Source organism: uncultured Deefgea sp., assembly GCF_947072475.1.
Classification (GTDB): Bacteria; Pseudomonadota; Gammaproteobacteria; order Burkholderiales; family Chitinibacteraceae; genus Deefgea.
Genome location: NZ_CAMTIA010000016.1, coordinates 1 through 57,671, shown reverse-complemented (window position 1 = coordinate 57,671; position 57,671 = coordinate 1). Strand labels below are relative to the sequence as shown.

The 57,671-nt window shown below is 49.3% G+C and carries 41 protein-coding genes (1 of these 41 running past the window's edge); 29 read left to right on the top strand and 12 right to left on the bottom strand.

Annotation, left to right across the window (positions count from 1 at the left end):
* The 4 genes from miaA to tsaE all read right to left on the bottom strand — a co-directional run.
* On the bottom strand, window positions 1-227 hold the 5' end (the start) of the coding sequence (gene miaA, locus Q0V82_RS07665; RefSeq protein ID WP_297574302.1) for a tRNA (adenosine(37)-N6)-dimethylallyltransferase MiaA. 718 nt of this gene lie to the left of the window's left edge; only the first 227 of its 945 coding nucleotides appear in the window; it begins with the start codon at window positions 225-227; the stop codon falls past the left edge of the window.
* A gap of 84 nt (window positions 228-311) precedes the next feature.
* On the bottom strand, window positions 312-2,282 hold the full coding sequence (mutL, locus tag Q0V82_RS07660; protein WP_297574299.1) for a DNA mismatch repair endonuclease MutL: 1,971 nt from the start codon (window positions 2,280-2,282) through the stop codon (window positions 312-314).
* 106 nt (window positions 2,283-2,388) lie between these two features.
* The gene (locus Q0V82_RS07655; RefSeq protein WP_297574297.1) at window positions 2,389-3,702 is read right to left on the bottom strand and encodes an N-acetylmuramoyl-L-alanine amidase; all 1,314 of its coding nucleotides are present in this window, start codon (window positions 3,700-3,702) and stop codon (window positions 2,389-2,391) included.
* Window positions 3,699-4,205, bottom strand: coding sequence for a tRNA (adenosine(37)-N6)-threonylcarbamoyltransferase complex ATPase subunit type 1 TsaE (gene tsaE, locus Q0V82_RS07650; protein ID WP_297574310.1), 507 nt, complete (start codon window positions 4,203-4,205; stop codon window positions 3,699-3,701). The genes Q0V82_RS07655 and tsaE overlap by 4 nt, the downstream gene beginning before the upstream one ends.
* Here tsaE and queG point away from each other — a divergent pair, their 5' ends adjacent.
* Window positions 4,206-5,282 (top strand): tRNA epoxyqueuosine(34) reductase QueG, encoded by a 1,077-nt coding sequence (gene queG, locus Q0V82_RS07645; RefSeq protein WP_297574294.1) that lies wholly within the window; start codon window positions 4,206-4,208, stop codon window positions 5,280-5,282.
* 25 nt (window positions 5,283-5,307) lie between these two features.
* Here the strand turns inward: queG and Q0V82_RS07640 are convergent, their stop codons facing one another.
* Together Q0V82_RS07640 and Q0V82_RS07635 are read right to left on the bottom strand one after the other, a co-directional pair.
* Window positions 5,308-7,182: a PAS domain-containing hybrid sensor histidine kinase/response regulator gene (locus Q0V82_RS07640; protein WP_297574293.1), complete on the bottom strand. Its 1,875-nt coding sequence runs from the start codon at window positions 7,180-7,182 to the stop codon at window positions 5,308-5,310.
* A complete protein-coding gene (locus tag Q0V82_RS07635; protein ID WP_297574289.1) occupies window positions 7,179-8,459 on the bottom strand; it encodes an HD-GYP domain-containing protein in 1,281 nt (426 codons plus the stop codon). The genes Q0V82_RS07640 and Q0V82_RS07635 overlap by 4 nt, the downstream gene beginning before the upstream one ends.
* Before the next feature lie 262 nt (window positions 8,460-8,721).
* Here Q0V82_RS07635 and Q0V82_RS07630 point away from each other — a divergent pair, with 262 nt between their 5' ends.
* Together Q0V82_RS07630 and Q0V82_RS07625 are read left to right on the top strand one after the other, a co-directional pair.
* A complete protein-coding gene (locus Q0V82_RS07630; RefSeq protein WP_297574287.1) occupies window positions 8,722-9,447 on the top strand; it encodes a LamB/YcsF family protein in 726 nt (241 codons plus the stop codon).
* Window positions 9,448-9,490: 43 nt separating this feature from the next.
* The gene (locus tag Q0V82_RS07625) at window positions 9,491-10,867 is read left to right on the top strand and encodes a peptide MFS transporter (protein ID WP_297574285.1); all 1,377 of its coding nucleotides are present in this window, start codon (window positions 9,491-9,493) and stop codon (window positions 10,865-10,867) included.
* Window positions 10,868-11,132: 265 nt separating this feature from the next.
* Here the strand turns inward: Q0V82_RS07625 and Q0V82_RS07620 are convergent, their stop codons facing one another.
* On the bottom strand, window positions 11,133-11,945 hold the full coding sequence (locus tag Q0V82_RS07620) for a fused MFS/spermidine synthase (protein ID WP_297574283.1): 813 nt from the start codon (window positions 11,943-11,945) through the stop codon (window positions 11,133-11,135).
* 152 nt (window positions 11,946-12,097) lie between these two features.
* On the opposite strand from Q0V82_RS07620, the gene Q0V82_RS07615 reads away from it, so the two are divergent.
* Window positions 12,098-13,747, top strand: coding sequence for a SulP family inorganic anion transporter (locus Q0V82_RS07615; RefSeq protein ID WP_297574281.1), 1,650 nt, complete (start codon window positions 12,098-12,100; stop codon window positions 13,745-13,747).
* A gap of 109 nt (window positions 13,748-13,856) precedes the next feature.
* Window positions 13,857-14,663, top strand: a complete 807-nt coding sequence (gene murI, locus Q0V82_RS07610; RefSeq protein WP_297574278.1) for a glutamate racemase — start codon at window positions 13,857-13,859, stop codon at window positions 14,661-14,663.
* Window positions 14,664-15,254: 591 nt separating this feature from the next.
* Here murI and Q0V82_RS07605 read toward each other — a convergent pair.
* The 3 genes from Q0V82_RS07605 to Q0V82_RS07595 form a co-directional block, all read right to left on the bottom strand.
* Window positions 15,255-15,986, bottom strand: coding sequence for a DedA family protein (locus Q0V82_RS07605; RefSeq protein ID WP_297574275.1), 732 nt, complete (start codon window positions 15,984-15,986; stop codon window positions 15,255-15,257).
* Between the two features lie 64 nt (window positions 15,987-16,050).
* Window positions 16,051-17,262, bottom strand: coding sequence for a hypothetical protein (locus Q0V82_RS07600; RefSeq protein WP_297574272.1), 1,212 nt, complete (start codon window positions 17,260-17,262; stop codon window positions 16,051-16,053).
* Window positions 17,263-17,363: 101 nt separating this feature from the next.
* Window positions 17,364-18,155: a ParA family protein gene (locus tag Q0V82_RS07595; protein WP_297574269.1), complete on the bottom strand. Its 792-nt coding sequence runs from the start codon at window positions 18,153-18,155 to the stop codon at window positions 17,364-17,366.
* Window positions 18,156-18,365: 210 nt separating this feature from the next.
* Between Q0V82_RS07595 and Q0V82_RS07590 the strand changes: the two genes are divergently transcribed.
* On the top strand, window positions 18,366-20,681 hold the full coding sequence (locus tag Q0V82_RS07590) for a Tex family protein (RefSeq protein ID WP_374758532.1): 2,316 nt from the start codon (window positions 18,366-18,368) through the stop codon (window positions 20,679-20,681).
* Window positions 20,682-21,070: 389 nt separating this feature from the next.
* Here the strand turns inward: Q0V82_RS07590 and Q0V82_RS07585 are convergent, their stop codons facing one another.
* Window positions 21,071-21,745 (bottom strand): glycerophosphodiester phosphodiesterase, encoded by a 675-nt coding sequence (locus Q0V82_RS07585; RefSeq protein ID WP_297574264.1) that lies wholly within the window; start codon window positions 21,743-21,745, stop codon window positions 21,071-21,073.
* A gap of 48 nt (window positions 21,746-21,793) precedes the next feature.
* On the opposite strand from Q0V82_RS07585, the gene Q0V82_RS07580 reads away from it, so the two are divergent.
* The 21 genes from Q0V82_RS07580 (at window position 21,794) to Q0V82_RS07480 (ending at window position 53,865) form a co-directional block, all read left to right on the top strand.
* Window positions 21,794-23,986, top strand: a complete 2,193-nt coding sequence (locus Q0V82_RS07580; RefSeq protein ID WP_297574262.1) for a patatin-like phospholipase family protein — start codon at window positions 21,794-21,796, stop codon at window positions 23,984-23,986.
* A gap of 151 nt (window positions 23,987-24,137) precedes the next feature.
* Window positions 24,138-25,295: an iron-sulfur cluster carrier protein ApbC gene (apbC, locus tag Q0V82_RS07575; RefSeq protein WP_297574259.1), complete on the top strand. Its 1,158-nt coding sequence runs from the start codon at window positions 24,138-24,140 to the stop codon at window positions 25,293-25,295.
* 321 nt (window positions 25,296-25,616) lie between these two features.
* On the top strand, window positions 25,617-26,939 hold the full coding sequence (locus tag Q0V82_RS07570; protein ID WP_297574256.1) for a sodium-dependent transporter: 1,323 nt from the start codon (window positions 25,617-25,619) through the stop codon (window positions 26,937-26,939).
* Between the two features lie 216 nt (window positions 26,940-27,155).
* The gene (smc, locus tag Q0V82_RS07565; protein WP_297574254.1) at window positions 27,156-30,626 is read left to right on the top strand and encodes a chromosome segregation protein SMC; all 3,471 of its coding nucleotides are present in this window, start codon (window positions 27,156-27,158) and stop codon (window positions 30,624-30,626) included.
* Between the two features lie 176 nt (window positions 30,627-30,802).
* On the top strand, window positions 30,803-32,122 hold the full coding sequence (locus tag Q0V82_RS07560) for a cell division protein ZipA C-terminal FtsZ-binding domain-containing protein (RefSeq protein ID WP_297574251.1): 1,320 nt from the start codon (window positions 30,803-30,805) through the stop codon (window positions 32,120-32,122).
* Window positions 32,123-32,381: 259 nt separating this feature from the next.
* Window positions 32,382-34,796 (top strand): NAD-dependent DNA ligase LigA, encoded by a 2,415-nt coding sequence (gene ligA, locus Q0V82_RS07555; protein ID WP_297574248.1) that lies wholly within the window; start codon window positions 32,382-32,384, stop codon window positions 34,794-34,796.
* Window positions 34,797-35,356: 560 nt separating this feature from the next.
* Window positions 35,357-36,232, top strand: coding sequence for a UTP--glucose-1-phosphate uridylyltransferase GalU (gene galU, locus Q0V82_RS07550; protein ID WP_173534735.1), 876 nt, complete (start codon window positions 35,357-35,359; stop codon window positions 36,230-36,232).
* Window positions 36,233-36,455: 223 nt separating this feature from the next.
* Window positions 36,456-37,193: a class I SAM-dependent methyltransferase gene (locus tag Q0V82_RS07545; protein ID WP_297574246.1), complete on the top strand. Its 738-nt coding sequence runs from the start codon at window positions 36,456-36,458 to the stop codon at window positions 37,191-37,193.
* A 25-nt stretch (window positions 37,194-37,218) separates the two neighbouring features.
* Window positions 37,219-38,298 (top strand): DegT/DnrJ/EryC1/StrS aminotransferase family protein, encoded by a 1,080-nt coding sequence (locus tag Q0V82_RS07540; RefSeq protein ID WP_297574244.1) that lies wholly within the window; start codon window positions 37,219-37,221, stop codon window positions 38,296-38,298.
* 1 nt (window position 38,299) lies between these two features.
* Complete coding sequence (locus Q0V82_RS07535; RefSeq protein WP_297574241.1) at window positions 38,300-38,866, top strand: DapH/DapD/GlmU-related protein; 567 nt, start codon at window positions 38,300-38,302, stop codon at window positions 38,864-38,866.
* Window positions 38,867-38,914: 48 nt separating this feature from the next.
* On the top strand, window positions 38,915-43,219 hold the full coding sequence (locus Q0V82_RS07530) for a rhamnan synthesis F family protein (protein WP_297574237.1): 4,305 nt from the start codon (window positions 38,915-38,917) through the stop codon (window positions 43,217-43,219).
* Between the two features lie 146 nt (window positions 43,220-43,365).
* Complete coding sequence (locus Q0V82_RS07525; RefSeq protein WP_297574234.1) at window positions 43,366-44,991, top strand: flagellin; 1,626 nt, start codon at window positions 43,366-43,368, stop codon at window positions 44,989-44,991.
* 88 nt (window positions 44,992-45,079) lie between these two features.
* Window positions 45,080-45,454 (top strand): flagellar protein FlaG, encoded by a 375-nt coding sequence (locus Q0V82_RS07520; RefSeq protein WP_297574232.1) that lies wholly within the window; start codon window positions 45,080-45,082, stop codon window positions 45,452-45,454.
* A 33-nt stretch (window positions 45,455-45,487) separates the two neighbouring features.
* The gene (gene fliD, locus Q0V82_RS07515) at window positions 45,488-47,755 is read left to right on the top strand and encodes a flagellar filament capping protein FliD (protein WP_297574230.1); all 2,268 of its coding nucleotides are present in this window, start codon (window positions 45,488-45,490) and stop codon (window positions 47,753-47,755) included.
* A gap of 32 nt (window positions 47,756-47,787) precedes the next feature.
* Window positions 47,788-48,246 (top strand): flagellar export chaperone FliS, encoded by a 459-nt coding sequence (gene fliS, locus Q0V82_RS07510; RefSeq protein ID WP_297574228.1) that lies wholly within the window; start codon window positions 47,788-47,790, stop codon window positions 48,244-48,246.
* Window positions 48,221-48,553, top strand: a complete 333-nt coding sequence (locus Q0V82_RS07505) for a hypothetical protein (protein WP_297574226.1) — start codon at window positions 48,221-48,223, stop codon at window positions 48,551-48,553. Before fliS ends, Q0V82_RS07505 begins: the two co-directional genes overlap by 26 nt.
* 18 nt (window positions 48,554-48,571) lie before the next feature.
* The gene (locus Q0V82_RS07500) at window positions 48,572-48,967 is read left to right on the top strand and encodes a DUF2802 domain-containing protein (RefSeq protein WP_297574223.1); all 396 of its coding nucleotides are present in this window, start codon (window positions 48,572-48,574) and stop codon (window positions 48,965-48,967) included.
* Entirely contained in the window at window positions 48,967-50,004 is a 1,038-nt protein-coding gene (locus Q0V82_RS07495; RefSeq protein ID WP_297574221.1) for a flagellar hook-length control protein FliK, read from the top strand. The genes Q0V82_RS07500 and Q0V82_RS07495 overlap by 1 nt, the downstream gene beginning before the upstream one ends.
* Window positions 49,994-50,344 carry an EscU/YscU/HrcU family type III secretion system export apparatus switch protein gene (locus Q0V82_RS07490; RefSeq protein WP_288842446.1) on the top strand — a complete coding sequence of 117 codons (351 nt, stop codon included), beginning with the start codon at window positions 49,994-49,996 and terminating at the stop codon, window positions 50,342-50,344. The genes Q0V82_RS07495 and Q0V82_RS07490 overlap by 11 nt, the downstream gene beginning before the upstream one ends.
* Window positions 50,341-51,480: an MFS transporter gene (locus Q0V82_RS07485; RefSeq protein ID WP_297574218.1), complete on the top strand. Its 1,140-nt coding sequence runs from the start codon at window positions 50,341-50,343 to the stop codon at window positions 51,478-51,480. Before Q0V82_RS07490 ends, Q0V82_RS07485 begins: the two co-directional genes overlap by 4 nt.
* 378 nt (window positions 51,481-51,858) lie before the next feature.
* Window positions 51,859-53,865 (top strand): NADPH-dependent 2,4-dienoyl-CoA reductase, encoded by a 2,007-nt coding sequence (locus Q0V82_RS07480; protein ID WP_297574215.1) that lies wholly within the window; start codon window positions 51,859-51,861, stop codon window positions 53,863-53,865.
* A 319-nt stretch (window positions 53,866-54,184) separates the two neighbouring features.
* Here Q0V82_RS07480 and Q0V82_RS07475 read toward each other — a convergent pair whose 3' ends face one another.
* A complete protein-coding gene (locus Q0V82_RS07475) occupies window positions 54,185-55,096 on the bottom strand; it encodes a recombination-associated protein RdgC (protein WP_297574212.1) in 912 nt (303 codons plus the stop codon).
* A 159-nt stretch (window positions 55,097-55,255) separates the two neighbouring features.
* Between Q0V82_RS07475 and Q0V82_RS07470 the strand changes: the two genes are divergently transcribed.
* Window positions 55,256-56,251: an extracellular solute-binding protein gene (locus tag Q0V82_RS07470; protein WP_297574209.1), complete on the top strand. Its 996-nt coding sequence runs from the start codon at window positions 55,256-55,258 to the stop codon at window positions 56,249-56,251.
* A 202-nt stretch (window positions 56,252-56,453) separates the two neighbouring features.
* Window positions 56,454-57,671: iron ABC transporter permease (locus Q0V82_RS07465; RefSeq protein ID WP_297574205.1), on the top strand; the 1,218-nt coding region annotated here is incomplete at its 3' end.

Sequence of the window (57,671 nt, the reverse complement as noted above, 5' to 3'; positions counted from 1 at the left end):
GAATAGACTTCGGTGGGGTCGATAATGTCAATTAAATGGTGCGGCGCTGCCGCGAGTTCAGCTTTGCTAGGTTTAGCGCTGCCAATATCCATGTCTTTAAACACTAAGGCCGAGTCGACCGAAATGAGTTCAACTGGCAGCCCGAGCTCGATAAGCCGCATGGCCGTCGCCGTTTTGCCGCTGGCCGTGGGCCCCATGATGAAAATAGCAGGAGGAAGTGGATTCATGATTGGGCCATGGCAAAAGTAGAGGGATTAAGTTTGGAGGTGCTGGTTTGTGTCGTTGTTATGCAGCAGGCAGCACAAAATTCATCATTGCCCGCGCATAAACATTTTATCAAGATCATTCATGGTGAGGCGAAACCAAGTTGGGCGGCCGTGGTTGCATTGGCCGGATCGCTCAGTCACTTCCATTTCGCGCAGTAGCGCGTTCATTTCTGGCACAGTGAGCTGGCGATTGGCGCGCACCGCGCCGTGGCAGGCCATGGTGGCCAATAGCTCGTTGCGACGACCGGAGAGCACTTGCGAGACGCCCACTTGGCGAATATCGCGCAGCATGGCTTGGGCTAATTCAACGGGATTGCTGTTTTGCAATAACATCGGTACGGCGCGAACTGAGAGCTGTGTGGGCGAGGTGACTGAGATTTCTAGCCCTAAATCGGCAAGTTGTTCGCCAAAGTCTTCGACGGTGGCGATGTCAAATTTGTCGGCGTTAAACACATGCGGAATGAGCAAAGGCTGCATCGGCATATTGGCTAAATCAAGCGCCGTTTTGAGTTTTTCATACACCACGCGTTCATGCGCGGCGTGCATGTCGATGACGATCAGGCCTTCGTTGGTTTGACTCAAAATATAAACGCCGTGCAATTGGCCGAGTGCAAAGCCCAAAGGCGGCGCACCATTTTCCTCACTAGGCGGTAGCTTGGTGCGGGGCGTTGCTAGCCATGGTGCAGGTTGATCAACGCTAGCGCCGCCGATCTTCGCGCGGTGCTCTGGCTCGGGCGTGCTGCTGATGATTGGCGCAACTGGCGCTGGATCAATCGGTGCACGGTATGCGGGTGAAGTCTCAGCGATGGGTGCGCTAGGGCTACTTTGGCGCAAATCGGCAAACATCGTTTCGTAAACTTGCAGGCCTTCACCAGCAGTTGGTGCCAGTGGTATCGACTGCTGGCGATACGCCATTTTGGCGTAATCTTGCGGTTTGTAGTTGGTTTCTTGGGGTATTGCTGCCGGGGCTTTTATTTCTCCGGTCTCGGTATCAATACCCTCGGGTAATTTACCGGCTTTGGTTTGGGCGAGGGCTTTGGATAAGCTAGTCAGCAAAAAGCGATAGATCGCTTGGCTTTCGCGAAAGCGTACTTCGATTTTGGTGGGGTGGACGTTGACATCCACGCCTTCTGGGTCGAGCTCTAAAAACAGGCAAAATGATGCGTGTAAATTATGGTGTAGCACGTCGCGATAGGCTTCTTTGAGCGCGTGCATCACCACTTTGTCGCGCACAAAGCGGCCATTCACAAAAAAGTACTGCGCTTCGCGGCTGGTTTTACCCAATGTGGGTGAGCCGGTGATGCCATGCAATCGCAAGCTACCAAAGCCTTCATCGACCACGATCCCCGATTGCACAAAGTCATCACTAATAATGGCGGCGGCACGTTTGGCTAAATCGCCAGCCAGCCAGCGCTGCTGCGCTTTGCCGTTGTGCAGCAAGGTGATTTGAATTTGCGGGTTGGCCAGCGCTAAGCGCTCAACCATGCTCAGGCAATGGGCGTATTCGGTGCTGTCGGACTTTAAGAATTTTTTTCGTGCTGGCACTTGCGTATATAGCTCATGCACTTCGATGGTGGTGCCGCAGGCTAAGGCTGCCGGTTCAGGTTCGAGTAAATGACCATGATCGGCTTCAACCCGCCAAGCGTGGGCCGATAATTGATCGTTTTCAGTAAAGCGGCTGGTTAAACTCAGCCGAGAGACGGAGGCAATCGAGGCCAATCCTTCTCCGCGAAAACCCAAAGTGCCGACCTTGGCCAAGTCATCCATGCTGCTGATTTTGCTGGTGGCATGGCGATGCAGGGCAAGGCCCAGATCGTCTTTGGCAATGCCGCAACCATCGTCAATCACTTTAATCAGTTTGCTGCCGCCAGCGTGTAATTCAATGTGCAAGCTTTTGCTGCCGGCATCAATGCTGTTTTCTAACAGTTCTTTCAATGCCGACGCGGGTCGCTCAACCACCTCGCCGGCGGCGATTTGATTGACAAGGTGATCGGAAAGTCTTTGGATGCGTGGCATGAAGTTAGACGATGGTCAAAAAACAAAAGAGGCTGAAGTATACCAGCCTGTTGGATTGACGATGCAGTCGATCCAACAGGCGTTGTACTAGCTAGATGGATGGGTTTTAGCTGTGGGCGAGTCGTGTTTTGGCTAGCGGCGGATTTTTAGCAAAATAGCGCTTAATGCCTTGATGTAAGGCTTGGGCCATTTTGTTTTGATAGGCGTCAGAGATGAGTTTTTGCTCCTCTTCTGGATTCGAAATAAACGCCGTTTCGACCAAAATTGATGGAATATCTGGGGCCTTCAATACCGCAAAATTGGCTTGTTCAACGCTAGGTTTATGCAGGCGATTGATATTGCCGATTTCACCGAGCATGGCTTTGCCCAGCTTCATGCTGTCGTTAATCGTTGCCGTCGTGGTTAAATCCATTAAAGTGCGCGCCAAATACGGATTTTCAGTTTTGATTTTAATCCCACCAATTAAATCGGCATCATTTTGTGTTTGCGCCAACCAGCGCGCTTGACTGCTGGTTGCGCCGCCTTCAGACAGTGCAAACACCGATGAGCCATTGGCACCAGGGCGAACAAAGGCATCGGCGTGAATGGAGACAAATAAATCGGCATTGACCGCACGCGCCTTTTTAACCCGAACACCCAGCGGCACAAAATAATCGCCATCGCGCGTTAGCACCACGCGCACATTGGCTTCATTTTCGAGCAAAGCTTTGAGTTTTTTTGCGATTTGCAATACCACGACTTTTTCGTGCGTGCCCGATGGCCCAACGGCACCGGGATCTTCGCCGCCATGGCCAGGATCGAGCACCACGGTAATTAAGCGATCGACTTTGAGCTTATTGCGATCAACTGTATTGTCATTGGCTTTACTGGGCTCAACCGGCTTGGCCGCTTCGGCCACTTTGGGCTCAGCCGGCTTGGCCTGCATCGCGCTGGCCGCCGCAGCGCTTGGATTGTCGTTGAGTAAGGCCAGTAATGGATCGTTTTGCTCGGTGGGGTAAAGATCAATCACCAAACGATGCTTGTACTCTGAGAATGGCGCTAAGGTAAAGACTTGTGGGCTGACTTGGGTTTTTAAATCTAAAACCAAGCGCACTGTGCCGGGCTTATTGCGCGCAGCGCGCAGTAATTTGATATACGGATCATCGCCGCCGACTTTGCCGGCCAAACTTTGTAATTCATTGTTTAAATCAATGCCGTGCAAGTCAATCACCAAGCGCTCTGGATCTTTAATCATAAATTGATTAAACGGTAGCGGCTCAGACGACTCAATGGTGACGCGGGTATACGCGGCCGATGGCCAAACACGCACCGCAACGACGCTGGCGTTGCCAGCAAGACTGACTGGGCTCACTGATAAAATCAAGGTCGCAGCGGCGGCACGTAATACGTCGCGGCGATTTAAATTTAATTCGCAATTCATTGCGCTGATTGGACTGCTAAGGTCAAAGCGTTCTGGCATGTTTGGCCTAACTCACTGGTAGCGGACAATAAAATTTTTCGGCCTTCGCCTTCGGGACTTAATTGAATAATCCAATCGGGCGTGGGGAGTTGACCGCTGGCTTTATCGGCCCATTCAATTAAACACACAGACTCGGCATTAAAGTAATCTCTAAAACCGGCGTCTTCCCATTCGCTTGGATCATTAAATCGATATAAATCAAAGTGATAAAAGTATAATTTAGAATCTGCTTTAAGTCCAAGCAAAGGGTAAGGCTCTACTAAGGTATAAGTTGGGCTTTTAACGCGTCCCGTAAAGCCTGCACCGCGTAAAATACCGCGCGTTAATGTGGTTTTGCCTGCGCCCAAATTGCCTTCTAAAAACACCACCATGCCAGCGCGAAGCACCTGCGCAATATGGCGGCCAAATTCCAATGTGGCGGCTTCATCATTTAAAACCGCGCTGAACGCGGTATCATTTGCAATATGACTGAATTTATACATTTACCACCCAATGATCAGGTTATGGTGCAATCGATTAAAGATTGGGCGCACCAGCTTGGCTTTGCCGCGGCGGCGATTGCCAATATTGATTTAAGCCATGCCGAATCCGGTTTAAGCCAATGGTTGGCTGCGGGTTATCACGGCGAAATGGATTATATGGCAAGGCACGGTTTAAAGCGCGCCAGAGCGGCCGAATTAGTGCCGGGAACTTTATCGGTAGTCACTGTTTTTATGCCGTATCTGTCTGGCGGTGCTGATCCAGAAGGCGTTTTGGCCGATACCGATAGGGCGTATATCTCTCGTTACGCCTTAGGGCGTGATTATCACAAAGTTTTGCGGCATCGTCTGCAACAATTGGCCGAAAAAATTACCGATTTAGTTGGCCCAATGGGCTATCGGGTATTTGTTGATTCAGCACCGGTGCTTGAGGTTGAATTGGCCAAGCAAGGTGGCAATGGTTGGCGTGGCAAACATAGTTTATTAATTAATCGGCAATATGGTTCGTTCTTTTTTATTGGTGAATTGTTTTTAGATATTGCCTTGCCGGCCGACCCTCCGATGCCCAAAGAGCATTGCGGCCAATGCACTGCGTGTATTGATGCCTGTCCGACGCAAGCGATTGTGGCGCCGTATATGGTGGATGCACGGCGGTGTATTTCTTATTTAACCATTGAATTAAAAGGGGCGATTCCCATTGAGTTTCGCTCACAAATTGGTAACCGCGTGTATGGCTGCGATGATTGTCAATTGGTGTGTCCGTGGAATCGTTTTGCCAAAACCAGCCCTGAAACCGATTTTGTGATTCGCCATGGCTTAGATGATGTCAGTTTATTAACGTTGTTTGCTTGGTCTGAAACCGACTTTCAGCAAAAAATGGCCGGTAGCCCAATCTATCGAATCGGCTATTGGGCGTGGTTGAGAAATCTGGCGGTGGGCTTAGGCAATGCTAGCACTACATCTGAGGTTGTCACCGCTTTACAAGCTCGGCGCGATATTGATAATGAGATGGTGCGTGAGCATGTGTTGTGGGCTTTGGCGCAGCATAGGGTATTGGATTGAAGCTTAACTAATAAATAAGTTACAGCTATATACCCTGATGGGTATAGCCTAAAGCATTGTCGATGATGGGTAGTGCTTTGGCAATATCCAGTGGTTTGGTCAAATAGGCATCAAAGCCAAGTTGAATCGCTTGATGAATGTCTTCGGCCAAAGCGTCGCCTGATAAGGCAATCACTGGAATGTGTCGGGTGGTTTCATTCATTCTTAATTGCACCAGCAGGCTGGCACCGGTGGCGTCGGGAAGATGGCGATCGAGCAAGATTAAATCGGGGATTTGCTGCTGCGCCAGCAATAAACCTGCGGCGGCGGTACTGGCTAGCGCTAATGTATAATGAGCACGTTGCTGCTCGAGTATGCGGCTCATGAGTTTTTGGGACAGCAAATCGTCCTCAATGTATAAAATGTGCCGCTGCTTGGCTTCGGTTGAGGCACTGCCACTGCTGCTCTGGTGTGCGGCTGGGGTGACTGCAGGGAAGTCCACCCAAAAATCACTACCTATGTCGAGCTGGCTTTTTACGCCGACCGTCCCTTGCATCAGCTGCGCCAGTTTACGGGTAAAGGCTAGCCCAATGCCGGTGCCTTCTATTTCTTCTTGTTGCTCACCCACCCGAGAAAAAGCCATAAAGAGCTGGGCTTGATCGGTTTGGCTGATCCCCAAACCGGTATCGGATACCATTAAGCGCCAATTGTTGTTTTGGGTTTGGCTGATGCTTATTGTCACGCGGCCGGCAGGGCGATTGTATTTGATCGCGTTGGAAGTAAAATTTAATAAAATCTGTTTGATTCGGCGCGCATCACCCTCCACCCAGCAGCAATTAGGAGGGAGATCAATAAAGAGTTGGGTGTTTTTTTCTGTGGCTAAATTTTGCATTAACTCACAGCAGTCACGCACAATCGGCGTGAGATCAATGGTTTCATGGCGTACGGTGAGTTTTCCCGCTTCGATACTGGCTAAATCGAGCACTTCATTAATCATGTCGAGTAAATGCCTGCCAGCATTAATAATGTAATTGCCCAGTTGGCGTTGCGGATTGTCGGTGTCGATGTAAATGAGTTGGGCAAAGCCCAAAATGGCATTGAGCGGTGTTCTCAGTTCATGACTCATATGCGATAAAAATTCTGATTTAGCTCGGCTGGCCGCTTGCGCTTTTTGGTGCGCAATACGCAGTGCCGCTTCGCTGCATTTGATGGCCGTGGTGTCGTGAACGCTAAAAATCCGCCCTTCAGGCGCTTCGCCCAAGCGCTGTGCTTGACTATTAAAATCATAAAATCGACCATCCAGCAAATGAGCGGCAAACTGCGATTCAAGATACGGATCGCTATACAGTAGATCTAACCAATGTTGAAATTCTTCGGCATGACTGAGTTGCGGTTTGATCCATTCAAATAAAGCCTCAGATTGGCGCGTATCTGACCATTGCCAAATTTGCATCATTGCCGCGTTGCAATGGCGAATATGCCCATCCAAATCAGTGACGACAATACCATCGGCGGTGGACTCTAAAGTGGCATACAGCAAAGAGGCGGTGAGTGCGCTCTCTCGTTCTATTCGCTTGCTTTGACTGATGTCGTAAAAAGAAATCACGCACAGCGTTTGATCTTCCCAGACGGTGCTGCGCACGCTTTTGCATACCGATAAGAAATATCCTTGTGCATGGCGGTAATCAGTTTCAAGCTGGCTGATGTGGGTATTGCCGCCATTACGCACGTCTTCCCAAAAAAAATGTTCTTGTAATCCGGTTTCAATGTCTTGAATCGGCCGACCCATTAAATCGTGCTGGGCATAACCCAGTAGCAAAGCGCTGGCTTGATTGGCCGAAACAATGCGTAAATCATGCGGCGAGACGGCTAAAATCGCCGTGGCGCAGGCGTCGAGCAGATTGTGTGCCAGTAAGGTCATATTGGCTCGCTGGTACTAAAAAAGTAGTTCATGCGTTTACTTGGACTTAAGGCGCGCGCTGCATCGGCACTCAGCTGATTGGCCTTGATCGATTTACTGATATTGATGCCGTTTTCGTGCTCTAAATCTAAAATAATCGCGTTTTCGCTGCCGGACTCATGGCCACAGACTAAGACTTGCGGGCGCAAAGGGCGCGAAGCATTCACCGAGACCACGAGGCCATAACAGTCATTAGATAAAATCACTAAAGTACCCGGCGGATAGACACCCAGGCATTTAATAAAGTGATTGAGCGGACCGGGGTCAAACTTGGCTTTGTGCTGAGTAAACATCAACGCCAATCCTTCGTGCGGCGTTAAGGATAGTGCCGAATTATTGCGGTTGCAGTAATTGTCGTAAGTGTTGACCAACACCAAAATGCGCGCCAGCGGATCAATTTGCGCCAATTTTAGCCGTTGTGGATAGCCGCTACCATCGCAGTATTCGTGATGTTGCGCGATGAGTTTTAATACGCGAGGGTCTAATCCTGCGCGCTGCGCGGTTTCTACGCCCCATATGGCATGTTGTTCCATCAGCGCTTGTTCTGCGCGATTTAAGGCTTCGGTTTTGAGTAAAACACGGTTGGGCACTTCGCTTTTGCCAATGTCGTGAAATAAGGCGGCCAAACCCAAGATGTGTATCTCGTCGCGAGATAATTGCATGGCGCGCCCTAGCATTAAAGCCAATACGGCCACATTTAAAATATGGAAGTAGGTTTCGTCGCCCAGCGTATTGCCATTCATTAAATGAATCGCAATGTCATCGTCGATTAACAGCGAATCGAGCATCTGGTTCACCAACTGATCGGCCGCCGCCACGGTTTTTTTGGCATCAATATGGATTTGGCTGTTGATGCTTCTGACGATTTTTGCCGCTTTGCTAAAGGCTTTTTCGCAGGCATTTAGTTGCGCTTGTCGGTGTTCATGCTGGGCTTGGCGCTGCCTTTTGGCGGCCAAAAGCGCCAAAACATCCGGGTCGACTATTTCGGCGTTGCAGATGGCACTGCTGGCTTGTGCAATCTGCGGGGCGGTGAATGGCAGGGGTTGGCTGTCGCTTTTATGGGGAAGGTAGCGAATTTTGACTAAGCCGAGTTTTTTTAGCGTGTCGATTTGATCGATCGATTTGATTTTAAAACTACCAAAGCTAAATGGATGCGCCATCCAATGCAAATCGAGTTGGATGTAAACGCCCACTTGCAGCTGATCGGGGTGAGCAAAGTAATTGGACTCGTTGGTCATGGGGTACGCATCGGTGTCAGGCATGGACTTAATTATGGCTAATTTGCGGATAAAGTCTGCCTTGCTGAGTGGCTATATATTCAGGGATTTGAAATTTTTAATAATTATCAAATGGTTAACTATAAGTTTGACGTCAGTTACTATTGCGGCGCTGTTGTGTCTAGTGTCTCGCTGAGCACCGGCTGAGCTGGTTTGCCTTATTTTTTGATCTATCAAGGGTAACGTCGCACGGTGGCGCGTCGTTACGCTAAAGGAAATTGTTGTGATTGAGCAGGGCGTGTTTCTTGGGTTAAACGCTGATTTTGGTCGTGATCAGGATTTGGATTCGCAATGGATGCCCTTGGTGTCTTTGGCCAATATTGCGTGCGGCGGTCACGCTGGCAGTGTGGATTCAATGCGTGCCGCAGTGCATTTGGCGCATCAGTATGGGGTGCGTATTGGCGCTGCGCCCAGCTACCCCGATCGGGCGAATTTAGGGCAGCGCTCGTTATCGATGCACCCCTCGCAACTGGTGTTTAGTATTACCGCCCAATTGTGGGCGATGAAGGCGGTGTGTATTGAAGAAGGCGTTTCAGTGGCTTACGTTAAATTGCATGGCGCTTTATATCGTGACGCGGCTAAAAACCCAGTATTGGCCGATCAAATCGCGCAATTGATCTTTGAAATTGACCCTGATTTATCGGTAATGGCACCCTTGCATAGCGAATTATTGTTGGCCGCCGCCGCGCGGGGTTTGACGACGATTTCGGAAAGTTCGCTGGGGCATGGCGATAGAGACGATGCAGCATCAAGTGTAGGGCTCGATACCTCGCCAGCGGCCGATTGGACTGAGTCACAACAGCTAGCTTTGGCGTTGGTGGGACAAGTTCAATCGTTGTCGGTTCATGGTGAAAATTACCTTGAACTGGCGCAAACGCTTGCGATTCGTCAGTTTTTATTGAATTTGGGCGTCCGTCTGTGTGCTGAGTCTGGTCAAAAGGGCGAATGATGCGTTAAGGTAAACGCAAATCAATCATTGATAGCGTGCTTCTATGTCTGCAACACAAGCTCACCCTAAAGGGCTGTATCTACTGTTCGCCACCGAAATGTGGGAACGGTTCTCGTATTATGGCAATCGGGCTTTATTGGCTTTATTCATGATTTCCGCCTTGTCGTTTGATAAGCAATTCACTTCTGCTTTATACGGGCAATACACCGGTTTGGTGTTTTTAACGCCGTTGATTGGCGGTTATATCGCCGATCGTTACTGGGGTAATCAGCGCTCAATCTTGGTCGGCGGCTTATTGATGGCCGCTGGGCAATTTGCCTTGTTTTTTGCTAGCACTTTTTACACCAATCTAACTTTGGCACTGCCGTTCTTTTATTCTGGTTTGGGTTTAATTTGTTTGGGTAATGGTTTTTTTAAACCGAATATTTCCACCATGGTTGGGCAGCTGTATGCACCCAATGATGCGCGTAAAGACGCGGCGTATACCATTTTTTATATGGGGATTAATTTAGGCTCGTTTTGTGCGCCATTGATTTGCGGTACTTTGGGCGACACCGGTAATCCGGCTGATTTTCGCTGGGGCTTTTTAGCCGCCGGGATTGGGATGCTGCTGTCGTTGGTGATTTTCCAAGCGTTTAAAAATAAATATTTATTGTCGCCCGAAGGGCAAATCTTGGGCTTGCCGCCTAAGCAGCTATCGGCGCTGGAAAAAAGCCAAATCGATACCTCATTAAGTACCATTGATATTCAAAGAATGGTCGTTATCGGTGTATTGGCCTTTTTTGTGGTGTTTTTCTGGTCGGCATTTGAGCAAGCAGGCGTGTCGCTCACCTTTTTTGCTCGCGAATCGACGGACCGCATGGTGTATGGCTTTGAAGTGCCCGCATCGTGGTTTCAATCGTTAAATCCGGTGTTTGTGTTGATCTTTGCACCGATTATGGCGCGCTTGTGGATGAGCTTGTCAGCCAAGGGCAAAGAGCCGTCGTCGCCGACCAAAATGGCGTGGGGCTTGATTTTATTGGGCTTGGGTTATGTAGTGATTGCTTTTGGTGTTGATGGTATTGATGCAGGCATGAAGGTATCGATCTTGTGGTTGGTGTCGATGTATTGGCTGCATACCATGGGTGAATTGTGCTTGTCGCCGATTGGCCTGTCTTTGGTAAATAAACTCGCGCCAGCGCGATTTGCGTCGTTATTGATGGCGGTGTGGTTTTTAGCCAATGCGGCGGCCAATTGGTTTGCTGGTATTTTGGCGGGGTTTTATCCCGAGTCCGGCAAACCTTTTCCGTCTTTCTTGGGCTGGCAAGTGAGTAATTTGCATGACTTCTTTATGTTATTTGTCGCCATGTCGTTCTTGGCTGGCGGCTTATTGCTATTGGCCAGCAAGCCATTGCAAAAAATGATGCACGGCATTCGTTGATGCGATTAAGCAAGGTGTGATTTGGCAAAGAGTTCGGCAATAGCGGTGATGGCATGGGCTTAAAAAACTTTGACGCAGAGGCGCAGAGACGCGGAGAAAAGCCAGTCAGAGTTCAAATCGCTCGTCAATAGGACGATTTAAACTGCGATTTGCTGATGTTTTGCACTGGTTTACTCTGTGCCTCTGCGTCTCTGCGTCTCTGCGTTGGCTTTTCGATGCGGTACGCAGCAGTGAGCCGCACACCGCCGCTGCGAGATTTTTGGGCTTAACCGGCCGCTTCAATATGGCGATTAGCGGGTTCTAGTCCATCGGGGTGGCGCAAGGCGCGCTCGATTCGGCGCGCTAAGGCGGGTAGGTCTACGCTGTGCGCTTTAGCTAGCGCTTGCGCGCGCTGCATGATGGCGCGAGTGTTCGGCGGGAACTTGCCGCCGTTTATGGCTAAAACAATCCGGTTGGCGCAGCCATCGGCACCAATGGCAATGGCCGCGCCGTCAAACACCGTGCGAATTCGTTGATAGTAGCTATCAAAGCGCGCGTCGCTACCCCATAGATTCACCACCAATATCCCTTCATCGGCCAAAGCCGCGCGGCAATCGTCAAAAAATTGCGCGGTGGCCAGGCTTTCTGGCATACCACTTTGGCTATAAGCGTCAACCAAGAGTGCGTCAAACGCCGATTGGCGTTTTAACCACGCCGCACCGTCAACACATTCAATCTTAAGCCGTGCACTGTCGTTGGGAATGGCAAAGCGATCGCGCAAGGCGATAACATCGGCGTCGATTTCAGCGACTTTAATCGTGCAATCGGGCAGGTAGTGATGGCAGTATTTGGTGAGCGAGCCGCCGCCGAGACCAATCATACCAATATGCTGGGTATTGGCTTGCAGTAGGCTAAATGCAACCATTGAGCGCGTATACCCCAGTATAAGGTCTTGTGGGGCTTGGCGTTTCATCCGGCTTTGCACGGTGGTGAGGTCAAACATCAGCGAGACTTCGTCGCCTTCCTCGTAGACAAACGGTTTTCCGCTTAAGGTTTCGGCAAATAAATCGGCAAAAGAAGGGCTGGGCTGCTTAGTCACGCTGGTTGGCACTATTAAAAATGAATCAGCCCGCCATCATCGCATGTTCAACAAATAATCAACAAATAAAGTAGACCGTGATCTTGCGCATGAAAAGATTGTTGATGTAAGGCTACAATAAGAAATCGATTGATCTTCATAGGCCATACATCGTGATTGCTTTGCTTGCCGCGCAAAAAGCCGGATTACTTGCGCCCAAAAACTGGTTGAACAATATCGTTGCTGGGGCGATTGTCGGCGTGGTGGCTTTGCCACTCGGGATGGCGTTTGCCATCGCGTCAGGCGTCAAGCCCGAACAAGGAATTTATACCGCGATTGTGGCCGGCTTTATTGTGGCGGTGTGCGGTGGCAGTCGGGTCCAGATCGCCGGACCCACTGGCGCGTTTATTGTGATTTTGTCTGGCATTACCGCGCAATACGGCGTGGCGGGCTTGCAAGTGGCGACGATGATGGCCGGTGCGATTTTGCTGTTAATGGGCTTGGCCAAGCTCGGTGGGGTGATTAAATTTATTCCTGCGCCGGTGATCGTGGGCTTTACCGCTGGGATTGGCGTGATTATTTGGGTGGGGCAGTGGGGCGCTTTTTTTGGTCTACCGGCGGTGCAGGGCGAGCATTTCCATCAAAAATTCTGGCTCACTGTGCAGGCTTTGCCGCATTTGCATTGGGCGACCACCGGTTTGGCGCTGCTGAGTTTATTGGTATTAATTGCTGCGCCCAAATGGCGTTGGACTAAAAAAATCCCCGGGCCATTGTTGGCGATGGTGCTGGCAACAGGCTTGCAGTCGCAATTTCATTTTGCTGGCGTGGCGACCATCGGCTCGGCGTTTGGCGGTATTCCGCAAGGCTTGCCTGAGTTTTCGTTGCCGCAAGTCAGTACCGGGCAATTGATTAACTTGATTGGTCCGGCGTTTACCATTGCCATGTTGGGGGCGATTGAATCATTGCTGTCGGCGGTGGTGGCCGATGGCATGACGGGCACGCGGCATGATTCAAATCAAGAGCTGGTCGGCCAAGGTCTGGCTAATTTAGTTACGCCACTATTTGGTGGTTTTGCTGCCACCGGCGCGATTGCGCGCACCGCGACCAATATTCGCAACGGTGGCAATAGCCCCTTAGCAGGCATTGTGCATGGCATCACCTTGTTGGTGATTATTTTGTTTTTAGCGCCGCTCGCCGCGTCGATTCCCTTGGCTGCTTTGGCGGCGATTTTGTTTGTGGTGGCGTGGAATATGAGCGAAGTGAAGCATTTTTGGCATATGTTGACGCATGCCCCACGGGCCGATGTGGCGATTTTACTGATTACTTTTGTGTTAACAGTGTTTGCCGATTTAGTGGTGGCGGTGAATATTGGGGTGATTTTAGCCACGCTGCATTTTTTACGCCGGATGTCGATGTCGGTTGAGGTGGTGTCGCAAGATGCGCAGCAAATCGGCGTTGAATTAATCCAGCAAGGTTTAATTCAATTGCCCGCCGGGGTGCTGGTGTATTCGATTGAAGGGCCGTTTTTCTTTGGCGCGGTAGAAAATTTCGAGCGCGCGCTGGCCGCAACGCATACCGACCCCAAGGTGCTGGTGATTCGCTTATTACGCGTGCCATTTATTGACATTACCGGTTTGCAGGTATTGGACGAGGCGATTGCGCAGTTGCAGCGCCGTGGCGTGCGAGTGCTGCTGTGTGAAGCCAATGTACGCGTTTTGGCCAAATTAGAGCGTGCTGGGGTGATGGCGACTTTGGGCGCGGGCTATTACTGCGCTGATTTGGCCAGTGCGATTGCTAGAGCGGATGGTTTGTCTGCGGATTGATGTGTTTGATTGATATGTTGAGTGGGCTGACTTTTTGTGTGCTTACGGTGTTTTCTCTTGGGCTTCAGAGTAGAATCCCGCCTTTGTGTGTTTTGTTGCTAGGCCGAATATGACTTCATTACCGTCGCACCCGATTGGCGTTTTTGATTCTGGAGTGGGTGGACTTACCGTCGTGCGGGCTTTGATGGATCGCTTGCCGTTTGAAAACATCATTTATTTTGGCGATACGGCGCGGGTGCCGTATGGCGTGAAGTCGGTGGCGACCATCGAGCACTATACCCAGCAAATTGCGAATTTTTTGCAGCAGCAAGAAGTCAAAATGCTGATTATTGCGTGCAATACCATGGCGGCGGTGGCGGCCGATAAAGTGCGCGCGTCGGCCAATGTACCGGTGCTGGACGTGATTGAAGCCGGTGCCAAAAACGCGGTGGCGCACACCAAAACCGGTGGTATTGGCGTGATTGGTACGCCAACGACGATCAATTCCAATGCCTATGCGCGGGCGATTCATCAGCTTAATCCCACTTTTCGGGTTTATTCGCAAGCTTGCCCGTTGTTTGTGCCTTTGGTGGAAGAAGGCTGGCTCGACCATGCCGTGACGCGCTTAACCGCGCAAGAATACCTCAAGCCGGTGTTTGTTGAATCGATTGACACGCTGGTGCTGGGCTGCACGCATTACCCATTGATTAAGCCGCTATTAATGGATATTTGTGGCGATCGCATGCAGTTGGTGGATTCGGCGCTATCGATTGCGGCGCAAACGGCCGAGATTTTGCAATCGCGTGGCTTGGCCAATCCAGCGCATCAAATTCCAGATTATCGTTTTGTGGTCACCGATTTGCCGGTGAAGTTTCAAACCATCGGCGAGCGATTTCTGGGGCGTAGCTTGGGCAAGATTGAGCTGGCACAGTTGTAATTGCGCTGTCGTTATTCGCCTCTAAAGCAAGCAGCCTCGATGTTTAAATATCGAGGCTGTTGGCTTTAGTGCTGCTGCGTTATTTAGCGCTGGCGTAGCGTAGCGTGGCCGCGCTGCGTGCGGTGCTTTAGATCAAAATCCCCGCTGACGCGCTGGATAAACCAAACGTCAATAGCGCCTAGTGGGTGAGATTTTGCTTGAACTTAATCCATGCAAACGGCGTGCTGCCGCGCATTCGATCAGCAAAAGTTTGTTTGGGTTTGGACAGGTGGGTATGACCGAGGGCGGTGCTGCGCGTGGTGCTGCTTGTTGGCTTGTTGTGCATGATCTTGCCTCTTTGGGGTGAAAAAGAGATTTGAATTGCGACCAGTTGTGATGTGTTGTGATGCGTTGTAATGAATTACGAAGGATTACGCAGCAATGATAATCTAATTTGTCTTTGTGACCACTGTCACAATTTGATTTGGCACAAAATTGCTGCTGAATTTTGAGTGTGAATTTTGAGCGTGAATTTTTGTGTATTTGATGGGTCGATCAAGGCGCTGCGGCTTAGGGTTTGCTGACGCCGCAGGCCTTAGATTGTTGATGGCGTTAACTTAAAACCTGCCACAATCGGCCGCCATAGTTGCTGGCGTGGGGATGGGTTAACAGCAAATACAGTGCGCCAGCGCTGGCTAATGCACTGATGGGCGTGCCGAAAGTAAACCAGCGATGCGGTGCGCTCAGCTTGAATAAGCGCCACAACATCCAACCAGCGGTAACTATCAGCGCCAGCGTCACCATCAGTAGTGTCGGGAAATGCACCGCCGTACTTTCACCTAGCCCAAGCGCCGCACCGGCTAAAATACCCGGTAAAAAATACAATGGCGACCAGAGAATGCAGGCCAGTATGCATGCCGGCATAAAGCGTTTGGCGGGCATGGAGAGCATACCTGCCACCATCGGCAATACCGGTCGAGTTGGGCCTAAAAATCGGCCAACAAAAATCCCCACTGGCCCGTGATGCCGTAAAACCAGCCGCGCTTGAATCAATAGGCGGCGATGTTGCCGAATCAGTTTGAGTTGTTGCAATCGGCGGCGATAGCGATAACCGAGCGCATACGAAATCAGATCACCCATGAGCGCAGCGACAAAGCCGACGCTACACGCCAGCCAAAAATCCATTTTGCCGCTGCCGATCAATGTCCCCATGGTGACCATTAAGATGGTGCCGGGAATGATGAGTCCAATTAAGGCGGTGGATTCGGCCAAGACAATCATAAATAACACGGCGAGCGCCAATTCATTGGAATGGTTGATGGCAGTTTGAAGCAAGTCTTGCATGGCGTTAAGGGGTTTGGAGTGAACGTGCCCATTAGGGTAGGTGCGGCTGATTTAGTTCCTAGGTTTAAAACCACGCGCCAAAATTGACTTGCCAGCTTTCGAGGTTCTCGCCTTTGCTGTAGCTCACGCCGCCACGAAAATCGATATTGGCATTTTGTTCGCTGCGTTGCTGACCAAAACTCACGCCGATTTCATTTTGATGATTGCTAAATAATTTGGTGCCAGTGTATTGCGTATTAATTAAATAGACTTCCCAAGAGAGCGGGTCGCCGCCGACTTCCCATTGGCGGTCTAGCGAATAAAACAAACCATTTCTAAATACAGTATTGGCAATGTCGGGGTTAAATGTATGGTCATCAACGCGCAGGCTAAAAGCGCTGTAGTAGCCAAGCATATTGCCCAGCGTGACATGCCAGCCATCCCCTTGCCAAACATAGCTTGAGCCAATGGCCGCCGAACCAATCCAGGCTGACGTGCCCATATCGTTCGATCCGGCAAAGCGCGCCGATCCGGTGGCGCTGAGTGTCCAGTTGCTGTTGATTGGATGGCGGTAGCTTAATCCGAGATTGGCATCATAAGATTTACTGCCCTCGGCGTCGGTGTAGCCCAGTGGGGCGCTGACAATCAACTCGTGATTGACAGCGCCTAAATTGTAAGCGTACGCCAATGGCAGGGTAATGCCATCGCTACTCATGGCTCTTGCTTGTGCGGTGGCACTTGATTGCATGTGCGTGTAGTTGATGCCGACTGAAAGCCGCTGCTCGTCGGCGACGGCGTCGCTACCAAACCACAGTGTTTGCGCGTCATTACTTACGCCACGACTCATTAAGCTATTGCTATTGCCGGCGATTAAGTCAATGGGGGATAGTTCGATCAAATGCGTACTGGGTTCGCTGAGTAAGTCTGGCGTGCTGCTGAAATATTTTAAAAACAGTGCTTGGCTTTGTTCTCTGGTGCGACCTTGAAAGGTTTTATTGAGTCCGGTGCTTGGAATGCTAAATACCAGCTTACTTCCGCCATCGGGGTAAGCAATAATAATAGGTAGTCCGCGAAAGTTGAGTGTGCTGGTGACCGCTTCTTTGCCGGTGTAATTGCTAAATATACTGCCGGGTTTGATGGCCTGTTTATAAAACAAATTCACGCTTTGTTCGGCGTCAGTATGGCGGCTAGATTGAGTCTGGCTGCCCATTGTGGCGCTAAATTCAAACGGAGCAGCATAGCCGTAGGTGCTGAATGCGAGGGCAATTAAAGTCAGGAAGGGCTTAAAATTTGGCATGATGCTTTCCGTTTGTCGCAATCTCTTTTTTTGTAGATGGTGCGATTCGGAAAGCAAGAATTAAAAACAACAGTAAGCGTAAGAAAGCTTGACGTTAGTAATTATTCGTGGATGAACGGTAGATCCCTTGACAAAGACAGTAAATTATTCTCAATTAATTCATCCAGTAGAAAGCTAAAGTCAGTTGCGGCGTCCGACGTCGGGGCAAAATCAAAGATATTACTGCCGCAACCCACGGCGGCAGCCAGCGCTTCTTGCTCGCGGATTCTGGTTTTAAGCACTTCGCCGGGAAAGTGTTTGGTGAGTTGGCCCGCAACGGTTTCTGCGGTGATTTGATTGGGAATGTAGCGATTGATCAGGTAGCGCCTTGGGGTTCTGGATTGAAATTTTTCCAGCCCATACAGCGTTTGCGACAGCTGCATTGCGCCATTGAGCGCCAAATATTCTGCGGCCACTGGTACGAGGATGATGTCGGCGGCAAACAGTGCCGAAAAAGCAACAACCCCCAGCATCGGCGTGCAATCAATGATGATCGGCAGGCCGCTGCCGGCCAGCATTTCGGCGTGTAGGCCAAGTTTGAGTCGCCAAATATTGTCGCGATGCCGCGACACTTGGGCGTCGATTTTGCCCAGTTCAAGGTGTGAAGCAATAAATTGAATGCCACTGGGTAAGGGCGTAGCCAGATCAGACAGCGTGCTTAAGCCTTGATAAAAGCGATAAATGCTTTTGCTGCTGGGGGTTTTGATGCCATACATCGAGGTTAAATGCGCTTGCGGGTCAAGGTCGATGAGTAAGGGTTCGACGCCGTTTTTAGCGATCGCAGCGGCTAAATTGGCGGCAATCGTGGTTTTACCCACGCCTCCTTTCATATTAAAGACGGCGATTACGGTCATTTAACGTGTTCCTGTTTGCGATGTCTCGGCGATATTACGGCACTGGGCTGACGTGGATGTGTTGTCAGCCTGTCATGCGTTGTCCACTTCTGAAATCGCATTCTACCTGAAGCGGCTTTCTGACTGGGGATCGATTTGTCGGTACAGCTGGGCAAAGCCATGCATTACAATGCACCGCTTGATCCATTGCATATGAATTAGGTTTTCTTGATGACATCGATATTTCAGCGTTTAGCGCAAGAGTTGGCCTGCCGTGAGCCACAAGTTTTGGCGGCAGTGACTTTATTGGATGAGGGCGCGACCGTGCCGTTTATTTCGCGCTATCGTAAAGAACTCACCGGTGGCTTAGATGACACTCAATTGCGCCTTTTGGAAGAGCGATTGCGCTATTTGCGCGAGCTCGAAGAGCGTCGAGCCAGTGTGCTCAATACCATTCGCGAGCAAGGTCAGCTCACGGCTGATTTAGAGCGGGTATTGCTCGCTGCAGACAATAAACAAACGCTTGAAGACCTATACCTGCCTTTTAAACAAAAGCGGCGCACCAAGGCGCAAATCGCCCGCGAAGCCGGTTTGGCCCCCTTGGGTGAGGCGTTGCGACTCAATCCATTGTTGGTGCCGGAAACGGCGGCACTGGATTATTTGAGCGCCGAGCACGCCGTCAATGACGTGAAAGCGGCACTGGATGGCGCGCGGGCGATTTTGCTCGAAACATGGAGCGAAAACGCCACTTTATTGGCCGCTTTGCGCCAGCATTTGCAGCAAGAAGGGCAACTCAAAACCAGCGTCATCGCCGGGCAAGAAGGCGCCGGTGCCAAATTTAGCGATTATTTTGATTTTTCTGAGCGATTGATGGCGATGCCGTCGCATCGGTTGTTGGCGATTTTGCGCGCGCGCAACGAAGGTATTTTGGCGATTCATTTATTACTGCCTGAAGAAATCGCCGCCGGTGGCCGCATGGGCGAAGCCAATCGTTGTGAAATATTGATTGCGCGCCATGTTGGGATTGCAGCGCAAAATCGCGCAGCGGATAAATGGCTGAACGACTCAGTGCGGTTGGCGTGGCGGGCGAAAATCGGCTTGTCTTTAGAAAACGAATTACTCAGCGCGGCTCGCGAGCGAGCTGATTTAGAAGCGATTCGGGTATTTGCTTTGAATTTAAAAGACTTGCTACTGGCCGCACCGGCTGGCCCGCGCGCCACTTTGGGTTTGGATCCGGGCTTACGCACCGGCGTGAAGGTGGCGGTGGTCGATGCGACCGGTAAATTTGTCGCCCACGAAACGATTTACCCGCACGAGCCGCGCCGGGATTGGGTCGGCGCGCTCGCCGTGCTAGAGCGCCTGTGTATGACCCATCAGATTGAATTGATTGCCATTGGTAACGGCACCGCCAGCCGTGAAACCGATAAATTGGCTACTGAGTTGATTGCTCGATTAGACGGGCGCAAACCGGCGAAAGTCGTCGTTTCTGAAGCGGGGGCTTCGGTGTATTCGGCGTCGGAATTGGCGGCTAAAGAGTTTCCGGATTTGGATGTGTCGATTCGCGGCGCAGTGTCCATTGCGCGGCGTTTGCAAGACCCTTTGGCGGAGTTGGTCAAAATCGACCCCAAGGCGATTGGCGTTGGCCAGTACCAACATGATGTCAATCCGCATGAATTAGCGCGCATGCTGGACGCCGTGGTGGAGGATTGCGTGAACGCCGTCGGCGTGGATGTGAATATCGCCTCAGCGGCGCTGTTGGCAAGGGTGTCGGGCTTGAGCGCAACCATTGCTAATAACATCGTCACCTACCGTGATAGTCATGGCGTATTTGCCAATCGCAAAGCCCTGCTCAAAGTACCGCGTTTGGGTGATAAAGCGTTTGAATTGTCGGCTGGGTTTTTGCGGATTATGCAAGGCGACCATCCTTTGGACGCCTCTGCGGTTCACCCTGAAGCGTATCCATTGGTTGAGAAAATCTTGGCGCGAGTGAATAAAAATATTCGCCAGCTGATTGGCGATCGCAGTGTGTTGCAGCAGTTGGATGCGGCGAGTTTGGTGGATGCGCAATTTGGTCTGCCCACGGTGAACGACGTATTGTTTGAACTAGAAAAACCCGGGCGTGATCCGCGCCCTGAGTTTAAAACCGCGACGTTTGCCGATGGCGTTGAGCGGATTCAAGATTTAAAAGTCGATATGGTGCTCGAAGGCGTAGTCAGTAATGTGACTAATTTTGGCGCTTTTGTGGATATTGGCGTGCATCAAGATGGCTTGGTACATATCTCGTGCTTGGCCGGACGGTTTGTGAAAGACCCGCGTGAGGTGGTCAAGGCGGGTGACGTGGTGAAAGTCAAAGTCACCGAAGTCGACGTGCCGCGTAAGCGCATTGCGCTAACCATGCGCTTAAATGATGCGCCGCGCGAGCCTGCCGCCACGCAGGGTGCGCCAGCGATGACTGCGCAACAAAAAAAGGCCGCCACAGCGCCTGCGCCGCAATTGGGGGCGATGGCGGATCAGTTGGCGGCATTAAAGCTAAAGCATTCTCGCTAAGTGGGTTTGTTGCTGCGCTGTGATCTGGGCGTCGCATCGCAGCGACCTATTGCATTGATTGGCTTAACTTGAGTTTATTTGGGCTCGGTGGTTGGCCTGCTGCTGTTTGTGCTGTAGCGGCTTAGCAGTTGTTTTTGGTGTAGGCCACACAAGACCGCAACGAGGCCAAGATTGGCCTGGTTAGGGTTCGGTGTAGTGCTCACCGGGGTGGGGATTTCGGCGTAGGCATGGGTAAGCGTAAGCATAAGCATAAGCGTTTTTATTGATGAGCAAGTCTTACCGTCTTATCGGCGCTTTTGCCTGCGGCTTGAGTGTGAATTGTGTAGAGACTTGAAATATTGGCTTATTTTCTTTAGGGGTATTGGTGCGGGCTACACGTGACGGCGTTTTTATTGCCAACGCGGCGCGCTGCCTAAGCCGACCCATTCGGGATAATCGGTGATGATGCCTTCTATGGCCAAATTACGACACCCTTCATGTTCAATTTCATTGGCGGCACCATAAACAAAATGAGCAAAACCCAGTCGCTGCGCTTCATCCAGATACAAGGGGTCAAGAATCTCAAAATCCCAGATTAAGGTTTTAATTTTGCTAGAGGCATAGTTGATTTCTAGTAGGGTATTGACTGATAAAGGCCGACTAGCAAAGAGTAGGCCTAGATACGTATCAAGGGTATTTGCAGCCTCTTGGATCAGTGGGTGGTAAAATGAAGAAAGTAGCATCGGCGTTTTATGCTGTATTTTGGCTAAAGTGGCCAAGATAGACGCCAAGCCATCTGGGGTTTTAAGCTCAATATTCCAAAAAGCATCAGGAAAAGCGTCCAGCGCTTCGTTTAAGCTGGGGACGATAAAGCCAGCTTGATGCGATAATTCTTTGCGAGTCAGTGCAGCGACAGCTTGGCCGCGTGGGCTAAGCCGGTCGTGATATAAAATCGCCTCGCCATCTAAAGACCAGCGTACATCGGTTTCAATGCCGGTAAAGCCTAAGGCCAGCGCGCTGGCAAAAGCGGCGAGGGTGTTTTCGGGGTGTTGCTGTGTACAGCCGCGATGCGCGAGTAGATGCATGATGATGGCTCGATAGAGGGTGCAATAATTTTAAATTATAGGAAGAAAATGACACGTCAATTGCGCTACGCCAGCCTTAAGCCGGCTTTATTGTGCTTGGCCTTTTTGCTGTCGAGCATGCCGGCGTTGGCTGAACGGCCACGGATTGGCTTAGTGCTGGGCGGCGGCGGCGCGCGCGGCTTTGCCCACGTGGGCGTGATTAAAGTATTAGAGCAAAACCGCATTCCTGTTGATTGCGTGATTGGCACCAGTATTGGTTCATTGGTCGGCGCGGCGTATGCAGCAGGGCGCAATCCCAATGAGATGCAAACGCGGATTGTGGGGGCCAATTGGGATGATTTGATTAGCTCGACTTTGCCACGCCAGCTCAATACCTTTCGCCGCAAACAAGACGATTTGTATTCATTGATTAATGTTGAATTTGGTCTGAGCGATGGCGGTGATATCAAGCTACCGAGCGCGGCGATTAGCACCCAAAAAATTGAATTCTTTCTGCGTGATCTTACTTTTGCTGGCACGGTCAAAGATTTCGACCAGCTGGGTATTCCTTATCGGGCGATTGCCACCGATATGGAAAACGGCAGTATGGTGGTGCAAGACAGTGGTGATTTGGTGACGGCCATGCGTGCCAGTATGGCGGTGCCGGGGATTTTTCCAGCGGTCAATACCGACAACCGTATGCTGGTCGATGGCGGCTTGGTGCGCAATTTGCCGGTGGATGTGGCGCGTGACACGTGTGCTGACGTGGTGATTGCGGTCGATGTTGGCTCGCCGCCCTTAAAGCGCGATCAAATTAAAGACGTGTTTAGTGTGGCCGATCAATACACCCGCTTGATGATGATTCAAAACGTTGCGCCACAGTTAAAAAGCTTGAGCGATCAAGACGTGTTAATTACGCCTGAGTTTGGCGGTATTTCGGCGGGTGACTTTAAAAGAGGGGTGGAACTCATTGACGCCGGTGAGGTAGCAGCCAATCGGGTGTTAACGCAATTGCAGCGTTATTCGGTGAGTCCCAAAGAATATGCAGCATGGCAGGCGCAAAGAGAAGCCTCACGCTTGCAGCCCAAACCGGTGCAAAGAATTGATGTTGCGCCGACTAATGTGGTCAATCCCGAAGTGCTTAAAAATGCACTCAATATTGATATTAACCAGCCCTTGGCATCCAATGAATTTCATAGTCATTTAATGCAGGTGTATGCCAAAGGCGATCATAGCCAATTAGACTATGAGTTACGCCAAACCGGTGACGGTGAAGCGGTATCTATTTTGCCGATTGAGAAAAGCTGGGGACCTAATTACCTGAAATTTGGTTTAAGTTTTGCTACTGATTTTAGCGGCTCACAGCCGTGGAATATTAGCGCGCAATACCGCCGAACATGGCTTAATGATTTGGGTGCAGAATGGAAAACCACCGCGCAAATTGGTAGTTCGAGCATGATTAACACCGAGTTTTATCAACCCTTGCTACTCAATGAAGCGATGTTTTTAGCAACGTATTATCGCTATTTTACTGGGCCACTGTCGATTTGGCAGGGCGACCAGCAATTGGCTGAATATGAATATAATAAATCATCGGTGGGTTTTGATTTTGGTTCGGTATTATCAACGCATACCGAATTAAGAATTGGCCCGGTATTTAATGAATACAGCGGCAAGCGCTCGGTGGGTTCTTTGGTTTTTCCTGAGTCGTCTAATTATGATTACGGCATTCGATTTAATGCTTTTTATGATAATTTAGATCATTATTTCCTACCTAAAAATGGCAGTTACTTTAATGCTTATGGCTATTACGCTTTGGGCGCGGGTAAACAACAAGAAAATTATGCCCGCTATGGTTTTGTTTATCGCAAAGCCGTGCCGATTGATGGTGATGCGATTCATTTCACACTCAAAGCGCAAACAACCTATGGTGAGCAACCAGCGTTTTCTGATGTGAAATGGTTGGGCGGATTTTTGAATTTATCCAGTTATAACTATCAAGAATTGGTGGGTGAACGCTTTGTCTACGGCTCATTGCAATATCTACATGCAACGTCATTTTTGTCGGGTAGTTATATCGGCAGTGCTTTAGAAGTGGGCGGGGTGTTTGATACGCTAGATCAGCGCGTTGACGATGTGCTGCATTATTCCGCTTCGGTTTATCTGGCTTACGACAGCTTTTTAGGCCCATTGTATTTTGGTGCGGCGTATGGCGATAATCGTCAGGCACGGTTTTATATGATGCTCGGCAAGCAATTTTAATCGCTAGGGTCTGTTGGCGTTTGGTTTGCCAGCCGCGTTTGTGCGGATTTTGACCCTAGTCTGTGCGCATGATGTCTTGAAAAACGGCAGTTAAACCGCATATTTGATGGGCCATCGGCCGTTTGCCCTTGGTCTTATCTTGAGATCTAAAATGACATTGTTTGATCGATTGCTCGGCCGCACGGCCGCAGCGCCTAGCCAAGGAAATCCTGTTGTGAGTGAAGCAAATCTTGAAATTTTACGCCAAACACTGGCCACGCTAATCGATCCGGATACCGGCAAAGATTATATCGCCAGTAAATGCGTTAAAAACTTGCAATGGCAGGCAGGTGTCGTCAGCTTGGACTTGGTATTGGGTTATCCAGCACAAAGTCAATTTGCGGCGCGGCAAGCGCAAATTAGCGCCGCGTTATTGTCATTGGACGGCGTTGACGCGGTGAATGTGACGGTGAGTAGCGTGATTGCCGCGCATGCCGTGGCGCGCGGGTTGCCCTTGCAGCAAGGGATTAAAAACATTATTGCGGTGGCTTCTGGTAAAGGCGGTGTGGGTAAATCGACTACGGCAGTGAATTTGGCGCTGGCGCTGGCGGCCGAAGGCGCGCGAGTGGGTTTGTTGGACGCCGATATTTATGGCCCAAGCCTGCCAACAATGATGGGCGTCGCTGATCAACATCCGGAAACCATCGACAATAAATACATCCAGCCGATTTTGCATTATGGCGTGCAAACGATGTCGATTGGCTTTTTGATTGACCCAGAGCAGCCGATGGTGTGGCGCGGCCCAATGGTGACGCAAGCGTTAACGCAGTTACTCAATGATACCCGATGGGATGCTTTGGATTATTTGGTCATCGATTTGCCGCCGGGTACCGGCGACATTCAACTCACGCTGTCGCAAAAAGTGCCGGTGACCGGTGCAGTGATTGTAACTACGCCGCAAGACATTGCTTTGCTCGATGCGCGCAAAGGCTTAAAAATGTTTGAGAAAGTTGGCGTGCCAATTTTGGGCGTGGTGGAAAATATGAGTATGCATATTTGCAGTCAGTGCGGCCATATGGAAGCGATTTTTGGTGAAGGCGGCGGCCAAAAAATGGGTACTGAATACGGTATCGATTTATTAGGTCAATTGCCTTTGGATTTGTCGATTCGTTTGAATGCCGACGCCGGTCGCCCTAGTGTAGTGGCCGATCCAGAGGGCGAGATTGCCGGTTTGTATAAGGCGATTGCGCGGAAAGTAGCGGTCAAAATCGCCGCCAAGTCGCAGGATTTTTCCAGTAAGTTTCCGAAGATTGTGATCCAAAATACCTAAATCATAGCGCAGTCATTGGTACACAAACCTAGGCTAGTCCTTAATGCCGTTCACTTAAGCCAAGTGAACGGCATTTTTTTCTCGATTTCATTGCGGGTGTCGTTTTTGACGCAAAGGTACAGAGAAAATCAATCGAAAAACCCTGAATTTCCTCCGCGCCTCTGCGCCTCTGCGTCAGGTTTTCAGGGTATTTCAGGCGAGTCCTGGGTTTTTTATTTTGCTGCTAGCGTAGTGGCTTTGATCTGTAAAGTGGACGTTTTACGTCTAGGCGAACCCTAGCAAATATGCCAATGTAGCGCGGACAATCAAATGGAGCGGGCAATGGCAAGAAGTGAATGGGGTTCAAAAATCGGTTTTATTCTTGCTGCATCCGGTTCGGCGGTCGGTTTGGGGGCGATTTGGAAGTTCCCTTACGTGGCCGGCCAAAATGGCGGTGGGGCATTTTTATTGGTGTATTTGGCAATTACTTTTTCGATCGGCATTGCCATGCTATTGGCTGAAATGGTCATCGGCCGCGCAGCAGGGCTGTCGGCAGTTGGCGCGTTTCGGACTTTAGCTGGGCCCGCTTGGGCTTGGGTCGGTCGGATGGGTTTGTTGTGTATTTTTACGATTTTTTCTTTTTATAGCGTGATCGGCGGCTGGACCTTGATGTATATCGGCGAAGCCCTTTCTGGTGCTGCGCTGGCGAAAGATACGGCTTATTTGGGCCAGCACTTTACGGCTTTGATTGCCGATCCAGTGAATTCAATTGCATATTTGATTGCCTTTGTCGGCCTTACCGCAGCGATTGTGGTCGGTGGCGTGCAAAAAGGCATTGAATCGGTCAGTAAGGTGTTGATGCCTTTATTGTTTGTATTAATGCTGGTGCTGATCGCTCGAGCGCTGACTTTGCCCGGTGCAATGGACGGCGTGATGTGGTTTGTAACGCCCGATTGGAGCAAGGTCAATGACAGTATGTTTATTGATGCTTTGGGTTTAGCGTGTTTTTCTTTATCTGTTGGCTGCGGAACGATGATTGCCTACGGTTCGTATTTGGGGCGCGATATTCAGCTCGGTAGCGCGGCAGTCTGGGTGGCCGCATTAGCGGTGTTGGCGTGTTTATTGGCCGGTTTGATGGTGTTGCCTGCGGTGTTTGCCTTTGGCATGGACCCTGCTGCGGGGCCGGGTTTGACGTTTATTACCATGCCAGCGGTGTTTGCCAGCATGCCGGGCGGGCAGTTTTTTGCCGTGGCTTTTTTCTGCTTATTACTGGTTGCGGCACTGACTTCGTCGATTTCAATGCTTGAGCCGATTGTGAGTTTTTTGATTGATGAATTTCATTGGTCACGCAAAACCGCAGTGATTGTCAGCCTGTGCGCGGTGATTTTGGCGGCGATTCCGGCGGCTTTGTCGTTCGGGATTTGGTCCGATGCCAAATTATTTAATCGCACCACGTTTGAATTAATGGATTATCTGGCATCCAATTTATTGCTGCCTTTAGGCGGTATGGCCAGTGCAATCTGTGTTGGTTGGGTGATTTGGCAACGCAGTAGTGCCGAGATTACGCAGCAGGGCGCACGCGCACCTTGGTTGCCGGTATTTCGCTTAACCAGCGCCGTGGTAGCGCCCGCTTTGATTGCCTGGGTGTTTGTAAAGGGTTTGTAAACTAAAAGGCTTGTAACCCGTTAGTACGAGTGACGCTTAAATTCAGATTTCGCCCCAGCGTGTTGTTGGGGCGTTTTGTTGTGCGGCGGCAGTTTATTGGTAATTTTTGTATGATGAGCTGTTTGAGCAGGCCTTGAATGGATTTGAGTTGGATCTTTTGCTTCAAGCATTGGATGGCTGAGGTAAAATGCGCCCATTCTCTTGTTTGAAGCTATCGTGCGCCTGACTCATATTAAATTATCTGGTTTTAAGTCCTTCGTTGATCCAACGACCATCCCAGTTCCGGGGCAGTTGGTGGCGGTGTGTGGGCCCAATGGTTGCGGCAAATCCAATGTGATTGATGCGGTGCGCTGGGTGCTGGGCGAATCATCCGCCAAGCAATTGCGCGGCGAATCGATGCAAGACGTGATTTTTAATGGCTCGACCACGCGTAAGGCGGTCAGTCGGGCGGCGGTGGAGTTGGTGTTTGATAATAGTGCCGGCTTGCTCGCTGGGGCTTGGCAAGCGTATGCCGAAATCAGCATTAAGCGGGTGCTGACTCGGCAGGGCGATTCATCGTATTTTATTAATCAGCAAGCGGTGCGCCGCCGCGATATTACCGAGCTCTTTATGGGTACCGGTGTCGGTAAGTCCGGTTACGCGATTATTGAGCAAGGGATGATTAACCGCATTATCGAGGCCAAGCCCGATGAATTGCGGCAATATTTGGAAGAGGCGGCTGGCGTTTCTAAATACAAAGAGCGGCGCCGCGAGACCGAAAGTCGCATTGCCGATACTAGGGACAATTTAGCGCGGGTGGCCGATATTCAACTCGAGCTGCAACGGCAAATCGACACCTTGAGCCGCCAAGCTGGCGTTGCCCAGCAATATCAAACTTTAAGCCAACACATCGCGCAAGCCGAGCAATTGCAAGCTTTGCAAAGAAAAATCGATGCAGCGGTGGCTGCTGACGCCGCGCACTTGGCTTTGCTACAAGCGCAAACGCAATTAGAAGCCGCATTGGCGCAGGTGACTGCCGCTGAGGCGCAACTTGAATGCTTGCGTGAAAGTCATTTTGTTGCCAGTGATGTGTTGCAAGCGGCGCAGGCGGACCTTTATGCCGCCAATGCCGAAGTAGCGAGAATCGAGCAAACCTTGCTGCATTTAAAGCAAAATAGCGAGCGCTTGGCGCAGCAAATTGCGCAGTGCGAGCGGGATGAACAAGCGCAGCAGCAATCGGCCAGCGATATTCAATTGGCTTTATTGCAATGCCATGATCAGCAAGAGGATTTGCAACTGGCATCAGAAACTGCCGCTATGGCCTTGGCCGAGGCCAGTTTAAGCTTGCCCGATCAAGAGCAAGAGCGCCATTTCGCCGAGCAAGCGTGGCAGGCGCTCAACGCGCAACTGGCGGCTGAGCACAGTGCTCAGCAATTGCAGCTGCAAGAGCGGCAATTTGTGCAGCGCCAGATTGGCCAGCTCAATACCCAACAGCAGCAGCTGCAGACTGAATTAAATCAGTTGGCGCCGGTAGCGCTGGCTGAAGATTTACCCGAGCAAATTGACGAATATCGCTACCAGCTGGCCGAATTAGAATTAACCTTGGCCGAACAAGCCCAGTCGCGCTTGGTATTGGATGCAGAGTTGGCGCAGCAGCACAGCACGGCGCAGCAGTTGCAAGACGATGTCACGCAACTGGCCGCGCGCGAGCAGGCTTTGCGTGAAGTGTTAACTGTCGCCACCAGTGCGGCGTTGTCGCCGTGGTTGGCGCAAAATCAGTTGCAAGACGCGCCGCAGTTAAGTGAATTATTGCGCGTGGCTGCCGGTTGGGAGCTTGCCGTTGAAGCGGTATTGGGGCAAAAAATGCAAGGGATCTTGGCTAGCGTTGATTGCGCGCCGCCGAGTGCCTTGTTTGTATTGAGCCCAGCGCCAGTGACGGGCCCAGTTCATCCGCAGAGCTTGTGGCAACATGTGGCAAACAGTGACGCGCGTTTGCATGCGGGCTTGCAAGCACTGCTGGGTACGGTGCTGTGCGTTGAGCATACGGCGCAGCTTTGGACGCAGCAATCAGACATTCCAGAAGGGTATAGCTGGGTGTCGATGGATGGCCATATCGCTACCCGATATACCCTTGATTTTTTTGCCGGTCAGTCGGCGGATGCTGGACGATTAGCGCGGCAAGCCGAATTACGCAAAGTGTCCGCAGCGCTCGATACGGCGCAGCAAGCACAGCAAAGCCATGCGCCGATATTGGCGCAAACGCAGCTCGAACACGCTGCCTTATTGCAAGCGCAACAGCAAAGCCAAGCGCAATACGCGCAGCGCGCCCAAACCTTGCCAGCATTAGAAAATGAATGGCGTCGTCAGCAAGAGCAGCAAGCGCAGCGGCAATCACGCCTTGATCAAGTGCAACAAACATTGGCGCAAATCAGCCAGCAATTGAGCGAAGAAAGCACCCATTCGGCGGCCTTAGATACTGAGCTTGAGCGGCTGGCTGTGTCTTTATTGCAATTGCAAACCCAAGAGCAGCAAGCTCGTGCGAGTAAAGAAGGATTTCAGGCGTCGCAAAGCCAACATAGTTTGCAGCTGCGTGAACTAGAGCGCTCGGCACAAAGTGCGCAATTTGCCGTGGTGAATAAGGCGCAGCAGATCAGTGGTTTACAGCAGCGCCAAATTGACCTTGATCGACAGCGTGAGCAGCAAAGCCAGCGCAAACAGGCGCTAGAGCAAGAGGCGCAAACCATTCAGGTTGATGAAATTGACGCGCAGTTTCAAGTCTTGCTCGCGCGGCGCGCTGCGCAAGAACAGTTATTAACGCAGGCCAAAGAAGCACTCAATCAGCATGCCACCACGCTGCGTGAGCAAGAAGCAATCAAGCAAAATGCCGAAAAAGCCGCCGCCACGCAGCGCGATGCCTTGGAGCAAATGCGCTTAACTGAGCAAGAAACCCGGCTCAATTTGGCGCGTTACGCTGATGAAATGCTGGCTTTGGCGGTGGATGAAGTCGCGCTGCAGCCATTATTGGGGCGTAGCGTCAAAGCTTACGCGGCTGAAATTAGTCGCTTGACTGGGCAATTGAGCCAGTTGGGCCCAGTGAATTTGGCGGCGATGCAAGAATTGGCGGCCAATGAAGAGCGGCAAAGCTATTTGGCCGAGCAAACGCGGGATTTGGAGCAGGCGATGACCACGCTGAGCGCGGCGATTACCCGCATTGATAAAGAAACCCGCAGTCTATTGCAATCGACTTACGATAGTGTGAATACCAATTTGCAAGAGTTGTTCCCGGCGCTGTTTGGTGGTGGGCATGCTGAGTTGACATTGACTGGCGATGAAATATTAGATTCGGGCATGAGTTTGATGGCGCAACCTCCGGGTAAGAAAAATGCAACCATTCACTTGTTGTCAGGTGGTGAAAAAGCACTGACAGCATTAAGTCTGGTATTCTCTCTGTTCAAGCTTAATCCGGCGCCTTTTTGCCTATTAGATGAGGTCGATGCACCGCTGGACGATGCCAATACGCTACGTTTTTGCGAATTAGTAAAAAAAATGGCACAGCACACGCAATTTTTGTACATTAGCCACAATAAATTAACCATGGAAATGGCGCAGCAATTGGTCGGCGTGACGATGCAAGAGCAAGGCGTATCGCGGATTGTGGCGGTCGATATTGAAGCCGCACTAAAAATGCGTGAGCCTGAATTTAATTAAGAGATATTCAATTTATCACTTTGCAGTGGGCGCTAAATCGTTATGCCGCACCGCTGATTGGTGGTGATTTGAGCTAGATCGGTACTTTGCCCAAGCGTCAGCAGACCCTAGTGCAGGGTGCAAAATATAATTAACGCGTAAATTAATTACGCCTAAGTTGAGACCTAAATAAAACAATGACTGAGTTGCAGATTTATTCCTTAGTCGGTGCCGGTGGGATTGTCGCCGCAGTGTATGGATTTAATTGGTGGCAAGAATACCGCTTTCGCCAGCAAGCGAATAAGGCGTTCGCGCGCAATCAGCCCGATGTATTACTCAATACGCCCAAAAACATGGTGCGTAAGGGCGATGGGCAGCGTCTGGAGCCGATTTTAGAGCCAACGCCGGTCGCGGAATCCGCGCCACTTTACGATGAAAATCGCTTGGATCAGGCCGAATACGATGTGCCCGATTTAAGTGAAGCGCAATTGAGCGATGCGCAGTTAAGTAATACGAGCAAATCGACGTTAAGCGACGATATGCCCGATGATATTCCTGAAATGCCACCGGCCTATCGCTCGATGTATACGCCGCCAGCGCCGGTAGAACCTATTGCGCCAGCTTATACTGAGCCGACTTTTTCTGCGCCACCACCGCTTGCACCCGCTGCGCCAGCAGTCGCTGCCGTGCCGACTATGCAGCACGAGGTGGTCGATGAAGTGGTATTGGCCGGCAGTTTGCTCGATCCAGCGTTAGATTTTATTGCCGAAGTGCATGCGCCCGATGCGATCTCTGCGTCTGAAGTGCCGCCGTTCCCAGCCAATAAGCGGATTCAGGTTTTGGGTTTAAACCAAAACAAGCAATGGGAAATGCTCAATAGCACCACGCGGGGCCGCTTTAAAGAATTGCGCATTGGCTTACAAATGGCCGATCGGCAAGGCGCGTTAAGCCAGGAGTCACTCAATGCGTTTTGCATGGGCGTGCAGCAATTTGCCGACGCACTCGATGCTTCGGTGACCTTTCCGCAGCGCGCCGCCAAGCTCAATTTGGCGACAGAGCTCGACGAATTTTGTGCGTCGGTCGATGTATTGATTGGTTTAAATATTCCCGCTGGTAGCCGGCCATTGCCGATGGAAAAAGTGCGTATTTTGGCGGAGCAAGCCGGTTTGGTGCGTCATCAGGCCGATGGCACGTTCCAATATCGCAGTGATTCAGGCAAAACCTTATTTGTTTTAGCCAACCAAGACCAAACACCGTTGATGTCGACTTCGCAAGGGCTAACTTTGCTATTTGACGTGCCGCGCGTAGCGGGTGGATTGGCGGTGTTTGATTATCTGGCTGATTTTGCGCAAAACTTGGCAACGGCCTTGCATTGCGATTTGGTCGATGACAATCAAAAACCGCTGAATGCAGCCAGCTTAGCCAATATCCGTAAGCAACTGAGCGGCCTGTATGCCAGCATGGATGATCGCGGCATTGCGCCCGGCTCGATGGCGGCGCTGCGTTTGTTTGCCTAGGGGCTGGGCGCTTTTCGCGGTGACTCTGCGTTGTAGCAAGCTCACATAGAATGACTATGCATCGCTTACTACGCCTTGATTCGCCACGAAAATCGCTCCAGCGCGGCGGGAAACCAAGCGTCAACAGACCCTAGATGGTTAAGATGGGCCACGCTGTTGGCCTTACCGATTTATTGAGTATCGAGTGGTATAGAGTGAATAACGCCGCTTCGGCTGAAGCGGCGTTTGCTATTGAAGTCCCTAATTTGGAAATTGAATCATGCTTGAAACTGCACAGCGCGCCGAGCAATTGCGCGAAGAACTCAACCGGTATGCGTATGAATACTATGTGCTCGATCAGCCAACGGTGCCGGATGCCGAGTACGACCGTTTGTTTCAGGCTTTGCAGGCGCTAGAAATCGCGTATCCCGAATTAAAAACTGCCGATTCGCCCACACAGCGCGTGGGTGGCGCGGTCTTGCCGCAGTTTTTGCCGGTAAGGCATGTGATCCCGATGCTGTCGATTCGCACCGAAACCGACGTCACGGCGCAAGGCGCTTTGGCGTTTGACGCCAGTGTGCGAAAAGAGTTGGATTTAGGGGCGAGTGCACCCGAAATTGAATACGCCGCTGAATTAAAGTTTGACGGTCTGGCAATTAGTTTGCGCTATGAAGACGGCGTCTTGGTGCAGGCCGCAACCCGTGGCGACGGCGCAACGGGTGAGGATGTGACGCAAAATATTCGCACGATTAAGCAAATCCCATTGCGACTACGCGCCAGCCAAGGCGTAGAGGCTGCGCCGCACTGGCCCAAAGTGCTCGAAGTGCGTGGTGAGGTGTATATGCGCCGCGATGATTTTGAAAAACTCAATGCGCGCCAAAGCGAGTTGGGTGAAAAAACCTTTGTAAATCCACGCAATACCGCCGCCGGTGCAGTGCGCCAGTTAGACCCTAAAATTGCCGCCGAGCGGCCTTTATCGTTTTATGGGTATGGGCTGGGGGCGATTGAAGGCTGGGATCTGCAGCCCAATACCCATAGTGGGGTGCTGGATGCTTTGGCTGAATTTGGTTTTCCGGTGTGCGAGATTCGTGAAGTAGTGCAAGGCGGTCAGGGTTTGGTGGCCTTCCATCAGCGCGTAGCGCAACTGCGCGATACGCTGCCGTTTGATATCGACGGTGTGGTTTACAAAGTCAATTCTTTGGAGCTGCAGCGCCAGCTGGGTTTTCGCACCCGCGAGCCGCGCTGGGCAGTGGCGCATAAATACCCCGCGCAAGAAGCGCTCACCGTCGTCGAGGCGATTGATGTGCAAGTGGGCCGTACTGGCGCTTTAACGCCGGTAGCGCGCTTGGCACCGGTGTTTGTTGGCGGTGTGACCGTCACCAATGCCACGCTGCACAATCAAGATGAAATTGATCGCAAAGACGTTCGCATCGGCGACACCGTCGTTGTGCGCCGTGCCGGTGACGTGATTCCCGAGGTGGTTTCGGTAGTGATCGAGCGCCGACCGATGGTCGAGGTATCGGGTGCTGATCTATTTGATGCCCAGCTTGCAGCGCAATACCCCGCCTATCGACTGCCTGAGCAATGCCCGGTTTGTGGCTCGCATGCGGTGCGCGAAGAAGGTGAGGCGGTCACGCGCTGCACCGGTGGGCTAATTTGTGCTGCGCAGCGCAAAGAAGCGGTGCGGCATTTTGCTTCGCGCCGCATGATGGATATCGACGGCCTTGGCGAGCGGTATATCGATAATTTGGTGGATTTGGGCTATGTCACCAGCCTGGCCGATTTGTATCGTTTAACGCTGGACGACTTTTTGGCAATGAAGCGCCGCGCCGATGAGCGCGATGGCGTCACGCCAGAAAGCGTTAAAGCCGGACAAGTCACCAGTAAATGGGCCGAGAATTTATTGGCAGGGATAGAGGCCAGTAAACGCCCGCCGTTGGCGCGATTTATTTTTGCGCTCGGCATTCGCCATGTGGGTGAGTCCACCGCCAAAACGCTGGCCGATTGGTTGGGTAGCCTAGCGCGAATTCGCCATGCTCCCGCGCCTTTGCTGCGCGTATTGCCCGATATTGGCAGCACAGTGGCTGCTGCATTGGCCGAATTTTTGGCCGAGCCGCATAACCAGCAAGTGATTGATGACTTTTTGGCATTGGGCGTCGCGCCGCAAGGCGAGCATGCGCCACAGCCAGCTTTGCGCGAAAAACTCACGCCTGCGGCAATGTTGGCGGCATTGGAAATTCCTAAATTAACCGCAGCGCGCTGTAATGCGCTAGCTCGATCGTTCACCAACTTGGCCGATTTACACGAATTTAGCCTTGGCCGCTTGCAAGACGCAGGCTTGCCGCTGGATGTCGCCCAGTCTTTATTGGCTTGGCTGGCAACACCGGCGGCGCAAGTGCTGGCGCAGCTCGATACCCTGCGCGCCGAATTATTGGCTGCGCTACCTGAGGCGGATGCCGTGGCGCAAGGCGTGTTAAGCGGAAAAACCGTCGTGCTCACCGGCACATTGCCGACATTAAGCCGCGATGAAGCTAAAGCGATGGTCGAAGCCGCCGGCGGTAAGGTGTCGGGCAGTGTCTCGAAAAAAACCGACTATGTCGTAGCGGGTGAGGCGGCGGGGAGTAAATTGCAAAAGGCTGAGGAATTGGGCGTAGCGGTGTTGAGCGAGGCCGATTTGATTCAGTTGTTGGCCTAGGGTATCTGCTGGTAGCTGTTTTTTGGTAAGGGCTGTAATGATATACCTATGAATGATTGGTAATCTTCAGATTACGTGTTGATAGTGATTAAAGCTTCGCGGCATTCCCTCTCCCTTGATGGGAGAGGGCTAGGGTGAGGGTGATGCTACGAGCGTGCTTGCCCGCGAAGGTTTTCTTATTTAGCGCGCAGGGCGAGCCCGCCGCTTCAAATACCACGTTTTTTGTCGGTCTCTAAAGCAAAAATACGATCAACAACCGGTTTGTCATCGCTCTCACGGCAATCAGCAAGCGCATGTACATTTTGTTTAGAAAAATAAACAAATTTTAAGTCGAGGTAAGTATTGACTTTGCTGTTTAAATGATTAAACATAACGGTATGCGTAAGTCTGATGCTCTACAATTATTTGGTTCACAAACCCGTCTCGCCGAAGCCTTGGGCTTGGGGCGTTCTGCGGTTTCGCAGTGGCCGGATCAACTCAATCAAAAACAATCCGATCAAGTGATGGGCGCCGCATTGCGCCTAGGCTTGATCGCGTCACCTGTTCAACAAGGAAGTTCCATGCAAAAAATCCGCAAAGCCGTATTCCCTGTCGCCGGTATGGGTACGCGTTTCTTGCCAGCCACTAAGGCCAGCCCCAAAGAAATGATGTCAATCGTCGATAAACCGCTGATTCAATACGCGGTAGAAGAAGCGTTGGCTGCGGGCATTACCGAAATGATTTTTATCACTGGTCGACATAAACGCAGTATTGAAGACCACTTTGATAAAGCCGGTGAGCTAGAGGCGGATTTAGAAGCCAAACAAAAAACCAAATTGCTCGAAATCTTGCGCGGGATTATTCCTAAGTCGGTCACGTGTATTTATATTCGCCAGCCAGAAGCCTTGGGTTTGGGGCACGCGGTATTGTGCGCCAAGCCAGTGGTGGGTGATGAGCCATTCGCGGTGATTTTGGCCGACGATTTAATCGACGGCAATGGCGTGTCCGAAATGAAGCGCATGGTCGACGTGTTTGACGACACGCATTGCTCGGTACTCGGGGTTGAAAAAGTAGCGATGGAAGAAACCGGTAGCTACGGCATTGTTGAAGTGTCTGAACACGCCGGCCGTTTGCGCATTGGCAATATCGTTGAAAAACCAAAACCGGAAGAAGCCCCCTCAAATTTGGCCGTGGTTGGCCGATATATCCTTACCCCGAGGATTTTTCATCACTTGCAGCACGTGCAGCCGGGTAAAGGTGGCGAAATCCAGCTCACCGACGGCATTTTTGCCTTAATGCAAGAGCAACACATCCTCGCCCACAAGCTAGAAGGCACCCGCTACGACTGCGGCAGCAAAATCGGCTTTTTGAAAGCGACGGTTGAATTGGGGATGAAACACCACGAAGTGGGTGAGGAATTTACTGCTTATTTAAAAGATTTTTGCCAAGCAAAGTAAATGTGAGTAATGAATGAAACAAAAGGGTGCTACTTCTGGTAGCACCCTTTTTGTTTATTTAATATGGTGCTTGGTTTGTTGCGAGCCATTGTTGTTTTGGCTTTTGTGTTGGACTGCAATCAGTGATTTTTTTAATTCTAAGTCATAAAGAAAAAGCGTAAGTTTTGAGTTTTATTTAATGATTCCTAAGTTTTTAACCGTCGTTCATTGATTGAGAAGTTTGATGAGAACCTGCCCCGTTTGTGCAAGCCACTTCCCCAATTTTCTTCCCTTGCCGATTAGTTTTTTTGAAATCTTTCATCGTTTGAATGTGCCTTATTCATTAGATGATTTTGAAACGCTGAATATTGCTCAATACAGCTGTCCGGTTTGTCAGGCATCGGATCGAGATCGATTATATGCACTTTATATTCACTCTCAGTTTGTCCGTACGCGACGTTCAAAATTGCGAGTTCTGGATATTGCACCTGCTTCAGGGTTATCTCGAATATTGCGCAGCTTACCGGAGGTCGCATATCGCTCTGCCGATCTTTATTCGGCATTAGCTGACGAACGTGTGGATGTGATGGACATGCGCTGCTATCCAGATCAATCCTTTGATTTTGTTGTCTGTTCTCATGTCTTAGAACATGTGAAAGATGATTCGGTGGCCATTGCTGAAATTTATCGAGTACTCGCACCGGACGGCTGCGCCATCTTAATGGTGCCTATTTTGACTACGGCGACGATGATTGACGAAGATGTGGAACTTATGGATGTGAACGAGCGCTGGCGTCGGTTTGGTCAGGATGATCATGTTCGAATGTATACCCAGTCATCGTTTTTAGCGCGTCTTGAACGCGGCGGGTTTTCCGTTGTTCAGTTTGGAGTGGTAGATTTTGGCGCTGAAGCATTTCGTCGACATGGCATCACGCCAGGTTCAATTTTGTATATAGGAAAAAAGGAGCTGACACGTGAGTGAACGGATTCCTTTGTTGCGGCCGTTGATGCCTGATGCCGATGCATTATTGCCGTACCTGCAACAAATCGATACCAACCGTTGGTATACCAATTTTGGCCCATTGGTTCGCCAACTTGAATCACGAATCTCTGATACGTTTATGCGAGAACCTGCTCCGGTGCAGGTCGTTACTGTTGCCAATGGAACTGTCGGACTTGAGTTGGCGCTGGCGGCCTTGGGATTAAAGAGGGGATCGAAAGTCCTGTTGCCAGCTTTGACTTTTGTTGCAACGGCTTCAGCCGCTTTGCGCGTCGGTTATTTACCGTTGATTTGCGATGTTGATTCGGAATCTTGGTTACTGACGCCAGCCATCGCGCGTGAGATGTTGCAACAGCAGCCATTTGATGTGGTCATGCCGGTTGCTACATTTGGTGTGCCTCAACCTGTTGGGGAATGGGACAATTTTACTGCTGAAACGGGTATTCCTGTCGTGATTGATGCTGCGGGAGCTTACGGTAATCAGGCTATTGGGGTGACAACACGTGTTGTATTTAGTTTGCACGCAACTAAAGCATTGGGGGCAGGAGAAGGGGGCTTAGTTGTAAGTAGACAATTTAGTTTTGCCGAGAAAGTGCGCCAATTGAGTAATTTTGGAATTGATTTTGCAAGTGGCGGCTTAGTTTTTGATCCTGGAGAAAACGGAAAAATGAGTGAGTACCATGCCGCCATTGCGCATGCGGCATTGGATGCGTGGAAAAAAACCTGCGCCACAAGGTTGGATTTACAGCAGCAGTATCAGCGTGCGTTGGCGCAGCATTGCCCTTCAGTGCAGGTGCAAAGGCGCCCAGTCTCTGGAATTTATCCCATTCAAGTGGTGCTCTTGCCAGAAGGGATGCAAGCAAAGCGTGTGCAGTCTGCACTATTGGATTATCTAATAGAAAGCCGTCAATGGTATTGCCCTACTTTGGATATTCACCCTGCTTTTGCTGGCTATAAGGCCGGAGATTTACCAATATCGCACGCATTGTCCGAGCGCTTGTTAGGTTTGCCTTATTCAATTGATATGACCGAAGCTCAAATTGAGCGCGTTTGTATCTGTCTGCACGACATTCTTGGAGTGGATTGAGATGGCTTTACTTGATGTAAGTACCATGGGATTTGCTTCAGTTGGTGAGAATGTACGTATTTATGCGGGAGCAAAAATCATCGGGTGTGAGCATATCCATATTGGAAGTAATGTCATTATTGATGACTTTGTTTTGATTTATGCGACTGCACCCATTGTGATAGGTAGCTATGTCCATATAGCTTCTTTTGCATCAATTAGTGGCGGAGGTGAAGTCGTATTGGGGGATTTTTCTGGTTTGTCATCTGGAGTGCGCATTATCTGTGGTAGCGAAGATTTTCTGGGTGGTGGGTTGACTAATCCGACTGTGCCAGTGCGGTTTAGAAAAGTGATTCGCTCATTTGTGCGTATTGGTCGCCACGCCATAATTGGGGCGAATAGTGTCATTATGCCTGGCGTTGAAATTGGTGAAGGTTGTGCTATTGGAGCGATGGCCGTAGTGAATAAATCGCTGACTGCATGGGGCGTATATGTGGGGACACCTGTGCGTCGATTGCGAGAGCGAGAATCCGAGACAATTTTACGGCTTGAGAGTGATTTACTCGCAGAAAAACCTTTTGACTTTTGAGCCTTTGCTTGTTTTTTATACGATATATACCTTGCTCTTGGAAAAAAAATGACGATCGATGAATTGGCGCAGTTGAGTATTGAAAATGATTGGCTAAAAAAGCAGCTGGCGTTTTCTCAGCAATTTTTTTTGGCGCTTGGCGTTGAGCAAAAATCGGCCATTCGTCACCAAGATATGCATCGTTTGGAAGCTATTCGGGCTTCCGCCTCGTATCAATCTGCTTTTGAAGCAAACCCTAAAATATCAATCATTATTCCTACTTTTAATCGCGCAGATATTTTGCTTGAACGAACAATTCCATCCGTTTTGGCACAGAATTATCAAAATTGGGAGCTGATCATTATTGGTGATCAGATGGCAAATGAGTCTGCTGCAAAACTGGCAAATGTTAGTGAAATTGATCCTCGGATCGGTTTTTATAATTTGAAGCGCCGAGGGCGTTATCCGAATTTTGATGGACCACGTTGGTATGTTGCGGGAACTAAGCCAGTGAATTTTGGGTTGCGTGTCGCAACCGGACAATGGATTGCACATCTTGATGATGACGACGAGTTTCTGCCCGATCATTTGTCATCGCTGCTGCGTACTGCGCAACTTGCAAGGGCAGAGTGGGTGCACGCCCAAGTTTTATTCAAAGATGATCAAGGGGTTGATCAAACCATTGTTGGTGCTGCACAGCCAGTGCAAGGTGGAATTTCACGAATATCATCTATTTATCACGCGGGTTTAAAAACATTTCGTTACAACATTAATTGCTGGCGGTATTGTTATCCTGGTGATTGGGATTTATGGGAAAGGTTTTTAGCTGTTGGAATAACTCATATTCATTTGCCTAAAATCACTGCAATACACCATGGGGATGTGCTGGGTGTTATTAATTCACAAGGGAAATCGGCACCAAAACAGGATGATCACGCTAGTTTAAATTACCTGCGTATAAATCCGCGTATAGCTGTTGTTTTGCATCTATTTTATTTAGATCAATGGGAAGATATTTCGGATTTATTAAAAAATATTCCAAACGGTTTTGATTTGATTGTAACAACGACGCCAGAAAATCAAGGTCGAGTCAGTGATTTTCTCACGCATTCATATCCTGCGGCTAAATTGTATATCACAGAAAATCGTGGCAGAGATATCGGCCCGCTAGTTACCCTATTGCAACATGAAAATTTGGGAGAGTATGATTTTGTTTGCAAATTACACACTAAAAAATCATTACATTTAGATCCTGAATTTGTACAAAAATGGCGTAATGAAGTACTGAATTCTTTGTTGCCGTCTCAGGATGGTGTAAAAGCAATTTTTGATTTATTTAATTCACGTCCAGAGGTGGGTATTGTTGCCGGCGCTGGAGGATTGTTGTACGCGCATTATTCGCCAGGTGGCAATATTAATTTGTTGCGTGAATTGGCCGCACGCTTGGGTTTTAATTTGGATGAAATGGCCTATGAGTTCCCCGGTGGCTCGATGTTTTGGTGTCGCGGGCGCGTGTTTGATTCATTGCGTGCGCTAAATGTTTTTGTAGATGATTTTGAACCTGAATTAGGTCAAACCGATGGCACGCTGGCGCATGCTATCGAGCGCTTATTTCCTTTAGTTGCTTATCATCAAGGTCTATTAACTGTTGATGCCGGTTATCAGGGCAATGTACCTAATCCACGATTCCCTAATAGTAGTGAAGAGTATTTGCATTGGCTAAATCAGCAAAAATTAAGCGAGAGTGAGGCTAAACTTCTTGATCTTCATGCTGCATCAAGAGAAATGCCTAAAGTGAAGATTTGTATTGTCGATCGTTTTGGCGATAAAAATTTAGTTATTAAAACAATTAAGAGTATTTCTCAGCAGCTTTATTCAAATTTAAATGTATTGATTTGCTCTACAGCAGAAAATCCAATGCAAGGTGGTGGCTTAGATTGGATTAGAACGAATCAAGACTTTTATTCAACATGCTTAAATATCAATCATGATTGCGATTGGCTTGGTTTTTTAGAGGCTGGTGATGAATTGACGCTGACTGGTCTGTTGCTTGCGATGCATCAAATCGTTGATAAAGAAGAATGGAAGTCGGTTTATTTTGATGATGACATTATTAATTTAGATGGTCGACCAGCTTGCCCAAGATTTAAACCTGATTTTGATATCAATTTAATTCGCAGCATGCCTTATGCTGATGGATTTGTATTGTTAAAAAATAATCAGTTAGATTTGCTCAGTTCGATTGCAATTGACATGTTTGGCTGTGAGCAAATCGCAATGTTGTTGTCTTGTTATGAACGGTTTGGCGCGAAATCGATTGGTCATGTGTCTGAGCTTGTTGCTCATTTGAATATTAATGATGCTCGAGTTTTATCAAATATCACGCGTTATCAAGCATTCTATGACTTGATTTGTGCTCATCTTGAGCGATTAGGCCTTGCTGCAGTTGTTTCTGAAAATAATCGTGTCGAAGGTGCTTTGCGTATTCAGTATGCAATGCCAGATTCTCCATTGGTGAGTATTGTTATTCCAACAAAGAATCAATTGCCAATGCTGCAAAGGTGTATTGAATCTATTTTAGAAAAAACCAGTTATCAGTACTATGAAATTATTGTGATTGATAATCAAAGTGATGATCCCCTTGTTGCGCCTTATTTAAATCAACTTGAATCACTCTTGGCTGGTCGACTTCGAGTTTTATCGTATCCGCATGCATTTAATTTTTCTGCGATTAATAATTTTGCGGTCAGTCAAGCTCGTGGTGAGTATTTGGTGTTGTTGAATAATGATACGGCTATTATTCAAAATACATGGCTTGATGAATTATTGCAGCATGCCGCGCGCCCTGACGTCGGTGTTGTTGGTGCAAAATTATTATATCCAAGCGGACTTGTACAGCACGCAGGTGTGGTATTGGGTTTGCGTGGTCCTGCTGATCACCCATGCATAGGGGCTGCGCATGAAAACTCTGGCTATATGCATCGTTTGCAATTGGAGCAGAATTATTCTGCAGTGACTGCTGCGTGTTTAATGATTCGCCGATCGGTTTATCAGCAGGTTGGTGGCATGAATGAGGTGGATTTTAAGGTTTCGTATAACGATGTCGACTTGTGTTTGAAAGTCGGTGAGTTGGGGCTGTTGGTAGTTTGGACGCCATTTTCGGTCGTCTTGCATGAAGGAAGTGTTAGTCAGAATACGGTTGATGTAGCCAAGCAAACGGAGAAAGTGCGCCGTTTCCAATCCGAGCAGCAAGCAATGTATGCCAAATGGTCGTCTAAAATTGGCAATGATCCAGCATACAACAAAAATTTAACATTAAGCGGTAATGGTTTTGAGTTAGAGCATCGTGCTTTATTAAGCTGGAATCCATTAACTTGGCATCCTGCGCCAAAAATATTATGCCATCCTGCTGATCAAATGGGGTGTGGAAATTATCGATTAATTCAGCCGTTTTTGGCACTTGAACAAGAATTGAAAATCACCGGTTCATTAACGTTTGAGTTATTACCACCGTTTGAATTGGCGAAATACAATCCAGATGTCATGATTTTTCAAAGACAAATTACAGAGCAGCAACTTGAATTTATGCGACAAGCTAAATTCTGCAATTCATCATTTAAAATTTATGAGTTAGATGATTATTTACCTAATTTGCCATTAAAAAGTGCGCATCGTGATCAAATGCCGAAAGACATATTAAAGTCGCTACGTAAAGCATTAACCATGGTGGATCGATTTGTTGTGTCAACGGATGAACTGGCAAATGCTTATTCAGGTTTGCATTCAAATATTCATGTAGTCAATAACTATTTGTCGCCGAATGTTTGGGGTGGGGTATCGTCCGCAAGACGACAATCTAAAAAGCCTAGGGTAGGATGGGCCGGGGGGGTAAGTCACACTGGTGATTTGGAGTTGATTGCGGACGTGGTGAAAGAATTGGCCGGTGAAGTGGAATGGGTGTTTTTTGGTATGTGCCCAGATAAGCTCAGGCCATATGTGCATGAGTTTCATGCTGGCGTGCCGATTAATGAATATCCAGCAAAGCTGGCCAGCTTAAATCTAGATGTAGCACTCGCACCGCTTGAGCATAATTTATTTAATCGATGCAAGAGTAATCTCCGTCTGCTTGAGTATGGCGTTTTTGGTTACCCAGTGATTTGTACTGATATTGAGCCGTATGCACAGCATTTACCGGTAACGCGGGTTAAAAATAAGCATAAAGATTGGGTTGATGCGATTCGTGCTCATACCATGGATTTAGAGAATGCGGCCAGAATGGGGGACGAGTTAAAGTTTGCGGTAAACAAAGACTGGATGTTGCGTGAGCACAATCTGGATTTGTGGTTGGCAGCGTGGAGCCCGGCTAAGCCTTAAGTGTTTTGAATCGAAGGTATGCAATTTGAATTTTTGACTAAAGTTATGCATTGCTTGACCGATAACTAGAGCAAGGGGGCTTTTGAAGCTGACCCGAAACTAATTAGGTAGTAATAAAACAAGTTAGGCGCGCAAGGAGATTTATCATGCAAGTCATTAATACCAACGTACCTTCGCTAACGGCCCAGAATAACTTAGCAAAGTCGTCATCAAGCCTGAATACCTCTTTGGAGCGTCTTTCTTCGGGTTTACGCATTAATAGTGCAAAAGACGATGCAGCCGGTTTGGCGATTTCAGAGCGTTTCACATCGCAAATTCGCGGTATGGATCAAGCGAAACGCAATGCCAATGATGGTGTTTCACTCGCCCAAACGGGTGAGGGCGCGCTATCGCAAATGGGTAATATTTTGCAACGCGTTCGCGAGTTGGCGGTTCAGTCTGGTAATGCAACGAACTCAAATTCAGATCGTGCTGCACTGAATGCTGAGGTTTCGCAGCTGGTTTCTGAGTTGGATCGTTTTTCAACTTCGACAGAGTTTAACGGTCAAAAATTGTTTGACGGTAGTTTCTCGGCATCGACTTTCCAAGTGGGGGCCAATGCCAATCAAACTATCACCGCGAATACTGCAAATTTGCGCACCAACCAATATGGTACTTACCAGATGGGTGTTGGTAATGGTACTGGAACGTTAACCACGACCAATAGCGTGAGTGGTTCGACAACGGTTAGCGCTGGTGCAACGGGATCGGTTAATGTTGCTGGAGTAGCAGTGGCAACGGGAGGAACCTTTAATATTAATGGCAGCTCAATTACCGTATCCGGCACTGATATGGCAAGCGATATTGCCAAAAAAATTAATGATGCAGGTACTGGCGTGACCGCAACAGCGCGGACTGAGGTAAATTTAGGTCTTGGCTCTGGCTCGTATAGCTTAACCGTCGCATCGAAAAGCAGTACTTTTGAAGCGATTTCATTTAACGTGACGGATTCCGACTCGGATGGCTCAGTAGAAGCAGAAGATTACGCTCAAGCTGTTGCGGCATTTAATGCCAAATCATCGAAAACGGGTGTGACTGCTCAGCTGGCTACGTATCAAGATTCATCAAAAACAACAGTATATGCATTGAAACTGGTCGCTGATGATGGCTCTAATATTTCAATGAATTCAGCAGGTAATGCCAGTGGTTTTGGTGGCGGCGTTAAAGTTTATAACCGTGACAATGCCGCTTCGAGTGGGACTACTCAGTTCGTTTCTAGTGGCGCAGCAGCAGGTGTTTCTTCTTCAGCTGCAGGCTCCGGCAATGTTACTTTTGGCGGTCAAATTACACTCAACTCATCTAGCTCTTACTCAGTATCAACCAGTGGTGCTACGTTTAGTTCAGGTACTTTAGCGCTAGGTGGTAGCTCATCAACTGTGGCACTGGCTTCTGGTCAGGCATATGCCTCAACATTAAAAACGGTTGAAAAACTCGATATTTCTAGTGTTGAAAACTCAGTTCAAGCGCTTCGTGTGGTTGATGATGCTTTGGCTGCGGTAAATGACCAACGCGCTAAATTCGGTGCCTTGCAAAGCCGCTTCCAAGCAACGATTAATAACCTATCGACTACATCAGAGAATATGAGTGCGGCACGTAGTCGAATTCGAGATGCGGATTTTGCTTCTGAGACCGCCGCTTTAACTCGAGCACAAGTATTGCAACAAGCGGGTACTGCGATGTTGGGTCAAGCGAATGCACTGCCAAATCAAGTGCTTAGCTTGCTAAGGGGTTAATAGGTAATTAGATTGGCACAATGGAATATAAATTGTGTAGCCCCAGTGATTATTTAATTGCTGGGGCATTTCTACAGGAGTGATGATCATGCAAATTCAATCCAATTTAGCCGCTCAGTCCTTGATCGTACCGGCGATGAAAGTGGCAGGCACAGATACTGCGGTTGTTCAATCCACTCAGCAAACCGCAACGCCAAACTCTGCAACATCGACTACTGTCGGAGCTGCATCGCCATCTGATCCTCAGTTGTTGAATCAATCGGTTGAGAAACTCAATAAGATGGTTCAGGGACTAGCCAATGGTTTGCAATTCTCGGTTGATGAAGAATCAAAAGTACCTGTGGTTAAACTTGTCGATTTAGATACTAAAGAAGTCATTCGACAAATTCCAACAGAAGAGGCAATATCTATTGCACAAGCTATTGATCGTTTTCAAGGGCTTTTAGTAAAAGAAAAAGCATAACAACGGTGGTTATTGGTCTAAAAGGGGATTGCCATGGCATCAATTACTTCGTCGGGATCTGGCTCAGGCATTGATATTAATGGTTTAATTAGCCAATTAATGACCGCTGAAAAAATGCCGCTGCAAGTCTTGGATAAAAAAGAATTAACATTTCAAGCTAAAATTACAGCACTGGGCACTTTAAAAGGTGCCATGTCAACATTTCAGACTGCGGTTCGTGGCTTGTCCGATGTTAATAAATTTAAAAGCACCAATGTCTCAATTGGCGATGCAACCATTGGTACTGCCAGCTCGAGTTCAATTGCTCAGGCAGGCACTTCAACCCTTGAAGTGAGTCAATTAGCTCAGAACCAAAAGTTAACAACGAGTGTATTTACATCGGTTAATTCGCCGGTTGGTACCGGTAAAATTACATTGCAATTTGGTACTGTAGATTCAAAAGATACGCCATCAAATGCAGATGATACGTTTACAGTTAATTCAGCAAAAGCCTCGATTACTATTGATATTACAGCTTCGAACAATTCGCTTGCCGGTGTACGCGATGCCGTTAATGCAGCCAATGCTGGGGTAACGGCTAGTATTTTAAATGATGGCTCTGGAAATCGTTTGGTATTGACCAGTAAAGACTCGGGTGCTGCCAATTCAATGCGATTGGTGGTTGAGGATACTGACGGCAATCAAACAGACACCAATGGTTTGTCGGCACTTAGCTATGATCCAACGGGCACACGAAATTTACTTGAAACGCAAACCGCAAAAGACGCCAAACTAAAAATTGATGGGATTAGTGTATCTAAGCCTTCAAATACAATTAATGATGCGATTCAAGGTGTTACGCTTAATTTGTTGAAAGTCACAACTACGCCGACAACAATCACGATTGGTAATGATGCAAGTGGCATTAAAACTTCAGTGCAAAGTTTTGTTAAAGCATTTAATGAGCTCAATAAATCACTCACTGATTTATCCAGTTATGACCCCAAAACGGGTAAGGCTGGTATTCTGAATGGAGAAACAGCAATTCGTTCAGTACAGCAAGAGTTACGTGCAGTATTGAATCGGCCTTTAGGGTCGGGGAGTTTTTTTCAATCTTTATCTGAAGTTGGGATTAGTTTAGATAAAGCCGGCGCAATGACTTTAAATGAAACCAAGCTTCAGCAAGCCATTACATCTAATCCAGGCGCCGTTGCGAATTTATTTACCGTCAATGGCATATCCAGCGACCCGAATATAAAATATATTTCCTCAACCAATCAAACCGTTGCAGGCAAATATCCGATATCAATTACATCGCCAGCTACGCAAGCTAAATTTTCAGGCACTGCTTTACCCTTCATGAAGATCGATGGCGCCAATCAATCCGCGTCAATTAGTTTGGCCGGCGCTTCATCGAATATTTCGATTGATACTGGCAATTACACCTCACAGCAATTAGCCGATCAAATTAAATCCAAAATTACGGCCGATACAAATTTATTCACAACAGGCGATACTGTGAGTGTGGACTATAACTCATCAACAAAATTATTTGATATCAAGCATGTACGTGCTGGCACAACTAGCTCAATGTCATTAAATATTGCCAATACAACTCAGCCTTTAACCATTGACGCAAACAACGACTCGATCATGGTGGCCATTGATGATGTGTCTAGTTCAAGTATCAAACTTAAGCAGGGTGCATATGCTAATCCTGCTGATTTAGCCGCAGAACTTCAGTCTAAAATCAATGGTGACGCCAGTTTAGTAAAGTCAGGCAAATCAGTGATTGTTAACTTTAACGAGAAAACCAGTAGCTTTGAGATTTTATCTTCAAGCTATGGTTCTAAATCAAATGTGCAAATTAGCAGCGTAGGCACATCTTCGTTGGCGACATTGGGTATTAATATAGCTGGCATGGCTTCTGGTAGTGATGTAGTGGGTACCATTGGTGGTGAAGCGGCTACTGGCGATGGTCAGCTATTAACTGGTACAGGTAAGGCCAGTGGCATGGTAGTGAGTGCGAGCTCGAGTACGGCGGGTGATTTTGGATCAATTAGTTTTAGTCGTGGCTTTGCATTTAATTTAGATAAAGCACTGGACGCGATGCTATCGAATCAAGGTGCAATTGCAAGTCGTGTTACTGGCGTGAATAAATCAGTCGAGGGGATTACTGAGCAACGTATTCGCCTGAATCGACAATATGAAATGACTGAAAAATTGTATCGTCAGCAGTTTACGGCGATGGATATCGCCATTTCCAATATGAAAAATATTAGTAATAGTTTGACTTCGCAATTGGCAAATTTGCCGAGGTAAAACAGTAGTGGTATGAGGTAAAAAGAATGAGCATGATGAAAAAAGCCATCTCAGCGTATGGCCAAGCCAGTATAGATTTAGTGGTAGAAAGCGCTAGTCCACATCAATTGATTGTAATGCTTTACGAAGGGGCAATTAAGTCGGTTGTTACGGCTCGTTTTCAAATGGAGCAAGGCAAGATAGCAGAAAAAGGCGCAGCAATTTCAAAAGCAATTGCAATTATTGATGACGGTTTACGCTTGGCGCTAGATCATGAGCAAGGTGGTGAATTGGTTGAAAATTTAGATCGACTGTATGAATATTTAAGCTTTCAATTGTTAAACGCAAATATAAATAATGACGTTGATGCATTGAGTCATGTCGTAGCGCTGTTGACGCAGTTAAAAGAAGCTTGGCAGTCGATTGGACCTAATCAATTGAATTCAGAGGCACTTGCTACGACAGAAAATAATGAGGCGCTTAGAGATGCAGCAAGCTATGGAAAAGCATGATTTAATCCGCACTCAACTATTATATCAACTGTCGAGCGATGCGTTGCTTGCTGCGGAACAAGAGGATTGGGATAAAACTTTACAGCTTCAACAGCAGTTGCATGATTTATATCAGCGCAGCCCTCAGCTAGATATTAATTTGATACCACAAAGCCTGAAAAATGATTGGCTTGATCTATTGGCAAAGTTGAATCAAAATTTAATATTACTGGATGCGGTATTTGTTGAGCGAAAAGCATTTTTGGCTGGGTTTTTACATGGTGCTAGTAATCTTAATAAAGTAAATAAAGCTTATTTCGGTGAATGATTTAACAAGGGCGGCATTATGTTGGTAATTACGTGGCCTCAATTGTTTTATGCTAGTTTGATCGTTGTTTTGTTTTATATTGGCGAGCTACTCTACTTCTTTTTTAAACAAAAAAAAAGTAATGCTCAATTTTTGATTCAACAGCAAAATTCAGAAATTTTAGCTTTAAAACAAGACCTTGAGTTAATTAAAATTCGATTGGCGGCGGTTGCCGCATCAATCCCTACTGATGCAAATACATCGCAAGATAATTTGTCATCACTTATTCAGCAAGATCCAGAGTCCCCTTACGCCCACGCGATTCGTTTAGCGCAGACCGGGGCCGATGCGCCGGAAGTGGCGGCGGCTTGTGGTATTTCTCGTGGCGAAGCTGATTTGATTGTGGCGATTTATCGTAGCGCGGAACGCAACTAATGCTGCCGGGCAATATGGCCAGCACTTTGCTAACGCAATATTTGCGCGGTCAGCAAGGTGTTTTAGAAGCGGTCAAACTCTCCCCTGATGATATTCGCCTTACTGTTGGCGAGAAAGTTCAAGCAACAGTCACCAATCTGTTGCCCAATGGCCGTTTTGCGGTACTGATTAAAGATCAGTTGCTCGATCTCAACCTACCCCGTAATACCCAACCGGGTGAAACACTGGATTTAACGGTGTTGGCCAAAACGCCAACGCTCACCTTTAGTCTGGCTCAGCCTGAAGCCAAACCGACATTAGCACCGCCGCCCAATGTGGCATTAAGTCAAGGCGCAGCGATGCTTAGCGCCGTATTAAACGCGCCAACGGATGGCAAAACGGCGGTATTGCAACAGGCGCAGCCTTTGTTTGTTGGCTCGCCCAATTCGGCGCAATTGGCGGGCCAATTGGCTGGGCGTTTAGCAGAAAGTGGTTTGTTTTATGAATCGCATCAAGCCGAATGGGTGAGCGGACAGCGCCCTTTACAAACCTTGCTGAAAGAGCCTCAAGCGCAATTTAATCTTGGTGCCGAACAAACGCCAAAGGGTGATCTGCCTTTAGCGCGTCAAACCACGGCCATGGCGGCGGATGCCTTGTTATTGAATAAAAAAAATGAGGATTTACCGCCCGAGCAAGCGATGCGGCAATTGGTTCGCCAGCAAGTCGATTTACTTGAGCAGCGGCCTTTGATTTGGCAAGGAGCGGCGTGGCCCGATCAGCCTTTGCGTTGGGAGTTAGAGTTAAAAAACGAGGGCGAGGCGCATAGCGAGCACAACCCTGCGCAGCAGCAATGGCAGACCAAACTGGATTTAGCTTTGCCTAAGCTCGGTGAGTTGGGTGTTGTTGCTAGCTTGCAACACGGGCAGTTTTCTTTGCGCTTTAATGCGCTAAACGCCGATACCGCTGATTTGCTTAAGCAACAGCAAGCCAGTTTGCTCGAGCGCTTTGCGGCTGCCGGACTTAATGTGGTGCAATATCAGGTTAGCAATGAGCCATAAACCCTTATCACGCGCGGTGGCGCTGGCGTATCGCGAGGGTAGTAGTGCGCCGCGCGTGGTGGCTAAAGGGCAAGGTTTATTGGCCGAACGCATTATCGAAAAAGCCAAAGAGGCCGGTATCTTTGTGCATGATTCTCCAGAAATGGTGTCTTTATTGATGCAAGTTGATTTAGACAGCCAGATTCCAGCGCAGCTGTATCGCGCTGTGGCAGAATTGCTGGCGTTTATTTATATGCTCGAGCGGGGTGATACCGTCACCGCGCCTGATTTTAGTCATTTATCTGCTTTAAGCGAGCCGCAGGCTGCGCCTTTAGTTGTTGATCCGACGGACTCCTTGTGATTATTTCTTCTGTCTCTTTACGCCGCAGTCAGCTGGCGGTGGCTTCTTTATTTCTGGTGTTAGGTTTTAATTTTGGTACTTGGGCTTCGCGCATTCCTACGCTGAAAATGCAATTGGATTTAAGCGCCGCCGAGGTGGGGATTTTATTGTTGGCCAGCGGTTTGGGTGCGGTATTTTCTTTTCCAATTACCGCCACTTTGCTGCATAAACTCGGTTCAAGAAAACTCTGCTTACTGGCCGGGGCGGCGATTCCATTGATTTTGATTTTCTTGTCTTTAGCGCCGACCTTTCCATTGGCCATGGCAGTAATGGCGCTGGAAGGCATCGCCGTGGCGTGCCTAAATGTCGCAATGAATTCGCAAGGGGTTGAGGTTGAGCTAGCGGGTAAGCAGGCGATTATGTCGCGCTTACATGCGGTATTTAGTTTGGGCGGTTTGCTGGCGGCGTTGTTTGCTTCTGGGCTGACGCTGCTGACGGATTCTTTATGGGTTCATTTTGTTTCTGCCGCTGGTTTGTTGTGGCTTGGCGTGGCTTTTGCCCGTAAAGGCTTGTTGCCCGAGCAAATAAAAGATGCCGAGCAGTCCAATGGCAAACGCTTTGTGATGCCTAAGGGTATCGCATTGTGGTTGGGTTTGATTGCGCTGTGCGGCACGGTGGTTGAAGGGTCGATGTCCGATTGGTCGGCTTTGTATTTAAAAGAAATGGCTGGCGCTTCGGCGCAGTTGGCCCCACTGGGGATTGCCTGTGTGTCCGGCACCATGCTGATTGCGCGTTGGCTGGGCGATGGTTGGCGTACCCGCTGGGGCGCTGAGCGGATGTTAACGGGCGGTGGTTTATTAGCTGGCGTTGGTTTAGCGATGGCACTGGTGATCGGTGGCGTGGTACCGGCTTTAATCGGCTTTGCTTTGGTCGGTTTGGGTGTGGCGGCGGTGTCGCCGTGTGTGTATGCCGCAGCCGCCAAGCATGGCGCAGTGGCGTTAGCGGCAGTGACGACCATGGGCTCGATTGGGGCGCTGATGGGGCCACCGTTGATTGGCTTTATTGCTCATGCCAGTAATTTGGCGTGGGGCATGGCGGTGATTGCGCTGGCGGCCACATTGATTGCTTGGTGCACCCGACGAGTTGATTGGCGCTGATGGGGATGAACGGCGCAGCACACAACAGTGCTGCATCGTAGTGCTCAATACGCTTTCTGATGAGCAGCCAAGTCAACAGCATTCTGTAGGAGCGGGCTTGCCCGCGAAAGCAATGCCGATATCGGCGTGAATCACCCCAGTTGACCGCGCTTTCGCTGGCAAACCAGCGCCGATAAGTGCAATTTTTTGCTGGCAGAGATGGTCATCTAATCAGGATATTCCTTTGCTGCTAATACACATGGTGTCAGCTTATTGTGTGCGCTGTTGGATGGGCTTGGGGCTAAAAGTGTCGTTTAATCGAGACTGAGTGATTAACCCTAATAGTCTAGCGAGGGTGATCTAAGCTAATGTCATTCAAACGATCGTTTGGAGACGGCTGTGCCCTTATACCCGCATTTATTTACCCCGCTTGATCTTGGTTTTACCACGCTAAAAAATCGCGCCTTAATGGGCTCGATGCATACCGGTTTAGAAGAGCACGACGATGCCCCTGAGCGATTGGCGGCTTTTTATGCTGAACGTGCTGCGGGTGGGGTGAGCTTGATTGTCACTGGCGGTATTTCGCCCAATCCGGCGGGCTGTATGTATGTGGGCTCATCCATGCTCAATGACGCCAGCCAACTGGCACGGCATATTCCAATCACCACCGCAGTGCATGCCAACGGCGGCAAGATCGCCCTGCAAATTTTGCATACTGGTCGCTATGGCTATCATGCGGATGCGGTCGCACCTTCGGCGATTGCTTCGCCCATTTCTGCTTTTACCCCACGCGAACTCAGCGCCGCTGAAATCGAACAAACCATCGCCGACTTTGCCAATACCGCCAGTCTAGCGCAGCGCGCCGGTTATGATGGCGTCGAGATTATGGGCTCTGAAGGCTATTTGATTAATCAATTTTTGGTTGAACGCAGCAATGTGCGCCAAGACGCTTGGGGTGGCAGTGTCGCTAATCGGCAGCGCTTTGCCATTGAAATCGCCAAAGCGGTGCGCGCCGCTTTGGGGCCCAATTCAATTGTGATTTTCCGCATTTCTTTACTCGATCTAGTCGAGCGAGGCGGCACGTTGGCCGAAGCCATTGAATTGGCCCAGGCGCTCGAATTGGCCGGAGTGACCTTACTCAATACTGGGATTGGTTGGCATGAGGCTAGAATTCCCACCATTGCCGCAACCGTACCGCGTGGGGCGTATAGCTGGGTAACGCGGGCGCTAAAACCGCATGTGGGCATTCCATTGATTGCGGTGAATCGTATTAGCACGCCAGAAATCGCCGAAGAAATTTTGGCGCGTGGCGATGCCGATATGGTGTCCTTGGCACGGCCTTTGTTGGCAGACCCAGAGTATCTGCTTAAAGCCCAAGCGGGTCGGGCGCTAGAGATCAATACCTGCATAGCCTGTAATCAAGCTTGTCTGGATCATGTGTTTGAAGGGAAACCTGCATCGTGCTTAGTTAATCCACGGGCGTGTAATGAGACCGAACTCAATATTGTGACCAGCCAACAGCCGAAAACCGTCGCCGTCGTTGGCGCTGGGCCGGCTGGATTGATGGCTGCCTTGACCGCCGCGCAGGCTGGGCATGATGTAACGCTGTTTGAAGCTGGGCCGGCGATTGGTGGGCAGTTTGGCTTGGCACAAAATATTCCAGCCAAGGCCGAGTTTAGCGAAACCTTGCGCTACTTTATGGTGATGTTGGCCAAGTTTAACGTTGAAATCCAACTTAATCAGCGCGTCACCGCTGCGCAATTGGCAGGCAAGTTTGCAGAGGTGATTGTTGCTACTGGGGTGGTGCCTCGCGTGGCGCAAATCGAAGGGATTGATCACGCCAGTGTGGTGAGTTATCCCGATTTAATCTCCGGCAAAGTTCGGCCAAAACAAAAAATAGCCGTAATTGGTGCGGGGGGTATTGGCGTCGATGTTGCGGATTTCTTAGTTAATGGCATGCATACCGAGCGGGAGTATTTGGCCGAGTGGGGGGTGGATACCACCTTAAGCCACCAAGGTGGTTTAGTTGCGCCGCAAGTACACGAAAGCGGACGTGAAGTTTGGCTACTTAAACGCAGTAAAGGAAAACCTGGCGCTGGGCCGGGCCGCACCACCGGTTGGATTCATCGCATTGGTTTACAGCGCAGCGGCGTGCATTTATGGGGCGGCGTTGAATATTTAAAAATCGATGATGCCGGTTTGCATGTCCGTCATGACGGTGTTGAAAAATGCTTGCCAGTCGAGCAAATCATTATGTGTGCCGGGCAAGAGTCAGTCAGTGATTTATACACTCAGCTGCAAGCTTTGCAGCAGTCGGTGCATTTGATTGGCGGCGCGCTGGAGGCGGGTGAACTCGATGCTAAGCGGGCGATAGAGCAGGGCTTTAAACTCGCGCTAACTTTGTAGTTATCGGTTTGGCGTATAAAAAACAGCCTCGTTAGCGTCATGCTGTTCACTTAATAAAAATCTTTTGACGCAGAGACGCAGAGACGCAGAGAAAAGCCAAGTCAGAACTTAAACCCCAGTAAAAACGACGGTTTAAGCGGTAATGCCGTTCACTTAAGTCAAGTGAGCGGCATTTTTTTCTTCAATTTCATTGCTGGTGTCGCTTTTGACGCAAAGGTACAGAGAAAATCAATCGAAAAACCCTGAATTTCCTCCGCGTCTCTGTGCCTCTGCGTTGGCTTTTTAGTCTTTGACTTGGTGGTGTCGGCGACTAAATGGCTTAGATTTTTTGCGTTTCGCCGCCCAGCGCTTTAACTAACTCAGGAATAAACCCGCGTAGCTCGCCAATCAACAGTGCCATTTGCGACTCAAAGAGCGCGTCTTGCGTTTCGGCGTCCATATCTTTGACTTCGTCTTTGAGTACGTCAAGCATCGCCAGTGATTTGATTTCTAGCGCTTCGGTCAGCGTAAACGTGAGTCGTTCACCAAAAGCTAAGGCCAAACGCGTGGCAATTTTACCGGCTTCTAAATGTTGGCGAACTTCTTCGCAGTCCATCACTTGGCGTTTAAAGCGGGCAATTGAGCCTTCGTCGCCCGGCACTTTAAGTTCGGCATCTTGGCCGATGCTAAAAGCTGCGGGTGGTTCGCTCGTTAGCCAATCGGTCATCGCCATCGCTGGGCTGATTTCGGTATCAATCAAACGCGTAGGCAAGCTGCCCAATGTTTCGCGCAAGGTTGAGAGTAGGTATTCAGCTTTGGCGGCAGACGCGGCATCGACAATCACTAAGCCATTGGCTAAATCGAGCAGAGCACGGTTGGTGCGGCTGCGGGTAAAGGCGCGTGGCAACAGCTCATCGGTAATGCGCTCTTTCATTTCGCGCTGTTCTTTACGGCCGACTTTGCGGTTTTCTTCTTGCTCGATGTGTAAAACGCGCTGATCGAGCTCGTCTTTAATCACTGCGGCAGGCAGCACTTTTTCTTCGGTTTTGAGGCTAATCAACACGGCATCTTGGCGTACGAAGGCGAATTCTTCTGGCGCATGACGGGCGGGTGCAACCCAGCCGCAACTTTGCATATCCATATTGCCGCAAGGCACAAATGGACGTTTGGCCAACTCGGTGCCAATGGATTCGCTGGTGAGCGCGTGGTCAGCACTCAGGCGATAAATTTGTAAATTACGAAACCAAAGCATGGGGCTTTCCTTTATCTGGGTGGCCGATTGTAGCGCTGCTGGCGGCAGACGCAAAGTTTAAGCGTGAAAGAGTCAGTTTGCATGGCACATGATATTGAGAATGATTGCTATTGTGTGCTACAGTGGCCGCACTTTATCTTCTTTATTTTGGAATGACTCATGATGAAACGCATCGCATTCTCTGTGTTGACCTTGTCTTTGATGTCGGGCTTTGCTCAGGCGGAAACGGTTACTGTATATAGTGCCCGCAACGAGCAATTGATTAAGCCTTTGTTTGATGCGTATACGCAGCAAACTGGCGTTGAAGTCAAAGTGTTGACCGATAAAGAAGGCCCACTGATGGCGCGGTTACAAGCCGAAGGCAGTAATACACCAGCGGACATGCTGATTACGGTGGATGCCGGTAATCTTTGGCAGGCAGCTAATTTGGGCTTACTTAAAACTGTTAGCTCAAAAGTACTCGATGCCAATATTCCAGCGCATTTGCGTGATCAAAAAGGGCAGTGGTATGGCCTGTCAGTGCGCGCGCGCACCATGTTTTACAATCCAGAGTTAGTCAGTGCCGATCAGTTGTCGACGTATGAAGACTTGGCCGATCCAAAGTGGAAAGGCAAACTATGCTTACGTACTAGTAAAAAAGTCTACAACCAATCTTTGGTTGCGATGATGATTGCGCAATATGGCGAAGCCAAGACCGAACAAATTGTTCGTGGCTGGGTGGCCAATTTAGCGACCAATGTATTCCCTGACGACACTAAATTGCTGGAAGCGATTGCGGCCGGTCAGTGTGGTGTTGGTATTGCCAATACCTATTATTACGGCCGAATTGTTGCGAAAGACCCTAAATTTAACGCTAAATTATTCTGGGCCAATCAAAAAGCCGAAGGCGTGCATGTCAATGTGTCTGGCGCTGGTGTGACGCGCTACGCTAAAAACGAAGCGGGTGCTTTGAAGTTGATCGAATGGTTGTCGTCGCCAAAAGCGCAAAATATCTACGCCGATAAAGACATGGAATTCCCGGTTAATCCAGCGGTTAAGCCCGATCAATTGGTGGCTTCTTGGGGCCCATTTAAGCAAAACTTAATCAATATGAGTAAGGCCGGTGAATTGCAGTCGCAAGCGGTTAAATTGATGGATCGTGCTGGGTATAAATAATTTCAGCGGCAGTGCGCGCCCTTTGGCAGCAAAACACCGTGTTGTTGTCGGTTTGAGTGTGTTTTGAGGTTTTTTGCTAAAATGGCGATGCCGTACTTTGTTATCATTTTATTGTAATCAAATCGTGGCATATGGCCTGCGTCCGATTACAATCGATAGGCAGCCGTTAATCGGCTGCCTTTTTCATATTTTTGGATTTCTAATGCGTTTTATGTCTCCACGCGGTGCGGTGTTGCTGTTGCCAATTGCATTGCTGACCCTGATTCCGCTTTTGGTGGTGATGGGGTCTTTCTTGCATCCCGAGCCTGAAATTTGGCAGCATTTATCTGAATATGTGCTGCCCGAGGTGCTCAAAAATACCCTGATCTTAATCGTAGGCGTGGGGCTAGGGGTATTGCTCTTGGGCGTACCGCTGGCTTGGCTTACCGCCGTATGCCAGTTCCCCGGGCGACAGTTTTTTGCTTGGGCTTTAATGCTGCCTTTGGCCATGCCAGCCTATGTGCTGGCTTTTGTCATGGTGGGGTTGTTAGATTTTACCGGGCCGGTGCAAACGCTATTGCGTGAATGGACGGGCTCGTCAGCATGGTTTCCGCGCATTCGCAGTACTGGCGGGGTGATTTTGGTGATGTCGCTGGCGTTTTATCCCTATGTGTATTTGCTCGCTAGAAATGCGTTTTTAACTCAAGGTAAACGCGCACTTGAGGCCGCACAGATGTTGGGTATGTCTCGGCCTCGGGCGTTTTTTGCCGTGGCTTTGCCCATGGCGCGCCCGTGGTTGATTGCTGGGGTGACCTTGGCGCTGATGGAGACATTGGCTGATTTTGGTACGGTGTCGATTTTTAATTTTGATACCTTTACCACCGCAATTTATAAATCGTGGTTTTCATTATTTAACCTCACTGCCGCGTCGCAACTGGCGTCTTTGCTGGTGTTGTTGGTTCTGCTGATGCTCGGGCTTGAGCGTTGGGGGCGGGGCGCTCGCCGCTATCATGGCCGGATTGTGGCGCGTGAACGCATTATCTTAACGCGCTCGCAAGGTCGTTGGGCCACCGCAGTGTGTACTTTGGTGCTATTGCTGGCGTTTTTAATTCCGATGGCGCAACTGCTAGTTTGGTGTGCTGAAGTGTGGCGTGAGGATTTTGATTCACGCTATCCGGGGTTTATTTTGCGCTCGATCGGCATCTCTTTACTGGCGGCATTGATTGTCACGGTGCTGGCCTTGCTAATGGTGTATGTGCAGCGCCGCTATCCCGCCAAAATCACCTCAGTCTTGGTGCGCATCGCCACGGTAGGCTATGCGGTGCCGGGCACGGTACTGGCGGTGGGGGTGTTTATCCCGATTGCGTGGTTAGACAACCAATTGCTACCCATTGCCCATGCTTTGGGTTTTACCACTTTTCAGATTTTAAAAGGCTCGGTC

Bases quoted from the DNA above. Each gene is read 5' to 3' on its own strand.
- Q0V82_RS07505 (WP_297574226.1), top strand. From the start codon at position 48,221: ATGCAGCAAGCTATGGAAAAGCATGATTTAATCCGCACTCAACTATTA.
- apbC (WP_297574259.1), top strand. From the start codon at position 24,138: ATGACATTGTTTGATCGATTGCTCGGCCGCACGGCCGCAGCGCCTAGC.
- Q0V82_RS07560 (WP_297574251.1), top strand. From the start codon at position 30,803: ATGACTGAGTTGCAGATTTATTCCTTAGTCGGTGCCGGTGGGATTGTC.
- Q0V82_RS07490 (WP_288842446.1), top strand. From the start codon at position 49,994: ATGAGCCATAAACCCTTATCACGCGCGGTGGCGCTGGCGTATCGCGAG.
- Q0V82_RS07655 (WP_297574297.1), bottom strand. From the start codon at position 3,702: ATGAATTGCGAATTAAATTTAAATCGCCGCGACGTATTACGTGCCGCC.
- Q0V82_RS07585 (WP_297574264.1), bottom strand. From the start codon at position 21,745: ATGCATCTACTCGCGCATCGCGGCTGTACACAGCAACACCCCGAAAAC.
- mutL (WP_297574299.1), bottom strand. From the start codon at position 2,282: ATGCCACGCATCCAAAGACTTTCCGATCACCTTGTCAATCAAATCGCC.
- queG (WP_297574294.1), top strand. From the start codon at position 4,206: ATGACTGAATTTATACATTTACCACCCAATGATCAGGTTATGGTGCAA.
- Q0V82_RS07470 (WP_297574209.1), top strand. From the start codon at position 55,256: ATGATGAAACGCATCGCATTCTCTGTGTTGACCTTGTCTTTGATGTCG.
- fliD (WP_297574230.1), top strand. From the start codon at position 45,488: ATGGCATCAATTACTTCGTCGGGATCTGGCTCAGGCATTGATATTAAT.
- Q0V82_RS07625 (WP_297574285.1), top strand. From the start codon at position 9,491: ATGTCTGCAACACAAGCTCACCCTAAAGGGCTGTATCTACTGTTCGCC.
- fliS (WP_297574228.1), top strand. From the start codon at position 47,788: ATGATGAAAAAAGCCATCTCAGCGTATGGCCAAGCCAGTATAGATTTA.
- Q0V82_RS07535 (WP_297574241.1), top strand. From the start codon at position 38,300: ATGGCTTTACTTGATGTAAGTACCATGGGATTTGCTTCAGTTGGTGAG.
- Q0V82_RS07525 (WP_297574234.1), top strand. From the start codon at position 43,366: ATGCAAGTCATTAATACCAACGTACCTTCGCTAACGGCCCAGAATAAC.
- Q0V82_RS07635 (WP_297574289.1), bottom strand. From the start codon at position 8,459: ATGACCAACGAGTCCAATTACTTTGCTCACCCCGATCAGCTGCAAGTG.
- Q0V82_RS07595 (WP_297574269.1), bottom strand. From the start codon at position 18,155: ATGACCGTAATCGCCGTCTTTAATATGAAAGGAGGCGTGGGTAAAACC.
- ligA (WP_297574248.1), top strand. From the start codon at position 32,382: ATGCTTGAAACTGCACAGCGCGCCGAGCAATTGCGCGAAGAACTCAAC.
- Q0V82_RS07580 (WP_297574262.1), top strand. From the start codon at position 21,794: ATGACACGTCAATTGCGCTACGCCAGCCTTAAGCCGGCTTTATTGTGC.
- Q0V82_RS07600 (WP_297574272.1), bottom strand. From the start codon at position 17,262: ATGCCAAATTTTAAGCCCTTCCTGACTTTAATTGCCCTCGCATTCAGC.
- Q0V82_RS07500 (WP_297574223.1), top strand. From the start codon at position 48,572: ATGTTGGTAATTACGTGGCCTCAATTGTTTTATGCTAGTTTGATCGTT.
- Q0V82_RS07605 (WP_297574275.1), bottom strand. From the start codon at position 15,986: ATGCAAGACTTGCTTCAAACTGCCATCAACCATTCCAATGAATTGGCG.
- galU (WP_173534735.1), top strand. From the start codon at position 35,357: ATGCAAAAAATCCGCAAAGCCGTATTCCCTGTCGCCGGTATGGGTACG.
- Q0V82_RS07495 (WP_297574221.1), top strand. From the start codon at position 48,967: ATGCTGCCGGGCAATATGGCCAGCACTTTGCTAACGCAATATTTGCGC.
- Q0V82_RS07530 (WP_297574237.1), top strand. From the start codon at position 38,915: ATGACGATCGATGAATTGGCGCAGTTGAGTATTGAAAATGATTGGCTA.
- Q0V82_RS07570 (WP_297574256.1), top strand. From the start codon at position 25,617: ATGGCAAGAAGTGAATGGGGTTCAAAAATCGGTTTTATTCTTGCTGCA.
- Q0V82_RS07640 (WP_297574293.1), bottom strand. From the start codon at position 7,182: ATGACCTTACTGGCACACAATCTGCTCGACGCCTGCGCCACGGCGATT.
- Q0V82_RS07540 (WP_297574244.1), top strand. From the start codon at position 37,219: ATGCCTGATGCCGATGCATTATTGCCGTACCTGCAACAAATCGATACC.
- Q0V82_RS07520 (WP_297574232.1), top strand. From the start codon at position 45,080: ATGCAAATTCAATCCAATTTAGCCGCTCAGTCCTTGATCGTACCGGCG.
- Q0V82_RS07545 (WP_297574246.1), top strand. From the start codon at position 36,456: ATGAGAACCTGCCCCGTTTGTGCAAGCCACTTCCCCAATTTTCTTCCC.
- murI (WP_297574278.1), top strand. From the start codon at position 13,857: ATGACTTCATTACCGTCGCACCCGATTGGCGTTTTTGATTCTGGAGTG.
- Q0V82_RS07475 (WP_297574212.1), bottom strand. From the start codon at position 55,096: ATGCTTTGGTTTCGTAATTTACAAATTTATCGCCTGAGTGCTGACCAC.
- Q0V82_RS07590 (WP_374758532.1), top strand. From the start codon at position 18,366: ATGACATCGATATTTCAGCGTTTAGCGCAAGAGTTGGCCTGCCGTGAG.